Raw genomic sequence first — 56,116 nt, 5'->3', positions numbered from 1 at the left:
GCGCGCTGTTCCTGATGTTCGAGCTCGACGGCGAGCGTTATGCGCTCGACGCGGCCGGCATCGACAAGGTGCTGCCGCTCGCCGTCATGAAGGCGATGCCCGGCGCGCCCGACTGGATCGCCGGGCTGCTGATGCGCGACGGCCAGCCGGTGCCGGTGATCGACGTGCCGATGCTGGCGCTCGGGCGGCGCGCGCAGGCGCTGCGCTCGACGCGGCTCGTGCTGGTCCGCTATCGCGCCGGTCACGCTGACGGCGAGCGCACGATCGGCCTGATCGTCGAGCGTGCGACGCAGACGATGCGGATCGACCGCGCGGCGTTTCGCGCGAGCGGCATCGCGACCGCGCGCACGCGCTGGCTCGGGCGGGTCGCGAACACGCCCGACGGCGTCGTGCAGCAGGTGTCGGTGCCCGACCTGATCGACGACGTTGCGCGCCTGTATCTGTTCGACGGCCTGTCGGGCCACGGGGAGGAGTCTGCATGAACGTGTCCGAATCGCGATTTCGCGGCTGGTTGCTGCGCGAGACCGGCATCGACCCCGATTCGCTCGGCAACGATTTCCTGATGCGGGCGTTGACCGATCGCGTGCATGCGCTGCAGGCCGACGGCGAGCGCGTGCCGTCGGCTGCGCGAGCGCCCGTGACGCAGGAAGCGCTCGATGCGTACTGGCAGCAGCTCAACGCGTCGGCCGACGAACGGCGCGCGCTGATCGAGCTGTTCGTCGTTCCGGAGACATGGTTCTTCCGCGACCGCGAGGCCTTCGCGACGCTCGCGCGGCTAGCCGCCGAACGGCTCGCCGCAATGCCCGGCCGCGTGATCCGCGTGCTGAGCGCGCCGTGTTCGACGGGCGAGGAGCCGTATTCGGCGGCGATGGCGTTGCTGGATGCGGGGCTCGAGCCGGCCAGCTTCGCGATCGACGCGATCGACCTCAGCGCGCGCGCGATCGAGCAGGCGCGGCTCGGCTGTTACGGGCGCAATGCATTCCGCGGGACGGCGACCGAGTTCCGTACGCGGTATTTCACGCCGACCCGCGACGGCTGGCTGCTCGACGAGCGCGTGCGCGCGTGCGTGCAGTTCAGTCACGCGAACCTCGTCGAACCGGTTGCCGATACCGGCATTCGCTACGACTTCGTGTTCTGCCGCAACGTGCTGATCTATTTCGACCGCGACGCGCAGGATCGCGTGATCCGCTCGCTCGACGCGCGCCTCGCCGACGACGGCATGCTGTTCGTCGGGCCGGCGGAGACGGGCGTCGCGATGCGGCACGGGATGCGCTCGGCGCGCGTGCCGCTGGCGTTCGCGTTTCATCGCGAGCCGGCCGGCGCGGCGGCCGATGCATGCGCGGCACGGCCGGTTGCGCCGCTGTCCGCGGCGGTGCCGCACCAGCGCGCGGAGCGCTTCACGGTCGCCCCGCTCGCCGCGCCGCGCCCGGTGGTGGCCGTCGCGCCCCCGGCCTGGTTCGGCGACGTGCGTCAGCCGTTCGCGGCGGCGCCGGCCGTGGAGACGGCCGCAGTCGACGCACGGGCCGACCTGACGGTGGCGACCGCCGCGGCGGCCGTACCGGCCTACGACGGCATTGCGCCGGCAATCGACGATGTCCCGACGCTGGAGGATGCGCAGGCCCTGGCGAACGCGGGCGCGTTCGACGAGGCCGAGCGCGTGCTCGCGCAGTTCTCGGCGCGCGTCGGCCCGCATGCCGATGCGTTCTACCTGAACGGGTTGATCGCGGATGCGCGCGGGCGCGCCGCGGAAGCGAGCGACTTCTACCGGAAGGCGCTGTACCTGCGCCCCACGCATCACGAGGCGCTGACGCATCTCGCGACGCTGCTCGACGTCGGCGGCGATCGCGCGGGCGCGCAATGGCTGCTCGAACGCGCCCGGCGTTCGGCCGGCTGACACGACGACGGGAATGGGACCGACACCGCGATGACCGGAGGAATGCATGAACCGCGACGCCGCTGCCACTGACGATGCGACGCTCGACGTCGACGACTGCTGGAACCGGATCGGCACGCGCGGCGACCGCTCGTGCGAACGGCTGAACGACTGCCAGCGCTGCCTGAACTGCCCGGTCTATGCATCGAACGCGGCGAGGCTGCTCGAGCGTCCGCTCGACGTGGCCGAGATGGCGGACGTCACGCGCCGGATGAGCGCGTTCGGCACGGCGCGCGCGGGCGACGCCGCCGGCGACGCGCGCCATGCGGCGCTCGCGTTCCGGGTGGCCGACGAATGGCTCGCGCTGCCGATCGGCGTGCTGCGCGAGATCGCCGGCACGCGCCCGATCCATTCCCTGCCGTATCGCCGCCATTCGGCCGTGCGCGGCGTGGTCAACATCCGCGGCACGCTGCGCATCGCGATCTCGATCGGCGCGCTGCTCGGCCTCGATGCCGGCAAGGCCGGCCGCGGCGGGAGCGGTGGTGGCGACGGCCGTTTCACGCGGCTGCTGGTGGCCGCGCACCAGGGCGAACCGGTCGTGTTTCCGGTGGACGAAGTCGAGGGCGTGCTGCGCTTCGGCGCGTCCGACTGGGTGCCGGTGCCCGCGACGGTCGGGCGTGCGAGCGCCGGCCTGTCGCGCGGCGTGCTGTCGTGGCGCGGCAAGTCGGTGGGGCTGCTCGACGACGACCGTCTGTTCGACGCCGTGACACGGAGCATGCGATGAGCGGCGACGACGACCTGAGCCACCTGTCGCTGCTCGAGCTGTATCGCGAGGAGACGCGCACGCAGACGCAGGCGCTGTCGGAGCGGCTGCTCGCGCTCGAATCGGGTGAGCCCGATTCCATCGCGCTCGAAGCGTGCATGCGCGCCGCGCATTCGTTGAAGGGCGCCGCTCGCATCGTCGGCGTGCCGATGGGCGTCGAGATCGCGGGGCGGATGGAAGAGTGCTTCGTCGCCGCGCAGGCCGGCACGATCGCACTGACGGCCACGCACGTCGACGTGCTGCTGGCCGGCGTCGATTTGCTGGTGCGCGTCGGCGATCCGCAGGGGCACCCCGTGTCGCAGACCGAGATCGACGTGTTCGCGGCGGCGCTGACGGGCGCCGACGGCGCGCAGACGATGCAGGCGCCGGCCGCCGCGCCGCCGCCCGCGCCGCCGTCGTTCGTGCCGTATCGCGAGCACGACGGCGCCGCGAACGAGCCGGTCGGGGCCGGTGCCGCGGTGCCGCCGCTCGCCGTGTCGGGCCCGGCGCCCGATCCGGCCCAGGCCGGCCGCGTGGCGGGCGCCGGCGCGATGCGCCGCGTGCGCGCCGATACGCTGAACCGGCTGCTGAGCCTGTCCGGCGAATCGCTGGTCGAATCGCGCTGGCTCAAGCCGTTCGCCGAATCGATGCTGCGCGTGAAGCGCGCGCAGCGCGACGCGGCCCGTTCGCTCGACCTGATGGTCGAGCAGTTCGCCGACGATCTCGACGCCGGCATGCTCGCGTCGATGAACGAAGTTCGGCACATGCTCAACGACCTGCAGCGCTCGCTCGCCGAGCGCATGGACGAATTCGACCGCTTCGAGCGGCGCAGCACGCATATCGCCGAGCAGCTTTACGACGAGGCGTTGCAATGCCGGATGCGGCCGTTCGGCGACGCGACGCGTGCGTACCCGCGCATCGTGCGCGATCTCGCGCGCTCGCTCGGCAAGCAGGTGCGTTTCTCGATCGTCGGCGAAGGCACGCAGGTCGATCGCGACATCCTCGATCTGCTCGACGCGCCGCTCGGCCACCTGCTGCGCAACGCGATCGACCACGGCGTCGATTCGCCCGAAGCGCGGCACGCGCGCGGCAAGCCGGCCGAGGCGAGCGTCACGCTCGAGGCGCGCCACAGCGCCGGCTCGCTGCTCGTCAGCGTGATCGACGACGGGCCGGGCGTCGACATGGACGCGTTGCGCGCGGCCGTCGTGCGCCAGCGCCTGACCGACGACGAGACGGCCGCGCGGCTGTCCGATCCCGAACTGCTCGAATTCCTGCTGCTGCCGGGCTTCTCGATGCGCGACGCGGTGACCGACGTATCGGGGCGCGGCGTCGGCCTCGATGCGGTGCAGGAGATGGTGCGCGGCGTGCGCGGCGCGGTGCGGATCTTCAACGAGCCGGGTGCCGGCATGCGTTTCGTGCTGCAGTTGCCGCTCACGCTGTCGGTGATCCGCAGCCTGCTCGTCGAGGTCGGCGGCGAGCCGTACGCGTTCCCGCTCGCGCACGTGCGCCGCACGCTGGAACTCGCGCACGACGACATCGACGTGCTCGAAGGGCAGCCGCATTTTCCGTTCGACGGCCGGCGCGCGGGCCTCGTCGCCGCGCACCAGTTGCTCGACGCGGGCGAACCCGACGTGGCGCGCGCCAGTACGGCCGTCGTGGTCGTCGGCGGCGAACCCGAGCTGTACGGCGTCGCGGTCGACCGCTTCCTCGGCGAACGGATGCTCGTCGTGCAGCCGCTCGACAGCCGCCTGAACAAGATCCAGAACATCGCGGCCGGCGCGCTGCTCGAGAACGGCGACCCGGTGCTGATCGTCGACGTGGAGGACCTGATCCGCTCGGTCGACAAGCTCGTGCGCGGCGGGCAGCTCGCGCGGGTCTCGCGCGATCCGCAGCTCGCGCTCGCCGACCGGCGCCGCCGCGTGCTCGTCGTCGACGATTCGCTGACGGTGCGCGAGCTCGAACGCAAGCTGCTGGAAAAGCGCGGCTACGACGTGACGGTCGCGGTCGACGGGATGGAAGGGTGGAACGCGGTGCGCAGCGATGCGTTCGATCTCGTCGTGACCGACGTCGACATGCCGCGCATGGACGGCATCGAACTCGTCACGCTGATCAAGGGCGACCCGATGCTCAAGCGCGTGCCGGTGATGATCGTGTCGTACAAGGATCGCGACGAGGATCGCCGCCGCGGGCTCGACGCCGGCGCCGATTACTACCTTGCGAAGAGCAGCTTCCACGACGAAGCGCTGCTCGATGCCGTGCACGACCTGATCGGGGACGCGCGAGAATGAACATCGGCATCGTCAACGATCTGCCGCTGGCCGTGGAGGCGCTGCGCCGCGTGATCGCGCTGCGCGCGGACCATCGCGTCCTGTGGGTCGCGACCGACGGCGACGAGGCGGTGGATTTCTGCGTCGCGCATCCGCCCGACGTCGTGCTGATGGATCTCGTGATGCCGAAGGTCGACGGCGTCGCCGCGACGCGCCGGATCATGGCGCGCGCGCCGTGCGCGATTCTGATCGTGACGGCGAGCGTCAGCGCCAATACGTCGTCGGTGTACGAGGCGATGGGCGCGGGCGCGCTCGACGCGGTCGACACGCCGACGCTCGCGCTCGGGCTGTCGACCGACGCGTCGCCGCAGGCGCTGCTCGCGAAGATCGACCAGATCGGCCGGCTGCTCGAAAGCCGCTCCGCGGCGCTCGTGCCGCCGGGGCCCGCGTCCGCGCGCGGCCAGCCGACGCTCGTCGCGATCGGCGCGTCGGCGGGCGGGCCGACCGCGCTCACCGCACTGCTGCGCGCGCTGCCGGCCGATTTTCCGGCCGCGATCGTGATCGTCCAGCACGTCGACCAGGCATTCGCGTACGGCATGGCCGAATGGCTCGACGGCTATACGCGGCTGCCGGTGCGCGTCGCGCGGGAGGGCAGCGTGCCGGAAGCGGGCACGGTGCTGCTCGCGGCGACCAACGACCATCTGACGCTGTCGCCGCGCGGCGTGCTCGGCTATACGCGGCATCCGGCCGACACGCCGTACCGGCCGTCGATCGACGTGTTCTTCAACAGCGTCGCGGACGGCTGGCAGGGCGAGGCGCTCGGCGTGCTGCTGACCGGCATGGGACGCGACGGCGCGCTCGGCCTGAAGGCGATGCGTGCGAAGGGCTGGTACACGATCGCGCAGGACGAGGCGACCAGCGCCGTGTACGGGATGCCGAAGGCGGCCGCGGCGATCGGCGCGGCGTCGGCGATCCTGCCGCTCGAGCAGATCGCGCCCCGGCTGATCGCGCGGATCGCGCTCGCGCCGCGCGACTGACGGCGCAGCGGGCAGGCGCCGTCGTTTCGCAGCGGCCCGGCGGCGTCTGCATTGTGTGCGTGGCGCGCCGTCGCGTACAATTGCCGCCTGCGGAGATGGCATGCCTCCCTGCGGTCGTTCCCGGCGCGTGGCGCGCGCGGTGCGGCCCTCAACCGCCGGTTTGCCCGGCTGATGATGCCTGCGTGTTCCTGGGTCGTCAGGAGGTCGCAGGCCGTCCATCCGGTATTCTGCCGCCCAGGTTTTGATGTTCCGTCGAATCTGGGAAATCATGTTTTTCACGACTTCTGCCGATTTTTTCGCGACCGTGCGCTACGTGTGCCGCTGGCTCGCGCTTTCGGCCCTGCTCGGCGCGCTCGCCGGCACGGCTTCCGCGCTGTTCCTGATCGCGCTCGACTGGGCGACCGGTACGCGCGTCGCCCATCCGTGGCTGCTGTGGGGGCTGCCGGCCGCCGGCTTCGCCACCGGCTGGATCTACCATCGATTCGGCCAGTCGGTCGCGCGCGGCAACAACCTGCTGATCGACGAGATTCACGACCCGAAGGCGCTCGTGCCGAAGCGGATGGCGCCGCTCGTGCTCGTCGCGACCGTCGTCACGCACCTGTTCGGCGGCTCGGCCGGCCGCGAGGGCACGGCCGTGCAGATGGGCGGCGCGCTCGCCGATCGCATCACGCACGTATTTCGTCTCGATCGCGAGCATCGCCGCGTGCTGCTGATGGGCGGCATCGCGGCCGGCTTCGCGTCGGTGTTCGGCACGCCGCTCGCGGGCGCCGTGTTCGGGCTCGAGGTGCTCGCGATCGGACGCCTGCGCTACGACGCGCTCCTGACCTGCGTCGCGTCGGCGATCGTCGCGGACGTCGTGTGCCGCGCGTGGGGCGTCCATCACACGGCCTATGCGATTCCATCCGTGCCGGCCGTCACCGTGACTGGGCTCGCCGTGACGGTCGTCGCGGGCATCGCGTTCGGCGTGGTCGGGCGGCTGTTCGCGTTTGCGACGCATGCGCTGACCGCGTGGTTTCGCCGCGTGATCCGCCATGCGCCGCTGCAGCCGGTGCTCGGCGGCCTGCTGGTCGCGGTGGCCGCGACCGTGCTGAACGTGCCGCAGTATCTCGGCCTCGGCATCCCGACGATCGAGGCCGCGTTTCACGGCCCGCTGCCGCCTTATGATTTCGCGGGCAAGTTCGCGTTCACCGTCGTCACGCTTGCGTCCGGGTTCAAGGGCGGCGAGGTGACGCCGCTGTTCTACATCGGCGCGACGCTCGGCAATGCGCTCGGCCAGGTGCTGGCGCTGCCGGTACCCGTGCTCGCGGGGCTCGGCTTCGTCGCGGTGTTCGCGGGCGCCGCGAACACGCCGATCGCGTCGACGATCATGGCGATCGAACTGTTCGGCGCGGATATCGGCGTGTATGCGATCGTCGCCTGTGTCGTCGCGTATCTGTTTTCCGGGCACGCGGGGATTTATCGCGCGCAGCGCGTGGCGGTGGGGAAGGGGGCGCGGGTGGAGGGGGAGTGACGGGTGGCCGCGGCCGATGTCGTTCGATCGCCGCGGCGCGATGCGATATCCCGTACCCGGTGATCCGGCGGATCACCTGGCACGCGGGCATCGCGCTTACTGCTTCGGCAGCCGCGCGACGTTACGCGCCAGCAGTTCCTCGATATCGATGCCTTTTTCCGCGAGTAGCGCGGTGACGACGCCGTTCAATTCGCCGAGCGTTTCCTTGACCGACTCGCGAATCGTATCCACGACGACCTGCGTGCTGCGCTCGATCTCGATGTTGACCTTGTCGCCCACGCCCTTCGCATCGAACGTGGTCGCGCGGCGCGTTTCCGGAATCAGCCAGACGTCGAACCACCCTTCGTCGCGATTGACGTCCGACACGGTGAGGCTGCAGCCATTGATCGCGATGTAGCCCTTCGCGAACACGTAGCGCTTGAATTCGGCCGGCACGCCGATGCGGATCATCCGGTTGTGCTCGGACGACGCGATGTGCGCGATGGTCCCCGTGAAATCGACATGACCGGACAGCGGATGCCCGCCGATCTCCGCGCCGTCCTTCGCGGCCCGCTCGACGTTGACGCGCGCGCCGGTCGTAAGGTCGGCGAGCGTCGTGATCCGCAGGCTCGGCAGCATCACGTCGAAGTCGATCAGCGCCGGCGAATGGATGGTCGTCACCGTCAGGCACACGCCATCGACCGACACGCTCGCGCCGATCTCGATGTCGTCGGTGAACCGTTCGGGGAATTCGATGCTGAACGTCCTCAGCTCGCCGTGATCCTTGATGGCGTTGATGGTGCCAACGCCCTGAACAATGCCTGTAAACATGGTCTGCCTTTCGTCGCGAATTGCCTGGCCGACATGATAAGTGATCCTGGCGGCGGACGCGGCGCGCGGCCCGGTGCCGCCGCGCAAGATCCGCGAGCACGAAAAAGGCCGTGCGCGTGGCACGGCCTCGATCCGGAACCGATTGCCGACGACACGGCCCGGCGGCGATGACCGCGCCGCCGGGCCGCATCGCGACGCGCCGGCGTCAAGCCTCCACCGGTTCGCCCAGCGGCCCGGCGTCGCGATCCACCATGCGGCGCGGCGAATCGGCGAGCCCCTTCGCCAGCTCCAGCGCCTGCCGCTCGAACAGCCGGCGGTAGATGCCGCCGTCGATGCGGATCAGCGCATCGTGGTTGCCTTCCTCGATCACCTTGCCGCGATCGAGCACCAGCAGCCGGTCGAGTGCGCGCACGGTCGACAGCCGGTGCGCGACGACGAGCGTCGTGCGACCGACCATCAGCCGCTCCATCGCCTGCTGGATCAGCAGCTCGCTTTCGCTGTCGAGGCTCGACGTCGCTTCGTCGAGGATCAGGATCGGCGCATCGGCGAGGAACGCGCGCGCGATCGCGACGCGCTGGCGCTCGCCGCCCGACAGCTTGATCCCGCGTTCGCCGACGAGCGTGTCGTAGCCGTCCGGCAGCGCGGCGATGAAGTCGTGCGCGCTGGCCAGCCGCGCGGCGCGCTCGATGTCGGCGCGGCTCGCGCCGGGGCGCGCATACGCGATGTTCTCCGCGAGCGTGCGGTGGAACAGCACGGGCTCCTGCTGGACGATCGCGATCTGGCTGCGCAGCGAATCCTGCCGCACCTGCGCGATGTCCTGCCCGTCGATCGTGATGCGGCCGCCCGACACGTCGTACAGGCGCTGGATCAGCTTGATGAACGTCGTCTTGCCCGACCCCGAATGGCCGACGAGGCCCACGCGTTCGCCGGGTGCGATCCGCATCGAGAAATCGTCGTACAGCGGCACCGGATGGTTGCCGTAGCGGAACGTTACGTGCTCGAAGCGGATCTCGCCCCGATCGATGCGGATGGCCGGCGCGCCGGGGCGATCGTCGATGCCGAGCGGCTGCCGTTCGAGCGCGACGAGTTCTTCCATGTCGTTCACCGAGCGCTGCAGGTTGCGGATGTGCATGCCGACGTCGCGCAGATAGCCCTGCAGCATGAAGAACATCGTCAGCGCGAACGCGATGTCGCCGACGCTCGCCTCGTCGTTCATCCACAGACGCAGCGCGACGCCGATCATCGCGGCCTGCATCGCGACGAGCATCGCACCCTGCAGCCCGCCGTTGAACGTGCCGCGCACCCACGTGCGGCGCGTGCGCTGCCGCCATTTGCCGATCACGCGCGCGAGCCGCGCTTCCTCGCGCGTTTCCGCGCCGAACGCCTTGACGACCGCGTTGCAGCTCACGGCGTCCGCGAGCGCGCCGCCCATGCGCGTATCCCACAGATTGCCGAGCCGGGCGGCCGGCGCGACGATGCCGAGCGACACCGCGACCGTCACCGCGATGTACAGCAGCGACCCCGCGCCGACGACGAGCCCCATCACGGGCCAGTGCGTGCCGAGCAGCACGGTCGCGCCGACCAGCATCGTTACCGACGGCAGCAGCGCGATCAGCACGGTGTCGTTGAGCAGGTCGAGCGCCCAGATCCCGCGCGTGATCTTGCGTACGGTCGAGCCCGCGAAGCTGTTCGCGTGCCAGTCGGTGGAGAAGCGCTGCACGCGGTGGAACGACGCGGCGGCGATCTCGCTCATCATCTTCAGCGTGAGCGTGATGATGTTCAGGTAGACGCCCTGGCGCAGCACGGTCGCGCCGATGCCGAGCGCGGCCAGCGTGCCGAACGCGGCGAGGGCCGAATGCCATGCGGCGGCGCGGTCGGTCAGGCCGGCCGACAGCGCGTCGACGAGGCGGCCGGCGAACAGCGGCGTGAGGACGTCGGCGAGCGCGGCGAGCAGCGCGAGGCTCGCGACCGCGGCAATGCGCGCCGGCTGCTTGCGCCAGTAACGGACGGTGAAGCCGAAGACGGCCTGGAATGCGTGGCCGCCCAGATGGGAGGTTTTTCTGGTCATGTATCGTTGCCCGGCGCATCGCGCGACGGGACTTTCCGGTTCGGAGAACGTCGAAAACGCAACAGCCGGGCCGCGCGAAACACGCGGGCGGAACGAAACGGGCTGTCGGGAAAAGCGCGGCTGACGGGTTAGCGGAAAACTCGGGAGCCGGCGCGGACGGCGGGCTGGATCAGCTGCGCCGTGGGACCACGTTCGGGAAGGTTGCTGGCATTCGGAACATCTGCACCTCCCTGAAGTGAACGGTTGAAAGGACGCCGAAAAAAGACGTGTCGCGATTTTATCAGGAGTGTCGCGCGCGCCGCAACGTCTGACGAATGCGGCGTTGCGGCGTCGATACGGTTAGTATTCGGGGTTTTGGCCCCTTTTCGCGTACGTTGCGCGATGGCGGGCACGGGGCCGGCAGGCGCATCGATTACACTTGCGCGTCCGCGGCGCGCGACGATGCGGCCCGCACAGATTCACTCCGAACCATTCCCGAGGAAACGATGAGCGACGTTCAGCAAGGCATCCTGGCTCCGATCGATACGGCAGCCCGATACCTCACTTTCACGATGTCGAATGACGGCAATATCGCGGCGGCGCTGGCCGCGCTGCGCGAGATCGCCGACGGACGCGACACGGTCGTCGGCTTCGGGCACGCGCTGGCGGCCTATCTCGGGCATCCGGTGCCGGGACTCACCGAATACCCCGCGTTCTCCGTGAACGACCGCACGCTGCCGATCACGCCGGCCGACGTGTGGGTGTGGCTGCGCTCGGACGACCGCGGCGAGATCGTGCTGCGCGCGCGGGCGATCGAACGCGCGCTGGCGCCGGCGTTCGTGCTGCAGGACGCCGTCGACGGCTTCCGCTATTCGAACGATCGCGACCTGTCCGGCTACGAGGACGGCACCGAGAATCCGGAAGGCGACGACGCGGTGGCTGCGGCGATCGTGACGGGGCAGGGCGCGGGGCTCGACGGCTCGAGCTTCGTCGCGGTGCAGCAGTGGGTGCACGACTTCGACCAGATGGAGCGCATCCCGTCGGGCGAGATGGACGACATCATCGGGCGCCGCCGTTCGGACAACGAGGAACTCGACGACGCGCCCGAATTCGCGCACGTGAAGCGCACCGCGCAGGAAAGCTTCGCGCCCGAGGCGTTCATGCTGCGCCGTTCGTCGCCGTGGTCGGACACGCGCCGGGCGGGCCTCTATTTCGTCGCGTTCGGCTGCTCGTTCCGCGCATTCGACGTGCAGATGCGCCGGATGAGCGGCGCGGAAGACGGGATCGTCGATGGCCTGTTCCGCTTCACGCGGCCGCTGACGGGCGCGTATTTCTGGTGCCCGCCGATGAAGGACGGCAAGCTGGATCTGTCCGCGCTCGGACTGTAAGCGTCGGGCGGGATCGACGAACGGGCGGGTCGCGCTGGATGCGCGGCCCGCCCGTTCCGTTTTTCAAGCGTTCGAGCGCCGTGCGTGAGTGCCTGCGGCGTGCGTCGGTGCGTCAGTGCGTCAGTTCAACGTCGTCTCGATCCGCGTGCCGCGCTTGATGAACTGCGTCACGGGGGTTTTCTCGCAGATCTCCGCGAGACGCTGGCGTTGCGCGTCGTCGAGCGGGCCGTCGAGCGTCACGACGCGGCGCACGTACTGCACGCCTTCGCGATCGGCATGCAGCTCGGTGCGCACCGCGATGCGCGCGGCCGGCCACGTCTTGCGCTGCATGTACATGCGCAGCGTCGCGGCCGTGCATTGCGCGAGCCCGGCCAGGACGAACTCGTACGGCGCCGGCCCGCGATCCTGGCCGCCTTCGCGCGGTGCCTCGTCGCCGGTCAGCGCATGCGTGCCGGCCTGCAACTGGACGACGTAATCGGGTGCGTCGGCATCGAGGACGGCGGCGGCGTGGATGAGCGACATGGCAAGTCTCCGGTAAGCGGATCGAGGAAAGAAGGCGCCGTGTGGCGGCGTGCAGCCGCCAGCATACCTTCCCGGTCGCGCGCGCGTGCGCAGCGCGCGACGCGTCGGCGATGCCGGCGCTGCCGCGCACGCTCGCGACGATGCGTTCGCGCACCCGCTGATGCGCTCGGTCGGTGTCGCGTGACTCGTGCCAGTGCGCGAGCAGCGGGAATGGATCGTCGACATGCGCGCGCAGCGGGTTGAGCGCATGCGTGACGGCCGGTTGCGTGACGTGCGGCGCGCGGGCGGCGCGGTGAAGGACCGATCGATTCCAAAGGATGCGCAGGCAACGGATGCGCCCGTCGGCGTGCGACGCGATCGCACGCGTTCGATGCATGTCGATGCCGTTCGCGCCGATACGCGAGCGTTCGCTTTGCCGATGCACGACGCCATCGAACACACTCGTCATTGAGCATGGCGGCTGCAATAATCGGCCGCATCGCATACGCGTTTCAGTGTCGGCATACCAGCGGCGCGCGGCAGCCTGTAGTAATCCGCCATCATGCTGTCCCCGTCGGCCATTTCGCGCCAAAGGCGCTACCCGTTCGGCTAAGATGCCGTCGCTTCATATTTCGGGATAGCCGTCCTGTCGCACGCATTCAAACCAAATATAAGCCTGACAGTTCGACGGTATTAGAAGAAGTCGAACAAGTCGGGGGCTTGGCCAGTGAATGCAGCAGATCAGCGGTGGGTCATCATCTATTTGAGCACGGGGTTTTCGTTGGCCCAGGCCGCGCGTCTTGGCGAGGCCTTCAACCTGGCGAATCGCCTGCATGGGTACGGCGTGGATTACCAGCTCAAGTACGTATCCGAAAGCGGGGGACTGTTGCAGTCGTCGTCCGGCGTGAGAATCGCGGCCGATCCGCTCGGCGACGAACACAGCCGCCGTGCGCTCGCGTTCTTTCATCTTCATGGCGAGCGCGCGGCCGTCAACTGGGACGACGCATTGCAGCGGCGCCTGGCCGACATTCGTCAGCAGGCGCGCTGGATCGTCGACGCGATGGATCTGCCCGCGCTCGCCGCCACGCGGCGGCCGCCGGCGTCGGTCGACGGGCGGCCGGGCAGGGCCGGGCACCGCGTCACCACGACGATCGAATCGCCGGCCGGCGAGACCGACGTGTTCGCCGCCGCGCTCGACATGTTCCGCGCCGACCTCGGCGACGGCGCCGCGCAGGAAATCGCCAGCAACATGGCGCGGCCGGTCGAGCAGCGCTACGTGCAGTCGATGTGGGCGTTCCGCGAACTGAGCGCGAGCCCGTCGATCCGGATGTCCGCGCAGCGGTTGCGCGCGCAGAGCGTGAACCGCATCTCGGTCGCGGACGCCGCGCAGGCGGCCGCGATGAGCGAGCGCAATTTCCTGCGGCGCTTCAAGAAGGAAATCGGCGTGACGCCGACCGAGTTCGTCCAGCACGTGCGGCTCGAACGGGCGTGCCACATGCTGATCCATACGACGCTGCCGGCCGACAAGGTCGCGCGGCGCACGGGATTCGGCAGCGGCGAGCGGCTCGCGAAGCTGTTTCGCCAGCGCCTGCTGATGTCGCCGACCGAATATCGCGTCGCCGAGCGGGAAAAAATCCTCGCGCACCGCGCGGCGTCACCCGTTCCCGATGACGGGCACGCCGCCGCGTGTTGCGACGGCGACGGGGCGAATTGCGACGCGTGCGCGACCGCGCGCGGGAAAACGGGACGGATACCCGTAGAATCGTCGTGTCGCGACCTCGATTCCCGGTTTCCATGCCCTTCCTCCCCTCTACCGCCACCGCCCCTTTCTGCCCGTCGGAAGTAAAGGGCAGCATCACGATCGACGCCGCCGCGCCGCGCTGGCAGAAGCTCAGGCGTTTCTTCGGCCCCGGCTTGCTGGTCGCGATCGGCTACATGGACCCCGGCAACTGGGCGACCGATATCCAGGCCGGTTCGCAGTTCGGCTATTCGCTGCTGTGGGTCGTCGCGTTCTCGAGCATCGCGGCGATCTTCCTGCAGATGCTCGCGGCGCGGCTCGGCCTCGTCGCGGGCAAGGATCTCGCGCAGGCGAGCTACGACCGCTACGGCCGGTTCGGCCGCGTCGTGCAGTGGATGACCGCCGAAGTGTCGATCATCGCGTGCGACATCGCGGAAGTGCTCGGCTGCGCGCTCGCGTTCAAGCTGCTGCTCGGCGTGCCGCTCGCGTGGGGCGTCGTGCTGACCGCGCTCGACACCGTGATCGTGCTCGGCCTGCAGGGCAAGGGGTTCCGGCAGATCGAGGCGATCGTGCTCGGGCTGATCGCGACGATGGCGTTCTGCTTCGTCGCGCAGGTGGCGATCACGCCGCCCGACTGGCATGCGGTGGTCGGCGGGCTCGTGCCGGGCGATCCCGGCCACGACCGCAAGGATGCGATCGTGCTCGCGCTCGGCATCGTCGGCGCGACGATCATGCCGCACAACCTGTACCTGCATTCGTCGGTCGTGCAGACGCGGCACGTCGTCGGCGGCACGCGCGGCGTGATCCGCGACACGCTCGCGCTCGTGCGCATCGATACCTGCGTGTCGCTGTTCGTCGCGATGCTCGTCAACGCGGCGATCCTCGTCGTCGCGGGCGCGGCATTCCATGCGACGGGCCAGCACAACGTGACCGACATCGAGCAGGCATACCGGCTGATCACGCCGATCGCGGGCGGCGCGGCCGCGCTGCTGTTCGGCATCGCGCTGCTCGCGTCGGGGCAGAGCTCGACGCTGACCGGCACGATCGCCGGCCAGGTGATCATGGACGGTTTCCTGCATACGAAGATCCCGTGCTACCAGCGCCGGCTGATCACGCGCGGGCTCGCGCTCGTGCCGGCGCTGATCGGCGTGCTGTGGCTCGGCGACGGCTCGGTCGGGCAACTGCTCGTATGGAGCCAGGTGCTGCTGAGCCTGCAGTTGCCGTTCGCGATGTGGCCGCTGATCCGCTCGGTCAGCGATCGCCGCACGATGGGCGAACACGCGATCGGCCGCGGGATGCAGGTGCTCGCATGGGCGCTGTTCGCCGTGATCACCGGCACGAACCTGCTGTTGATTACCGGTGTCGCGGGCTGATACAGCCTGTCACAGGCTGACACAGGTGCGCTGCGCGCATGCGGTAAACTGCGGCCTTTCGTTCGTCTCCGAAGTCCGTCATGTGGAGTGAAATCAGCAACATCGGCGATGCCGCGCTGACCTTGCCGATCGCATTGACCTGCGCGGCGTGGCTCGCGCTGACCGACTGGCGCCTCGCCGCCCGCTGGGGCGTGCTGCTGGCCGCCGGCATGGGGCTCGTCGGCGCCACGAAGATCCTGTACGCCGGATGCGGCATCGAGCTCGCGCAGTTCGATTTCCGCGTGATCAGCGGCCACACGATGCTGTCGACGTCCGTGTGGACGGTCGCGCTGTCGATGCTGTGGCAAGCGTTCCGGCCGGGCAAGGCGCCGGGCATCGCGGCCGGGCTGGCCGTCGGCGCGCTCACGGCCGTCGCGCGCGTGTTCGATCACTCGCACACTGTGCCGGAAGTCGTCGTCGGCTGGATGCTCGGCGCGCTGGTCGCGCTGGTGTTCCTGCGCGGCTACGACGGCGCGCGGCTGCGCGCGTTCTCGCCGCGCGTCGCGGCGGTCTGCCTGTTGCTCGTGTCGGGTATCGCGTACGGGCACCGTGCGCCGTTCCAGCAAATGATCGACACGCATTCGCCGCAGCTCTGCGCGTTCGTGCGCGCGCCGTCGGGCGACGGCTTCTGACTTTCGGGCCACGGCGGGCGCTTCGGCGCCGCTTTCTTGCCGCCGGCGTTCGTCCGGCGCTTTCCGGCGGGGGCACGATGCCACGCCGCCGGTTCATCTTCCCGATTGCGTTCTCCTTGATGCGCAACCCAACGCCCGTCATGCCGATAATCGACTGGCACGGCTCGTGCGCGCGTCCGGCCGCGCCCGCCGCTTCGCGCATCGGCGCGGCGACGCGCCAGCCATGAACGGCGCTTATGACCGGGCATCACGAATATTCATTTCATCGATCGGCCGCGTTCGCGTACGCTGGCTGTCGTGCCGGGCCGGTCCGGCGTGCGTCGCGCTTATCTCGATATACTCGCGCAAACGTGCGGTGCGCCGTCATGCCGGCGTACCGGTAACCCACGCACGTCGCCCGGCGGCGGCCCGGCAGGCACGACAACCCCGTCGCGGCAGCGTTCCGCGACGACGATTCACGACAGGAGCAGGCCCATGACAATCGTTTCCCCGCGCCTTGCCGGCAAGTGCGCATACATCACGGGCGCCGCGGGCGGCCTCGGCCGCGCGATCGCGCGCCGGATGGTCGAGCACGGCGCGCGCGTGTTCGTCACCGACATCGCGGAAGCGGCGGTGCTCGATGCGTTCGCGCAGGAACTCAACGCGGGCCATGCGACGCCGGTCGCGTTCGCCGCGACCCAGGACGTGCGCGACGAAGCGCGCTGGCAGGCGCTGCTCACGCAGGCGGTCGATGCGATGGGCGGGCTGTCGGTGCTGGTCAACAACGCGGGCGTCGGCTCGATCGGCTCGCCCGCGCAAATCGAGCTGGACGAGTGGCGGCGCGTGATGGCGATCAACGTCGAGAGCATCGTGCTCGGCTGCAAGCATGCGCTGTCGTATCTGGCCGAGAGCCACCCCGCGTCGATCATCAACATCTCGTCGGTCGCCGCGTTCAAGGTCGAACCGGATTTCACCGCGTACAACGCGTCGAAGGCGGCGGTCGCGTCGCTGACGAAATCGGTCGCGATCGACTGCGCGCGCCGCGAGATCGACGTGCGCTGCAATTCGATTCACCCGGCGTTCATCCGCACGGGGATCGTCGAGCCGCTGTTCCAGTCGCTCGGCGAACGCGACGCGACGCGCAAGCTCGCGCGCGGCATTCCGCTGCGCCGGCTCGGCGAGCCGGACGACGTCGCGCATGCGGCCGTCTATCTCGCGTCCGACGAGAGCCGCTTCGTGACGGCCGCCGAACTCGTGATCGACGGCGGCATGTGCGCGGTCTGACGCGCATCCCGAACCACAACGATTGGAGGAGAACAGCATGTCGACACCCGTGAACCGCCAGCTGCTGCTGAAGACGCGCCCGGAAGGGCGGGTCGGCCGCGAACATTTTTCGCTCGTCGAGACGCCGGTGCCGGCGCTTGCCGACGGCGAGGTGCTCGTGCGCGTGCTGTATCTGTCGATGGACCCGACCAACCGCGTGTGGATGAGCGACGTGCCGCAGTACCTGCCGCCCGTCGCGATCGGCGAGGTGATGCGCGCGCTCGGTATCGGCCGCGTGGTCGCGTCGCGCAACGCGGGCTTCGCGGAAGGCGATCTCGTGCAGGGGCTCGTCGGCTGGCAGGACTACGCGGTCGTGCCGGCCGGGCAGGCCGCGCAGCTCGTGAAGCTGCCCGCGCAGTCGGGCCTGCCGCTGCCGACGCTGCTCGGCGCGTGCGGGATGAGCGGGCTGACCGCGTACTACGGGCTGACCGACATCGCGCCGGTGCAGCCGGGCGAAACGCTCGTCGTGTCGGCGGCGGCCGGCTCGGTCGGCTCGATCGCCGGGCAGATCGGCAAGATCCACGGCGCGCGGGTGGTCGGCATCGCGGGCGGCGCGGACAAGTGCCGCTACCTGACCGAGACGCTCGGCTTCGACGCGGCCGTCGACTACAAGGCCGACGATTTCCGCCAGCAACTGAAGGCGGCGACGCCGGACGGCGTGCACGTGAACTTCGAGAACGTCGGCGGCGAGGTGATGCGCGCGGTGCTGTCGCGGATGGTGATCGGCGGGCGCGTCGCGCTGTGCGGCGTGATCTCGAACTACAACAGCGGCCGCGCGGCCGACGACGTCGGCGTGCTGATCTCGAAGCGGCTGACGATGCGCGGCTTCCTGATCCTCGACTACCGCAAGAGCCGCGAAGCCGTGCAGACGCTCGCGGGCTGGCTGCGCGACGGCCGGCTCAAGGCCGAGGAAACCGTGGCCGATGGGCTCGAAAACGCGCCCGACGTGCTGAACCGGCTGTTCGACGGCGACCATCGCGGCAAGCTCGTGCTGCGGGTCGACCCGGACGCGTGACGGGCGTGCAACGCCGCTCGCATCGGGCCGCGGGGCGATGTCGATTGCACTGAGTTCGATCAACCCGGCTGCAGTTTAGGACTTGTCCCATATATTGTCCGGGCCGCTCTCCCTAAAGTGATTGCCAGCAGACAGGCGGCGTGACCGACGCGTCACGCCGCCTGTTTTTCTGGTGACGCGGCAGAGGAGAGGAAACATGCGGAACAACGCGAAGCGGTCGGGATCGGCAGCGGCATCGCGCGCCGGGGGCGTACGGAGGATGGTGATCGGGCTCGGTGTCGTACTCGCGATGTCGACTGCCATGTCGAACGCGATGGCAGCCGGGCAGCCCGCGCCGGATGGCGTCGTGCGATTCACCGGCTCGCTCGTCGATCTCTACGACGTGACGCTCGATGCCCCGGCGGGCGTGCTCGTCGACGCGCGAGAGGCGGCCGACGACGCGGCAACGGCCACGCTCCGGTTCGATACGCACGGCCGGCGCTTGCCCGGTGCGCAGGTGGCGCTGGTTGGGCCCGACGGCGCGCCGTTCGCGCCGGACGGCGGCGCGGCGGTGCGCGCAACGTGGCGCGATGCGCACGCCGGGCAAAGCGTGCGGCTGGCGCCGGGCCAGGTTCAGCGCGTCGGCCCGTATGGCGGCGTGATGACGATTGCGGCGGATGAAGCAACGGGCGCCGTGGCGCCCGTCGTGATCCATATCCGTCATCCCTGAGCGGCGATCTCCGCCCGCGTGCGGAGCGCCGGCGGCCGGACGCGAGTCATTCGCCGTGTTCGGCGCGTGCGTAGATGTCCCAGCTCGCCATGAACAGCGCGGCGACGAGCGGCCCGATCACGAAGCCGTTGATGCCGAACAGCGCCATTCCGCCGAGCGTCGAGATCAGCACGACCCAGTCGGGCACCTTCGTGTCCTTGCCGACGAGGATCGGGCGCAGCAGGTTGTCGACGAGGCCGATCACGCCGACGCAGAACGCGACGAGGATCACGCACTTCCAGACCGCGCCGATCATCAGGAAGTAGAGCGCGGCCGGCACCCACACGAGGCTCGCGCCGATCGCGGGCAACAGCGACAGGAACGCCATCAGCGCGCCCCACAGCACGACGCCCTCGATACCGAGGATCCAGAAGATCAGGCCGCCGAGCGCGCCCTGCACGAGCGCGACCGCGATGTTGCCCTTCACGGTCGCGCGCACGACGGTCGTGAATTTCGCGAGCAGCAGGTTCTTGTGCTCTTCGTCGAGCGGCAGCGCGCGCCGCACGCGGCGGCCGATCTCGCCGCCGTCGCGCAGCAGGAAGAACACCATGTACAGCATCACGCCGAAGCTCACGACGAACTGGAACGTGTTCTGGCCGATGCTGAGCGCCTGGGTGGCCGCGAACTGGCTGATCTGCGCGGCGCCGTCGGTCAGCTTCTTCTGGATGCCCGGGATGTTGGTCAGCCCGTATTTCTGCAGCAGGTTCTGGATCGACGTCGGCAGCGCGTGAATGATGTCGTGGAAGTACTGCGAATAGTTCGGTTGGGCGTCCTTGAGCTCCTGGTACACGTACGCGATTTCCTGCACGAGCGTGGCCGTGACGAACACGAGCGGCAGGATCACGATCAGGATGATCAGCGACATCGTGACGAGCGCGGCCAGATTGCGGCGCTTGCCGAAGCGCGCGGCCAGCCAGCGCTGCACGGGCTGGAACAGGATCGCGAGAATGGTGCCCCAGAAGACGGCGCCGGAGAACGGCGCGAGGATCCAGCAGAGTCCGACGGTAACCGCGAACAGCAGGAAATAGAAGAATTTTTGGTGATCGTGTCCGCTATCCATGGGTGCATTCGCGCAGATTGATGCGTGGTTTGATTGAATCTCGTTGCCCCGCGCGCGATCGGTTCGCGAACGTCACGGGTTCGCGGAGCAACGCGCCGCGGCCATCCGCGGGGCGGCCCATGCGGAGTATGCCCGCAAAGGTGCTGCCATCATAGCCGCTGCGTGACGCACATGCGAAAACGCCGCGGCCGGGGCCGCGGCGCTGCCGGGAAGCGAACGCGGCGCGAGGCCGCGTGCCGCGTCGTCAGATGTTGAGCTTGGTGACCTTCGTGCCGTTCACCGACAGGTCGCCCATCAGGCCTGCATTGGTCAGAATCAGCACTTCCACCGGGGCGGTGGCCGTGTTGGAGTCGACCGCACCGTTCGCGCCGACCTTCACGACCGCGACCGACGCGTCGGCGCCGGCCGACCAGCCGTCGGACTTGCGGAACGAGTCGAGCGCATCCTGCGTCATGAAGAGGAACACGACCGCCTTCGACTGCGCGCCGGCCTGCAGGCCGACCGACAGCGACGACGTGTTGTAGTAGCCGACGGTGCTGCCGCCGACACGCAGCGCGCCGTTGCCGGACTGGGCGCCGACGATGAAGCCGGCCTGCAGCACGTTCGGGAACACGAGGACGCCGCGCGCCTTCGAGACGAGGTCGCGCGAACCCGGCACCGTCGAATACAGACGCGACAGCGTCGCGTTCACGCTGGCGTCGATCGATTGACGCTTGGACGCGCTGGCCGCGGCGGTATCGGGTTTGTCGGACGTGGTCGTGCAGCCGGCGAGGGCGAGGCTGCCGAGCATCACGGCGGCGGCGGCTTTCATGGCGAGGGACTTCTGCATGGCGATTCTCCTTCGTTGTCTGATTGATGACGGGCGGGGCGGGCGGCGGTGCACGCGGCCCCGTTCAACGGCGGGAAAGGAGCAGGCCCGCGACGAAGGCGAGGCCCGCGACGACGCCGGCGGTTTGCCACGGGTTCTCGTGCACGACCTGCGACACGCGCTCGGCCGAATCGCGCAGCCGGGCGGCCGCGCTGCCCGACGCGTAGTCGAGCGCGCCGCGCGCTTCATCGAGCCGGGCTTGCACGCGCTTGCGCAGCGCGGCGATATCGCCATCGCCATCGTTTTTCAGCAGATCTTCCAGTTCATCGACCAGCCCGCGCAGATCGTCGGTCACGTCGGCATGCAGATCGCGGGCAGCCGCGCGCGTCGTGCGGCCCACGCGCCGGCCGGTGCGGCGGATATCGGACAGGCCGCGGTCCAGCTTGTGTTCGATCGAGTCGGTAAGCGCCATGGTGTTTATCCTCCTTTGATTCCAGGCCCATTTTGAAGATAAGACGAATCCCAGCAACCCATGTGATTCACTTCCTCCCATTGAGTTTCGAGACAAATTTTCAATTCGTCGGCAGGATCGCCGGGAAAGCCCGCCGCGCGGGGCCGCGCAGCGGTTGAAAAAATTTCGCGTCTCGGGATGAAGCAGCGTGTCGAGCAGCAGGTCGCAGTGAAGGTCCGGTAAATATGGCGTCGCCACGGGCCTCAGGTAAATAGTGCCATTGCAGGCTGGATGCTGATGCAAATGCACTACTCGACGCCCGAGCGGTGCGCACGATTCGTGCCTGCTGCCGGTGGCGCGGCGCCCCGATCCAGCGCGATGTCGATGACGAGGGGATCGTGATCCGACGAGCGGTATGCATCGGGTGCGTAATAAGCCGACCGCCGTGCGGCGGTTTTGTAATCGGGCACGGGTTGCAGCGCAACCGGTTCGTCCGCGTTGATGTGCCAGAACCGTACGGCCTTCACGCGCGCGTCGAGGGGCGGCGTGGCAAGCGCATGGTCGATATTGCCGGCCTCGCCGCGAAATACGTAGCTGTACGCAGCATCGCCGACGAAGCGGGCGACGAGGTTCGTGTAGCCGCGCGCTTCGAGCGTGCGAATCGGGTCTTCCTTCGCATAACTGTTCAGATCGCCGATCAGCAGCACGCCGCCGGCCGCATTGCCCGTCGGCGAGGTGGCGAGCCAGTCGGCGAGACGCGCGGCCGCCTGCGTGCGCGCCGCATTCCAGCAACCCTGCCCGTCGGACTGGTCGAGATCGACGCCGCTCGCATGCGGGCAGTTCTTCGACTTCAGGTGATTGACCGCGACCGTGAACGTGCGTGTGCCGTTGATGCGCCGGAACGTCTGCGCGAGCGGCGGGCGGTGGCGGCGGCCGAGCGAGACGGTGGCGGTGCGCCCGATCGGCTCGACCGCGCGGCTGTCGTACAGCAGCGCGACGGCGATCGCATCGCGGCCCAGCCGCGCGGTGCCGGGGGCGACCGCGCGCCAGCCGTCGCCGAGCTGCGCGGCGAGCCGACGGATGGCGCTCGCGTCGCCGTGGCCGTTGTTCGCGATCTCCATCAGCCCGATCACGTCGGCGCGCAGCGCGCGCAACGCCGCGACGATTTTCGCTTCCTGCCGCGCGAACGCGGCGGGCGTTTTCGCGCCGCGGTTGGCCGGCGCGTCGAATCCGCCGCCGTGGCCGTCGCCGTTGAAATAGTTGAAGACGTTGAACGACACGATGCGCACGTCGGCACCGGGATGCCGGGCCGGTGCAGCGGTACGCGGGTTCGTGGCGGCCTCGAATACGGGCGCCGCGCCGGCCACCGGTTGCAGCCGCCATGCGCCGTAGCGCAGCTCGAGCACGCCTTCGACACCGCGTACCGTGTAGCCCGCGCGCAGCGTGTTGGCGGCGCTCAGTGCGGGCGGCGGATAGCGGACGACCGCCGGGTCGCGGCGGTTCGAACCGTCGTCGAGCACGATGCGGTTCAGCGCGTTGGCCGCGGCGTGCGCGGCGGCGTCGGCCGGCGGCGCGACCTGGGTCGGCGCGCGCAGCCGGCCGTTGCTCAGCACGACGCTGCCGTAGCGGCCGAGTTCGTAGGTATCGCTGACCGTCAGCGTTTGCGGCAGGCGAACGCGCATGGCTTCGTGCGCGGCGAGGACGGCGGGCGACGCGACCGGCAGCGTGAGCACTGCCGGCGTGACCGTCTGCCCGCGCGCGCAGACGGCCACGTCGCCCGACAGCGTGAGTTGCGTCCGGCCGTATTGCTCGTCGATCTTGCCGGTGATATGCACGAGATCGCCGGGCGCCACGCGCGCGTTCGGCGCGTAGACGAACAGGCCTTCCGGCACGCCCGGCCGGTGTTGGCGTTGTGCGTCGGCCTGCTGGACGAAGAAGCCGCCCAGGCCGTCGGCGCCGCCGAACGCCGCGGTGACGACCGCTTCGATCGACGCCGTTTGCCCGGCGAGCGGCGACGGGCCGCCCGCGCGCCGGATTTCGGCAATCGCCGTGGCGGCGCCGCCGCAGCCGCTGCTGCCGGGCAGCGCGGCGGCGGCCGGCCGGGCGAAGAGCGCCTTGGGCGGCATGACGGACAACACCACGAACAGCACGACGGCAAACAGGGGAATCGGGCGTGACATGAGACGGTCCACCGGATGAAAATCCGACAGTTCGGGACCGCATCTTGAAGGCAAAATGTCGGGCCGCGGCCGAAATGGCCGTCCGGCCAGTGCCGGTTGGCCAACGATGCGGCAAGCCGCTCCGCGGCTGTTACGCTTTCGCACCGCGCGTCGTGTGCCGCTCGCCCGGCGCAGGCCGCCGCGCCCCGTCCCCCACAGGAGAAATCCATGTCTTACATGCTGTTGATTGTCGAACCGACCGAACAGCGCGCCGAGCGCACGCTCGACGAAGGTCAGGCGCTCTATGCGCGGATGGTCGAGTTCGCCGAGTCGCTGAAGGCGCGCGGCGTGCTGCGCGGCGTCGAGTCGCTCGAGCGCTCCGAGCGCGGCACGCGCGTGCAGGTGCGCGACGGCGAGACGCGCCTGCTCGACGGCCCGTTCGCCGAGGCGAAGGAGATGGTCGGCGGCTTCTTCCTCGTCGACGTCGATACGCGCGAGGAAGCGATCGAGATCGCGCGCCAGTGCCCGGCCGCGCAATGGTGCACGGTCGAGGTGCGCGCGGTCGGCCCGTGCTTCCTGTGAGCGTCGCGACTCGGTATTTACCCTGATTTGTCGTGGCGCGTGTCGATCCGGCCGTCGTTCGGCCGTCGTCCGGGTAAGGCGCCGCGGAACGGGCGTCGCCTTCCACCGACGACAAGGAGTCAACGATGCGATTCATGATCATGATCCGGGCGAACGCCGTCAGCGAATCCGACGCGTTGCCGGACAACCGGCTGGTCGAGGCCATGACGGTCTATCACGAGGAACTCGCGAAAGCCGGCGTGCTGCTCGACGCCAACGGCCTGAGGCCGAGCGCCCATGGCTGGCGCGTGCGCTACGCGGGCGGCAAGGGCACGGTGATCGACGGCCCGTTCGCCGAGACGAAGGAGCTGATCGCCGGCTATACGCTGATCCAGGTGCGCTCGCGCGACGAGGCGCTCGAATGGACGCGCCGGTTTCCCGCGCCGTTCGGCGCGGAGCTCGATTGCGAGATCGAGGTGCGGCCGCTGTTCGAGCTCGACGACCTCACGCCGAGCGACGCGGTCGAGCGGTTCCGCGATCTCCACGTCGGCCGCAGCCACGCCTGAATCCAACCTCACCGGGAGCACCCGTCATGCACAAGATGGTTTTCATCAACCTGCCGGTAGCCGACCTGCCGCGCGCGAAGACGTTCTACCAGGCGCTCGGCTTCGAAGTCGTGCCGGCCTATACCAACGATCAGGCCGCCTGCATCAAGATCGGCGACGCGATCTTCGCGATGCTGCTCGTGCGGCCGTTTTTCCAGACCTTCACCGACAAGACCATCATCGATCCGGCCACGCACATCCAGGTGTTGTCGTGCCTGTCGTGCGACAGCCGCGCCGAAGTCGACGGGCTCGTCGCGAAGGCGCTGGCGGCCGGCGGGGCCGCGCCGCAGGCGCCGCGCGAGTACCCGAACATGTACGGCCACGGGTTCACCGATCCCGACGGCCACACGTGGGAGCTGATGGCCATGCCGCTGGAGGCGTCCGCCCAGGGGCAGGCGTCGTGACGCATGAGGCGACGCATCGTGCGATCGAGGCGGTCTGGCGAATCGAGGCGCCGAAGATCATCGCGCGCGCCGCGCGCGTGGTGCGCGACGTCGGCGTGGCCGAGGAGCTGGCGCAGGACACGCTCGTCGCCGCGCTCGAGCACTGGCCCGTCGACGGTGTGCCCGACAACCCGGCCGCGTGGCTGATGACGGCCGTGAAGCGTCGCGCGCTCGACCGGGTCCGGCAGGAGTCGCTTCATGCGGCGAAGCGCGACCAGCTCGGTCACGAGATGGACGCGCTCGACGCGCATGTCGTCCCCGACATCGCGGACGCGCTCGCCGACGCGCGCGACGACGACATCGGCGACGATCTGCTGCGGCTGATCTTCACGTCGTGCCACCCGGTGCTGTCGACCGACGCGCGCGTCGCGCTGACGCTGCGGCTGCTCGGCGGCCTGACGACGGGCGAGATCGCGCGTGCGTTCCTGACGCCCGAGCCGACGATCGCGCAGCGGATCGTGCGCGCGAAGCGCACGCTCGCGGCGGCGCACGTGCCGTTCGAGGTGCCGGCCGCCGATGCGCGGCCCGCGCGGCTCGCGTCGGTGCTCGAAGTGATCTACCTCGTGTTCAACGAAGGCCATGCGGCGACGGCGGGCGACGACTGGATGCGTCCGGCGCTATGCGACGAGGCGTTGCGGCTCGGCCGCGTGCTGGCCGGGCTCGCGCCGGACGAAAGCGAAGTGCTCGGGCTCGTCGCGCTGATGGAGCTGCAGGCGTCGCGCATGCATGCACGCATCGATGCGCAGGGCCGGCCCGTGCTGCTGCTCGACCAGGACCGCAGCCGCTGGGATCCGTTGCTGATCCGGCGCGGCCTCGCGGCACTGGAGCGGGCGACGAAGCTCGGCGGCGTGCGCGGGCCGTATGCGCTGCAAGCCGCGCTCGCCGCGTGTCACGCGCGTGCGCGGCAGGCGGCGGACACGGACTGGCCGCAGATCGTCGCGCTGTACGACGCGCTTGCCGAAGTCGCGCCGTCGCCGGTCGTCGAGCTGAATCGCGCGGTGGCGGTGGGGATGGCGTTCGGGCCGGCCGCGGCGCTCGAACTCGTCGACGTGCTGCGCGACGATCCGGCGCTCGCGCGCTATCACTGGCTGCCGAGCGTGCGCGGCGATCTGCTCGCGAAGCTCGGCCGCACCGACGAGGCCAAGCTGGAATTCCGCCGCGCGGCGGAACTGACGCGCAACGAGCGCGAGCGCGAATTGCTGCTCAAGCGCGCGATGGATGCGTGACGCCTGACGAGCGGGCGCGGTGCCACGCGCCGCGCAACACCGTTTTCCTGGGTACGCGCGCTCTGCCGCCATGCTATCGCCCGCATTGAAAAAGCCTATTGGGTGATGCGAACGCGAGCGCCTAGATTGAAGAGCACGATGCGCGCCCGGCGCGGCATCGTTCCCCACATATCTGATCGGCCCGGCGTCGCACGCGGCCGCGCCGACTCGAACGGAGGCGCAAATGGCTCAACTCAAGGGCAGCAAAACCGAAGCCAACCTGAAGGCCGCATTCGCGGGCGAATCGCAGGCGAACCGGCGCTATCTGTATTTCGCTTCGAAGGCCGACGTCGAGGGGCAGAACGACGTCGCCGCGCTGTTCCGCTCGACCGCCGAAGGCGAAACCGGCCATGCGCACGGCCACCTCGAATATCTCGAAGCAGTCGGCGATCCGGCGACGGGCTTGCCGTTCGGTTCGTCGCGGCTGAACCTCGAATCGGCGATCGCCGGCGAAACGCACGAATACACCGACATGTACCCGGGCATGGCGAAGGCGGCGCGCGAAGAAGGCTTCGACGAAATCGCGAACTGGTTCGAGACGCTCGCGAAGGCCGAACGTAGTCACGCGAACCGCTATACGAAGGCGCTGGACGCACTCGTCGACTGACGCGGCCCCCTGCAAGGCCGCACGGCCCGGTCGGACAATTTCGCCGACCGGCGGCCGTGCGCCGCTCGCCGCCCACACCGCGCGGGCGGCGCGTCCGCGCGCATGCGCGCCACGCTGGAGGGCCCCATGCCCCACAAGGAAGGCAGTCTCGAAGCGCCGACCCGGCATCCACTCGACTGGCAGTCCGAAGCATTCTACGACCAGGCCGCGATCGACGCCGAAATGACGCGCGTATTCGACATCTGCGCCGGCTGCCGGCGCTGCGTGTCGCTGTGCGGCGCGTTTCCGGCGCTGTTCGATCTGGTCGACGACACGCCGGCGGGTGACGTCGAGGAAGTGCCGAAGGCCGCGTTCGGCAAGGTCGTCGACCAGTGCTACCTGTGCGACCTCTGCTACATGACGAAATGCCCGTACGTGCCGCCGCACGCATGGAACGTCGATTTCCCGCACCTGATGCTGCGCGGCAAGGCCGCGCGTTACAAGCGCGGCGAAGCGACGCTGCGCGACAAGGTGCTGTCGAATACCGATGCGCTCGGCCATTTCGCCGGCATTCCGGTCGTCACGCAGGCGGTCAACGCGGTGAACCGCACGCCGCCCGCGCGCCATGCGCTCGAAGCGGCGCTCGGCGTCGATCGTCACGCGTGGCTGCCGGAATTCGCGCCGCGCAAGTTCCGGCGCGCCGCTCGGCGCTCGGACGGCCCGCCGGTGCGCGACGGCGACCGCACGCCCGGCAAGGTCGCGATCTACGCGACGTGCTACGTGAATTTCAACGAGCCGGGGATCGGCCACGACCTGCTCGCGATCCTCGCGCACAACGAGATCCCGTACGAGCTCGTCACGCGCGAAGCCTGCTGCGGGATGCCGTTGCTCGAGCAGGGCAATCTCGACGGCGTCGCCGCGAAGAAGGCGGTGAACATTCCGGTGCTCGAGCGCTATGCGCGCGAAGGCTATGCGCTGATCGGCGCGATCCCGAGCTGCGTGCTGATGTACAAGAGCGAGCTGCCGCTGATGTTCCCCGGCGACGCAGCCGTGCGCGCGGTGGCCGACGCGTTCTGGGATCCGTTCGAATACGTGATCGCGCGGCATCGCGACGGGCTGCTGAAGACCGATTTCAAGACGGGCCTCGGCACCGTGTCGTATCACGTGCCGTGCCATGCGCGCGTGCAGAACATCGGCCGCAAGACGGCCGATGCACTGTCGCTCGTGCCCGACACGCGCGTGAACGTCGTCGAGCGCTGCTCGGGCCACGCGGGCACGTTCGGCGTGAAGAAGGCATTCCATGCGGACGCGATGCGGATCGGTGCGCCCGTGTTCAAGGCGATGGCCGAGCCTTGGCCGGATGTCGTATCGTCCGACTGCGCGCTCGCCGGCCATCACATCGTGCAGGGCATCGACGAGAACGGGCTGCCGCCGGCGCCGCTCGCGCATCCGCTGACGCTGCTGCGCCGCGCGTACGGCGTCTGAGCCGCCGGCCATCCACGAGGACATCCATGACGCTGACCCGCGACTCCCTGTTGACGCTCGAAGCGTACGCGAAGATCCGCAAGGCCGAACACGCGCGGCTCGTCGCGTACAAGCGCCGCCGCGCGGTGGCGCTCGGCAACCACCTGCGTTTCCTGTTCGAGGACGAGACGACGATCCGCTACCAGATCCAGGAGATGCTGCACATCGAGAAGATCTTCGACGAGGCCGGCATCGAAGCCGAGCTCGACGCGTATCTGCCGCTGGTGCCCGACGGCACCAACCTGAAGGCGACGATGCAGATCGAGTACGAGCACGAGATCGAACGGCGCGCGGCGCTCGCGCGGCTGATCGGGGTCGAGGATCGCGTCTACCTGCGGGTCGACGGGCACGCGAGCGTCTACGCGATCGCCGACGAGGATCTCGAGCGCGACAACGCCGAGAAGACGTCGGCCGTGCACTTCGTCCGCTTCGAGTTCGATGTGCCGATGCGCGCGGCGCTCAAGAGCGGGGCGGCGCTGTCGATCGGCTGCGATCACCCGGCCTATACGATGCCGGCGCAGCGTGTCGACGCGGACGTGGCCGCGTCGCTGGCCGGCGATCTGCGCTAGCGCGTGAACGGGCCCCAGGGGCCACCCGCCACCGCCGCGCGCTGCCCGCCACGCCGGCTTCCTCCTTTCCGTTCCGGCCTGCAACGGCCGCGCCACATGCCGCGCGGCGCGGCCGCTTGCCGGTCCCCGCGAAGATGTAACAAGCGTGACGGATTTGCATGCGGGGACACATTGGTCGCGCTACGTCAGCGTGTTTTCATTACCCGCAGAGAAACAATAAAGAGATTGTGCGGAGAGATAATTTGACTCAACGCAAATTGAATGATTTACCGATCCGTGAATATCTTGTTACGAATTTTCCCCTGATTTACCGATTTCCCGAAGTAATCCCGGAGATTGTTGCCGATCGGGGTCGGACCAGGCGGTGGCAGCCGGTTCGACGGCATTCTTCAGACGCTGAAGCGCCCCGCCAGACGGGCCTTTGCAGCGATCGGCATAAAGATCTCGCAAAAAAATTCAAGCGTAAATGGATTGCTCGCCCATGGCAGGTTGTTTCAGTGCGTAACATTAAGTCATTGTCATATTGAGATAAACCCTAGGGATGGTATGCTTCGTGCACAAAAATTCCCACATTGGAGTGAGACCGCGATTTGTGCGCCATTGCCGGGAATCGCGGCACCGTGAAAGTGCGGTGTCGCCCGGTATGCACAACGCCGGATAACCATAATGTGCAACCTGGCCGCCCCGCGACGCGATGTGTCGCGACGGCGCCGCCAATCGCAGCCCCGGCCTGGCTGCGTGGAGAGATCGACTATGTTCTTCGATGAGCTTAACGATGAAGAGTGGTTTCGCCTTTCAGCGCTGATCGCCGATGAACCCATCCGGCTGAATCGTCGTGGGCGTCCGCGCGCCGAACCGCGCGTCGTCGCCAACGCGGTGCTCTGGATCCTGACGACCGGGGAAGCCTGGTCAAAGCTGCCGGGCCGCTATCCGTCCGGGCCGACGTGCCGCCGCCGTTACGAGGAGTGGCTGGCGAACGGCACGCTGCTGAAGATGATCGACGTGCTGACGCAGTTCAGCGGGCGCACGTTCGCGTATATTCCGCCGCCGCCGGAGGCAGTCGTGCCGGCTCGCCGCGCGGAGCCCGTGCCCGATAACGACCGTCTGCGCGGCGTGTTCTGGCAGAACCCCGAGTCGTGGCAATTGCCGGTTGCGCAGGCAAACGTTTGGCAGGGCGAAGGGGCGTCGTCGTTGAGCACGATGCGCGACGACCAGGTGGACGGCCGCGCTCGCGTGTCGTTCACGGTGCCCGGTGCGCCGGCCGCGGAGTTGCGCCATGCGCGGGCGTCGTCGGCGAGTTTCGCCGCGGCCGAGCCGCAGGTCGATGAATATCGCGGCTATACGATCAGCGGCATCGCGCAGCCCGTGCAGAACCTGATGTACCGCGCATGGGCCGAGATCTCGCAGGACGACCGGCGCGTCGAGCGCTCGGGCCTGATCGGCCCGCGCTTCACCGATGCCGAGGCAGCCGAGCAGTACGCGCTCGACTGGGCGCGCCAGTGGATCGATCGCCACGGTGCGAGCGACGCACCGGCGCGCGAGCCGCAAGGCGAAGTGCTGGCCGGTTTGTCGGCGCTGGCGCGCGCGGAATCGGACATCAAGCGCTTCATCGCCGAGCGTCGGGCGGGTGCGTTGTCGGAAAGCCGCAACGATCCCGTGCAGTCGGAGCGTCACGAATACGCGTACCGCGTGGGCTGATCGCCGCTGCCGTGCCGCGCGCGGGTCGTCGTGTGCCACGACGCCCGCGCGGAAGTCCGGTGTCTCCATGTCTGCCTTGCCCCGGGCGCCGCTGTTACAGCGGCGCCCTGTGGTGCATGACGCGTTACCGTCTGCCGTAGGTATCGTCGAAGCGGACGATGTCGTCCTCGCCGAGATACGCACCCGACTGCACTTCGATCAGTTCGAGCGGCATCTTGCCCGGATTCTCCAGGCGATGCGATACGCCGAGCGGGATGTACGTCGATTCGTTCTCGGACAGCAGGAACGTTTCTTCGCCGCGCGTGATGCGCGCGGTGCCGCGTACGACGATCCAGTGTTCGGCGCGGTGGTGGTGCATCTGCAGCGACAGTTGCGCGCCCGGCTTCACGACGATGCGTTTCACCTGGAAGCGCTCGCCGGTGTCGACCGAGTCGTAGTGGCCCCACGGACGATGCACCTTGCGGTGATCGGTGGCTTCGGAGCCTTGTCGCGCCTTGATGTGCCCGACGATCTTCTTCACGTCCTGCACGCGCGACTTGTCCGCGACGAGCACGGCGTCGGGCGTTTCGACGACGACCAGGTTCTGCGTGCCGACGCAGGCGACGAGCCGGCTTTCCGAATGCGCGAACGTCGATTCGGCGCCTTCGAACAGCACGTGGCCGCGGCCGACGTTGCCGGTGTCGTCCTTCGGCGAGATCTGCCAGATCGCGTCCCACGAGCCGACGTCCGACCAGCCCGCGTCGAGCGGTACGACGACGCTTTCGCACAGTTGTGGCAGGCTCGCGAGCGGCTCCATCACCGCGTAGTCGATCGAGTTCGACGGCGACGCGGCGAATGCGTCGCGATCGACGCGGAAGAAATCGCCGTCTTCCTTGCCCTGGGCGACGGCCTGTTCGCAGGCCGCGTAGATCGCGGGCTCGAGCTGCCGGATCGCCTTCAGCCAGACCGACGCGCGCACGATGAAGATCCCGCTGTTCCACCAGTACTCGCCGGACGCGACGTACTGCTGCGCGAGTTCGAGGTGCGGCTTCTCGACGAAACGGTCGAGGCGGCGCACGTCGAGGGCGCCCGTGCCGGCGTCGCCGAGCGGCGCGCCGACGCGGATGTAGCCGTAGCCGGTTTCCGCGTGCTTGGGCACGATGCCCATCGTCGCGATCTTGCCTTGCGCCGCGCAGTGCACGCCGGCCGCGACGGCCGCGTGAAAGCGCGGCACGTCCGCGACCGCATGGTCGGCCGGCATCACGGTCATCACCGCGTCGTTGCCGTTCGCGACGAGCCGCAGCGCGGCGAGCGTCAGCGCGGGCGCGGTGTCGCGGCCGAGCGGCTCGAGCATGATCGTCGCGCGCTTGGCCGTGAGGCGCAGCTGTTCGGCGGTCGTGAAGCGGTGATCCTCGCCGCACACGATCAGCACGTCGTCGTTCAGCGGGTGATCGGCGCTCAGGCCGTCGAGGCGCAGGGCGGTGGACTGCAGCAGCGAATGATCGCCGAGCAGGCCGATCAGCTGTTTCGGAAAGCGCTCGCGCGACATCGGCCACAGGCGCGTGCCCGAGCCGCCGGCGAGAATCACGGGCTGCACGGCGAGGCGCGTGCCGACGGCGGGTGCGGCGGAAGAAGAATGGCGCGTTTCGGCGGCCACTGCCGGAGCATTCATGATGACACTCTCCATGGTTGAAGTCGGTGCCTGTCGTTGTAGCATGAAGTAAATCGACAATAAAACCGGACCCAATGCCGGATATCCGCCGCGCATGCGGTCGGGAGAATTTTCCGCGGTAGCACCGGCAGGAAATAAAAAAATAAAAAATAATTCCGGGTGCCGGCCCGGCATGCCCGTCTGCAAAGGGCGAGCGGGAAGCGCAATGCATCTGAAAAAATCCCCGTTTCACACCGATTCGGGAAAACCTGCCGATTTAATTAAAAAAGATCGCGGCAATAATTTCCGATTATTTTTCGAAATACTTGTGCGCTTGAGGCGGAATTTTCTTGTCGCTTCAATAGCGTCATGCAACGTTTGAATCGAAGGTGCGGCACGGGTCGCACGAGGAGCAGTTCGGCAAACGCCTGTTCAAAGAGGAAGCGGACATGTTGAGCGTGCTGGCGAGAGTCATCGATATCGCGATGGTCGTGACGGGGGCGCTGATCGCGGCGGCGCTGCACGACGGCAGCATCGGGCTCAGCGACCTGCAACGTACGACGGTGCTGTTCGATTGCCTGCTCGTCGTCGTGTTCTTTCCGGCCGTCGGCATCTACCAGTCGTGGCGCGGCAAGCGTCTCGTCGGGCTGGTGGTCCGCGTGGCGTTCGCGTGGCTCGCGGTCGAGCTCGCGGGCATCCTGTTGAGTTTCAGCTTTCACCAGTCGGGCGACCTGTCGCGGCTGTGGCTCGGTTACTGGGCGCTCGTGACGATGGCGCTGCTCGCCGGCTCGAAAGCCTGCGTGCACGTCGTGCTGCGGCAGTTGCGCCGCGGCGGCTACAACCTGAAGGCGGTCGCGATCGTCGGCGGCACGCCCGCGGCGCGACGGCTGATCGCGCAGATGCGGGCGCGGCCGGAAGCCGGCTTCAACCCGGTGTGCGTGTACGACGAAAGCGAGGCGCCGGGCGAAGTCGCGCTCGACGACGTGCGCATCGAGCGGCAGTTCGACTCGCTGGTGTGGCTCGTGCGCAGCCGCGCGATCAGCGAGCTGTGGCTCACGCTGCCGATCACGGAGGAGCGCCGGATTCACCATATCGTGACGGTGTTCCGCCACGACTTCGTGAACATCCGCTTCATTCCGGACGTGCGCACGCTGTCGTTCTTCAACCAGGAAGTGGTCGAGGTGCTCGGCGTGCCGGCGATCAACCTCGCGGCGTCGCCGATCACCGACGTGCGGATCCTGCCGAAGTTCGTGTTCGACCGGCTGTTCGCGCTGGCGGCGCTCACGGCGCTCGCGCCGGTGATGGTGCTGATCGCGGCGCTGATCAAGCTGACCTCGCGCGGGCCGGTGTTCTTTCGGCAGAAGCGCAAGGGCATCGACGGGCACGAGTTCGAGATCTACAAGTTTCGCTCGATGAAGGTGCACCAGGAAGTGGCCGGGCAGGTCACGCAGGCGACCAAGAACGACGCGCGCGTGACGCCGGTCGGCCGGTTCCTGCGGCGCACGAGCCTCGACGAGCTGCCGCAGTTCATCAACGTGCTGAAGGGCGAGATGTCGGTGGTGGGGCCGCGCCCGCATGCGCTCGCGCACGACGACATCTACAAGGATCTGGTCAAGGGCTACATGTTCCGCTACCGGATCAAGCCCGGCATCACCGGATGGGCGCAGATCAACGGCTATCGCGGCGAGACCGACCAGATCGAGAAGATGATGGGGCGCGTGAAGCTCGACCTGTACTACATGCAGAACTGGTCGTTCTGGCTCGACATCAAGATCGTCGTGCTGACGCTGTGGAAAGGCTTCACCGGCAGCAACGCGTACTGACGCCGACGCGCCGCGTCACGCAGGCATTCCGGTTTTCCGAATTTCGAATCATTGGTCAAGGGGTCCGACACATTATGAATCTGACTATCATCGGCAGCGGTTACGTAGGGCTTGTCACCGGCGCCTGTCTCGCCGACATCGGGCACGACGTGTTCTGTCTCGACGTCGACCAGGCAAAGATCGACATCCTGAACGACGGCGGCGTGCCGATTCACGAGCCGGGCCTGAAGGAAGTCATCGCGCGCAACCGCTCGGCCGGCCGCCTGCGCTTCTCGACCGACGTCGAGGCCGCGGTCGCGCACGGCGACGTGCAGTTCATCGCGGTCGGCACGCCGCCGGACGAGGACGGCTCGGCCGACCTGCAGTACGTGCTCGCGGCGGCGCGCAACATCGGCCGCTACATGACCGGCTTCAAGGTGATCGTCGACAAGTCGACGGTGCCGGTCGGCACGGCCGAGCGCGTGCGCGCGGCGGTCGCCGAGGAGCTCGCGAAGCGCGGCGGCGACCAGATGTTCTCGGTCGTGTCGAATCCGGAATTCCTGAAGGAAGGCGCGGCCGTCGACGATTTCACGCGGCCGGACCGCATCGTGATCGGCTGCGACGACGACGTGCCGGGCGAGCGCGCCCGCGAGCTGATGAAGAAGCTCTACGCGCCGTTCAACCGCAATCACGAGCGCACGCTGTACATGGACGTGCGCTCGGCCGAGTTCACGAAATACGCGGCGAACGCGATGCTCGCGACGCGTATCTCGTTCATGAACGAGCTCGCGAACCTCGCCGACCGCTTCGGCGCCGACATCGAGGCCGTGCGCCGCGGGATCGGCTCCGATCCGCGCATCGGCTACCACTTCCTGTACGCCGGCTGCGGCTACGGCGGCTCGTGCTTCCCGAAGGACGTCGAGGCGCTGATCCGCACGGCCGACGAGCACGGCCAGTCGCTGCAGATCCTGAAGGCCGTGTCGTCGGTCAACGCGACGCAAAAGCGCGTGCTCGCCGACAAGATCGTCGCGCGTTTCGGCGAGGACCTGACGGGCCGCACGTTCGCGCTGTGGGGCCTCGCGTTCAAGCCGAACACCGACGACATGCGCGAGGCGCCGAGCCGCGAGCTGATCGCCGAGCTGCTGTCGCGCGGCGCGCGCGTCGCCGCCTACGACCCGGTCGCGCAGCAGGAAGCGCGCCGCGTGATCGCGCTCGATCTCGCCGATCACCCGAGCTGGCTCGAGCGTCTCTCCTTCGTCGACGACGAGGCGCAGGCTGCGCGCGATGCCGACGCGCTCGTGATCGTCACCGAATGGAAGGCGTTCAAGAGCCCCGACTTCGTCGCGCTCGGCCGCCTGTGGAAGGCGCCCGTGATTTTCGACGGCCGCAACCTGTACGAGCCGGAGACGATGAGCGAGCAGGGTATCGAGTACCACCCGATCGGCCGGCCGGGCTCGCGCCAGGCGGTCGCCGCGCGCGTGCCGGGCGCCGCGCGCGCCAGCGCGTAACCCGTTTTCCGTCACTCGTTACGAGACGCCATGTTCCGGAACATCCTGATCGTCTGCCACGCCAACGTCTGCCGCAGCCCGGCGGCGGAAATGCTGTTCAAGTCGCACGCCGCGTCGCGCGGCGGCCCGCGGCCGACGTTCCATTCGGCCGGCGTGCACGCGAACGACGGCGACGGCATCGATCCGGTGATGCGGCAACTGCTCGCCGAGCGGGGCGTCGATGCGACGACCCACCGCTCGCGGCGGCTGTCGCGCCGGATCGTGCGCGACGCCGACCTGATTCTCGTCAGCGAGCGCGGACAGATCGCGGCCGTCGAATCGGTCGATCCGTTCGCACGCGGCAAGGTTCACCTGCTCGGCAAGTGGGAAGGGGCCGAGATCGCGGACCCGCACGGCGGCCCCGAGGCCGACTACCGCGAGAGCTACTCACTGATCGAACGTCTGGTTCAAGGATGGCTACAGAAACTATGCTGAAACGCCCGATGCGCCCGGTGGCGCTTGCCGTCGCGCTGACGACTTTCCTGTCAGCCTGTGCAACCGCGCCCGGCAACTACCTCGACTCGTCGAACCTGAAGGACGACGGCCGGCAGGAAGCGGCCGAAACCTATCCGGTTCATTACATCGACGCCAAAGTGGTGATGGACCAGTTGCAGAAAGCGCAGGTCGATCATCCGCTGCCGCCCGGGCGCTATACCGATCCGTCGCAGTACACGTATCGCGTCGGCCCGCAGGACATCCTCGGCGTCACCGTGTGGGACCACCCGGAGCTGACGACGCCGCAGGGCCAGTCGTTCTCGAGCGGCGGCAACACGACGCAATCGGTCGCGGGCGCGCTGCAGCAGCCGTATACGACCGCGCTGCCGGGCCAGGCCGATCCGTACGGCCAGACGGTGGCCGCCGACGGCACGATCTTCTTCCCGTTCGTCGGCCGGATTCGCGTGGCCGGCAAGACGGTCGCGCAGATCCGCGACGAGATGGCGTCGAGCCTCGCGCGCTACGTGAAGAATCCGCAGCTCGACGTGCGCGTGCTGTCGTTCCGCAGCCAGAAGGTGCAGGTGACGGGCGAGGTGAAGCAGCCGGGCCCGCTCGCGGTGAGCGACGTGCCGCTCACGCTCGTCGACGCGATCTCGCGCTCGGGCGGCTCGACCGCGGAGGCCGACCTGCAGCGCGTGCGCCTGACGCGCGACGGCAAGCTGTACACGCTCGACGCGAACGGCGTGCTCGATCGCGGCGAGGTGAAGCAGAACGTGATGCTGCAGCCGGGCGACATCGTCAACGTGCCGGACCGCAGCGACAGCCGCGTGTTCATCATGGGCGAGGTCAAGACGCCGGTCACGGTGCCGATGCTCAAGGGCAAGCTGACGATCGCCGATGCGCTGACCGCCGGCGGCGGGATTCTCGACACCGACGCGAACCCGCGCAAGATCTACGTGATGCGCGGGATGCGCGACAACCCGACGAAGCCCGAAGTGTACCGCCTCGACATGACGCAGCCCGATGCGCTGATGCTGTCGAGCCGCTTCCCGCTTCAGCCGCTCGACGTCGTCTACGTCAGCACGGCCGGTTCGGTGCAGTTCAACCGCGTGCTGCAGCAGGTGCTGCCGACGATCCAGACGATCTTCTACATGCGGCAAATCACGCGCTGATAGCCCGCCGGGGCGGCGTCCGCCCCCCCGGCACCACTCAAGCGGGAACGAATGGTGAACACGCAAGCGAAACACTCCTACGCGGACCTGACCGCGAAGACCGAGGAAGAGGACGTCGTCCTCGGCCAGTTGCTCCAGGTCATCCTGGACGACATCTGGCTGCTGCTCGGCATCGCCGTGATGGTCGTCGCGCTCGCCGGCCTCTACTGCTTCGTCGCGAAGCCGGTCTACCAGGCGGACGTGCACGTGCGGGTCGAGGGCAACGACAACACGTCGCAGGCGCTCACGCAGACGCAGACGGGCGCGTCGATCAACAGCGGGCCGCAGCAGGCGCCGACCGATGCGGAAATCGAGATCATCAAGAGCCGCGGCGTCGTCGCGCCGGTGGTCGAGCAGTTCAAGCTGAACTTCTCGATCGCGCCGAAGACGCTGCCGGTGATCGGCAGCCTCGCCGCGCGCGTCGCGACGCCCGGCGAGCCGTCGCGGCCGTGGCTCGGCCTGAAGTCGTACGCGTGGGGCGGCGAAGTCGCCGACGTCGATTCGATCAGCGTCGTGCCGGCGCTCGAAGGCAAGAAGCTCACGCTGACGGCCGGCCCGAACGGCACCTATTCGCTCGTCGACGAGAACGGCACGCGGCTGCTGGCCGGCCGCGTCGGCGAATCGGCGCAGGGCGGCGGCGTGACGCTGCTCGTGAGCAAGCTCGTCGCGCGCCCCGGCACGCAGTTCACGGTGGTGCGCTACAACGATCTCGACGCGATCAGCGGGTTCCAGGCCGGCATCCAGGTGAGCGAGCAGGGCAAGCAGACGGGCGTCGTGCAGATCTCGCTCGAAGGCAAGGACCCGGACCAGACCGCCGCGATCGCGAACGCGCTCGCGCAGTCGTACCTGAACCAGCACGTGATCGCGAAGCAGGCGGAAGCGACCAAGATGCTCGACTTCCTGAAGGGCGAGGAACCGCGCCTGAAGGCCGACCTCGAACGCGCCGAAGCCGCGCTCACGCAATACCAGCGCACGTCGGGCTCGATCAACGCGAGCGACGAGGCGAAGGTCTACCTCCAGGGCAGCGTGCAGTACGAACAGCAGATCGCCGCGCAGCGTCTGCAGCTCGCGTCGCTCGCGCAGCGCTTCACCGATTCGCACCCGATGGTGATCGCCGCGAAGCAGCAGCTCGCGGAGCTGCAGGGCGAGAAGGACAAGTTCAGCAACCGCTTCCGCAGCCTGCCGGCGACCGAAGTGAAGGCCGTCCAGCTCCAGCGCGACGCGAAGGTCGCCGAGGACATCTACGTGCTGCTGCTGAACCGCGTGCAGGAGCTGTCGGTGCAGAAGGCCGGCACGGGCGGCAACATCCACCTCATCGATTCGGCGCTGCGTCCGGGCGCGCCGGTCAAGCCGAAGAAGGTGCTGATCCTGTCGGCTGCCGTGTTCCTCGGGCTGATCCTCGGCACGGGCGTCGTGTTCCTGCGCCGCAACCTGTTCCAGGGCATCGAGGATCCGGACCGCATCGAGCGCACCTTCAACCTGCCGCTGTACGGGCTGGTGCCGCAAAGCGCCGAGCAAGTGAAGCTCGACGCGGCGGCGGAGAAGGGCGGCAGCCGCGCGCGGCCCATCCTCGCGAGCCTGCGTCCGAAGGACCTGAGCGTCGAAAGCATGCGCAGCCTGCGCACCGCGATGCAGTTCGCGATGATGGACGCGAAGAACCGCGTGATCGTGCTGACCGGCCCGACGCCGGGCATCGGCAAGAGCTTCCTGACGGTCAACCTCGCGGTGCTGCTCGCGCATTCGGGCAAGCGCGTGCTGCTCATCGACGCCGACATGCGCCGCGGGATGCTCGACCGCTACTTCGGCCTCACCGTGCAGCCGGGCCTGTCCGAGCTGCTGAGCGATCAGTCGCCGCTCGAGGAAGCGATCCGCGAGACGCCGGTGCAGGGCCTGTCGTTCATCGCGGCCGGCACGCGCCCGCCGAACCCGTCGGAGCTGCTGATGTCGACGCGCCTGCCGCAATACCTCGAAGGGCTCGGCAAGCGCTACGACGTCGTGCTGATCGATTCGCCGCCGGTGCTGGCGGTGACCGACGCGACCATCATCGGCCGCATGGCCGGCTCGACGTTCCTCGTGCTGCGCTCGGGCATGCATACCGAAGGCGAGATCGCCGATGCGATCAAGCGCCTGCGCACCGCGGGCGTCGATCTGGAAGGCGGGATCTTCAATGGCGTGCCGCCGAAGGCGCGCGGCTACGGCCGCGGCTATGCGGCCGTGCACGAATACCTGAGCGCTTGACCGCATTGCACGACACCGGGCCGGCGCGCGCCGCATCGGCCCGGCCGAATGGAGAACCCTCGATGAAAATTTCCGTGCTCGTTCCGACCTACCGGCGTCCCGCCGACCTCGCGCGCTGCCTGCTGGCGCTGCAGCGGCAGCAGCGGCTGCCCGACGAGGTGATCGTCGTCGCGCGCCCGGAGGACGACGCCACGCACGAACGGCTCGCCGACCCGGCGGTCGGCGGCGCGCTGCCGCTGCGCGTCGTGCCGGTCGACGTGGCCGGGCAGGTCGCCGCGCTGAACAAGGGGCTCGACTCGGCGGGCGGCGACATCGTCGCGATCACCGACGACGATGCGGCGCCGCACCCCGACTGGCTCGCGCGCATCGAAGCCGCGTTCCTGTCCAACCCGCGCGTGGGCGCGGTCGGCGGGCGCGACTGGGTGCACGAGAAGGGCCGCGTGCTCGACGAATCGCGCGAGCGGGTCGGCCAGCTCACGCTGTCGGGCAAGATCGTCGGCAATCATCACCTCGGCGTCGGCGGCGCGCGTGAAGTCGACATGCTGAAAGGCGCGAACATGAGTTACCGCCGCGCGGCGATCGAACGGCTGCGCTTCGATACGCGGCTGCGCGGCGCCGGCGCGCAGGTGCACAACGACATGGCGTTCAGCATGGCCGTGCAGCGCGCGGGCTGGACGCTGCTGTACGACCCGGCGATCGCCGTCGATCATTTCCCGGCCGAGCGCTTCGACGACGACCGGCGCGATGCGGCGTCGCTGAACGCAATCGGCAACGGCGCATACAACCTGCAACTGACGCTGCGCGAGCATCTGCCGCCGCTGCGGCGCGAGATCGCGTGGTGGTGGTGGACGCTGGTCGGCACGCGCGTCTATCCCGGCTTCGCGCACGTGCTGCTGTCGCTGCCGAGCCCGCGGCGCGCCCGCGTGCTCGCGCACTGGCGCGCGGTGCGCCGCGGCGCGCGCGATGCACGCCGCACGAACCTCGCCCCCCACCGTGCGGCGATGCCGCCGGTGACGTCTTGAACGGCCTGCGCGCCTCGCGCGCGGCCATGCCCGGAGGGCTCGCATGACCACCAAGGCTGCAACGAACGTTCACGTCCATTTGTTCTACGGCGCCGATCCGCGTACCTACCGGAAAGGCGACGGCATCGGCTGCCTGTACGGCTATCACCACGCCGAATCCGACGAATTCCGGCTGACCTATTCGCAGGACGTGCGCGAGAACCGCGTCGTGAGCCTCGCGCGCCGCGCGCTGAAGGCGGCGCTCGGCTTCGACGTCGTGCATGCGTGGCGCAACCGCGCGGCGCTGCGCGCCGCCGACGTGATCTGGACGCACACCGAGCAGGAGCATCTGGCCGCCGCGCTGATCCTGAAGCTCGCCGGCGCGCAGGGCAAGCGCCCGCTGCTGCTCGCGCAGAGCGTGTGGCTGTTCGACAAGTGGGACGGCTTCGGCGGCCCGCGCCGCTGGCTGTACCGCAAGCTGCTCGCGCGCGCCGATGTGCTGACCACGCTCGCCCGCGACAACGCCGAGCTGTGCCGCCGCACCCTCGGGCGCGAAGCCGAGTTCGTCTATTACGGGCTGAACACGCAGGATTTCCCGCCGGTCGAGCCGCGGCAATGGCAGCCGAACCGGCCGCTGCGGATCGCCGCGATCGGCAACGACCGCGACCGCGACTGGCGCACGTTTCTCGCCGCGTTCGGCGGAGACGAACGCTACGACGTGCGGCTCGCGACGCGCCGCCGCGTGCCGCGCGAGTGGCATGCGCCGAACGTGAAGATCGGCTCGGCATCGGGGCTCGCGAAGCAGCACGAGCTGTACGCGTGGGCCGACGTGATCGTCGTGCCGCTGCGGCCGAATTTCCACGCGTCGGGTATCACCGTGATGCTCGAGGCGGCGGCCGTCGGCAAGCCGATGATCGTGTCCGACGTGGGCGGCCTGAGCGACTACTTCCCGCACGATACGGCCGCCTACGTACCGGCGTTCGACGCGCAGGCGATGCGCCAGGCCGCCGACCGCTTCGTCGCCGATCCGGCGGCGGCGCTCGACTGCGCACGGGCGGCCGCCGCGTGCCTGCGCGAGCGCAACCTGACCACGCAGGCGTTCGCCGAGCAGCACGTGCGGATCACGCGCGACATGCTGCGCCGGCGCCGCACGCCCGCGGCGGCGGACGTCGCGATGCCGCTCGCGGATTCGAGCGCGTCGTCGCGGTGAGCGCGGATCGATGAGTACGATTGCCGCCGAACGCGCGCCGTCGCGCGCCCGCAGCTGGTTCGCCGAGCCGAAGCACTGGGCCGGGCAGGCCGGACTGTGGGCGTTCACCGCCGCGCTGATCGCCGTCCACCAGGGCAAGGTGCTGACGCTCGCGTTCCCGGTGCTGGCCATCGCGGTCGGCATCTGGCTGTATTTCAAGAGCCCGGCGCGCTATGTCGGCTTCATGTGGTGGGTGTGGTTCCTGAGCCCGGAAGTGCGGCGCCTGGCTGACTGGTCGAAGGGCGCGTTCACGCCGACGAGCCTGATCCAGGTCGCGCCGCTCGCGGTGACGATGATCGCCGGCCTGGGGCTCGTCAGGCATTACCGCGTGCTCGCGCAGCGGCGCGGGATTCCCGTGCTGCTGATGCTGTTCGGGCTCGTGTACGCGTACCTGGTCGGGATCGTGTCGAGCGGCGTGATGGCCGCGACCTACGACCTCGCGAACTGGCTGTACCCGATCCTGATCGGCTTTCACATCATGGTGAACGCGCGCAACTATCCGGAGTATCGCGACGTGCTGCTGTCCACTTTCATGTGGGGCATGCTCGTGATGGGCGTGTACGGCGTCGTGCAGTACTTCGTGATGCCGCAGTGGGACGTGCTGTGGATGGTCGGCTCCCAGATGGGCTCGCAGGGCGAGCCGGTGCCGTACGGCGTGCGCGTGTTCAGCACGATGAATTCGTCGGGGCCGTTCGCGTTCGCGATGATGGGCGCGCTCGTGTTCGTGCTGGTCGCGCCGCAGAAGATCCGCTGGTTCGCGGGCGCGGCCGGCTTCGTGTCGTTCGCGCTGTGTCTCGTGCGTTCGACCTGGGGCGGCTGGGTGATCGCGCTCGCGATCCAGCTCGTGCAATCGAGCAACCGCGTGCGGATGCGAATCCTGATCAGCGGCGTCGTGCTGGTCGGGCTGTGCGTGCCGCTGCTGACCGTCGGGCCGGTGGCCGACCGGCTCGGCCAGCGCCTGCAGTCGATCACGAACCTGAAGGACGACCGCAGCTACGACGACCGCAACAAGTTCTACGCGACCTTCGCGCAGACGGCGTTCACCGACGTCGCCGGCGAGGGGATGGGCGCGACCGGCGCGTCGACGAAGCTGTCGAGCGACAGCGGCGAGCTCGGCAAGTACGGCAGCTTCGACAGCGGCGTGATGAACGTGCCGTTCGTGCTCGGCTGGCCCGGCACGCTGCTGTATCTCGCTGGCGTCGTGATGCTGTTCGGCCGCACGCTGCGCGCGGCGTTCAAGCTGCGCAAGGACAAGTTCGTCGGCGCGTGCCTGAGCCTGTGCCTGTCGACCTTCGCGATGCTCGTGTTCACGAACTCGCTGATCGGCACCGGCGGCCTGCTGATGTTCACAGCCATTTTTTCGATACTTGCCGCGGCGCACTGGCAGAAGGCGCAACGCCTGCTGGCCGCCGCGCGTTCACGGGGAGGCGACCATTGAGAATCGCGATCGTCACGCACGTCGTGCGACATAACGACGGGCAGGGCCGCGTCAATTACGAAATCGCGCGCGCGGCGCTGGCCGAAAACTACGAGGTCACGCTGGTCGCGTCGCATGTCGCGCCCGAACTGCTGGCCGATCCGCGCGTGCGCTGGGTGCCGGTGAAGGTCGGCGGCTTCTGGCCGTCGAATCTCGTCAAGCAGCAGGTGTTCGCGCTGAAAAGCGCGGCCTGGCTGCGCGCGCACCGCGGCGAATACGACGTGCTGCACGTGAACGGCTTCATCTCGTGGATCAAGGCCGACGTGAATACCGCGCACTTCGTGCACGGCGGCTGGTTCAAGAGTCCGTACTATCCGTTCGGGCCCACCAAGGGGCTGTGGTCGGCTTACCAGTACGTCTACACGCGCGTGAACACCGTGCTCGAGCGCTGGGCGTACAAGCGCTCGCGCGCGATCACCGCGGTATCGCAGAAGGTGGCCGACGAGATCGCCGGGCTCGGCATCGACAGTCGCAAGATCAGCGTGATCTACAACGGCGTCGACGGCAGCGCGTTCGCGGGCGCGCAGGCCGACCGTGCGGCGTTCAAGCTGCCGGACGATGCGTTCCTGCTGCTGTTCGTCGGCGATCTGCGCACGCCGCGCAAGAACCTCGGCACCGTGCTGAAGGCGCTGACGAAGCTGCCCGCGAACGTGCATCTGGCGGTGGCCGGCTATCTGCCCGGCAGCCCGTATCCGGAAGAAGCGCGCGCGCTCGGCCTCGATTCGCGCGTGCATTTCCTCGGGCTCGTGAAGAACATGCCGACGCTGATGCGCTCGGTCGACGCGTATGTCTTTCCGTCGCGCTACGAAGCGATGAGCCTGTCGCTGCTGGAGGCGATGGCGGCCGGGCTGCCGGTCGTCACCGCGCGCACGGCGGGCGGCGCGGAAATCATCACGCGCGAGTGCGGGATCGTGCTGGAGGACCCGGACGATCCGGCCGCGCTCGCGCAGGCGATCGGCTCGCTCGCGGCGTCGCGCGACACCTGTCGCGCGATGGGCGGCGCGGCCCGCGAACTGATGACCCGTTTCGGCTGGGCGCACATGGGCGCCCAGTACGTCGCGCTTTACCGGCGCATCGGCCAACCCACGCAGCCGTCCGCGTTCGAGCGGGTCGAGCATGCAATCACGCAGGAGCAACCGTGATGTCCCAATCCTCCCGGCCGATCAAATCGTTGCAGATCGGCATGCACTGGTTCCCCGAACGCGCGGGCGGCCTCGACCGGATGTACTACTCGCTCGTCGGCGCGCTGCCCGGCGCCGGCGTCGAGGTGCGCGGGCTCGTCGCCGGCTCGCCGAAGGTCGCCGACGACACGGGCGGGGCGATCCAGGGCTTCGGGCCCGCGTCGCAGCCGCTCGCGCGCCGGATGCTCGCCGCGCGGCGCGCGCTGCGCGACGAGATCCGCACCGAGCGGCCCGACGTGATTTCGTCGCACTTCGCGCTGTACACGTTCCCTGGGCTCGACGTGACGCGCGGGATTCCGCAGGTGTCGCACTTCCAGGGGCCGTGGGCCGACGAAAGCCAGGTCGAGGGCGCCGCGTCGCTCGGGCAGCGCGCGAAACGCTATCTCGAACAGGCCGTCTATACGCGCTCGTCGCGGCTGATCGTGCTGTCGCAGGCGTTCGGCCAGATCCTGACGAACCGCTACGGAATCGATCCGTCGCGCGTGCGCGTGATTCCCGGCTGCGTCGATACCGCGCAGTTCGACACGCCGCTCACGCCCGCCGAGGCGCGGCACAAGCTGCAACTGCCGCAGGACCGGCCGATCGTGCTGGCCGTGCGCCGGCTCGTGCGGCGCATGGGGCTGGAGGACCTGATCGACGCGATCGGCCTCGTCAAGCGCCGTCATCCGGACGTGTTGCTGCTGATCGCCGGCAAGGGCAAGATCGGCGAGGAACTGCAGCAGCGTATCGACGAAGCCGGGCTGCAGGACAACGTGAAGCTGCTCGGCTTCGTGCCCGACCACCATCTCGCGGCGCTGTACCGCGCGGCGACGGTCAGCGTCGTGCCGACGGTCGCGCTGGAAGGCTTCGGGCTGATCACCGTCGAATCGCTCGCGTCCGGCACGCCGGTGCTGGTCACGCCGGTCGGCGGGCTGCCGGAGGCGGTCGCCGGGTTGTCGAACGATCTCGTGCTGCCGTCGACGGGCGCGGACGCGATCGCGGAAGGGCTCGGCGGCGCGCTGTCGGGCGCGATCGCGCTGCCCGACGAGGCCGCATGCAAGCGCTACGCGCGCGAGCATTTCGACAACGCGGTGATCGCGCGGCGCGTCGCCGGCGTGTACGAAGAGGCGATCCAGGCGGCAGGCTGAACGCCCGCGGCGCGCGCCGCGGGCGCCGCATCGAAGCGGGACCGAAGCGGGACCGAAGCGGGTCCGAAGCGGGTCCGAAGCGGTCCGAAAACCCCACCGGCGCGCGTGCGTGGCCGGTTCGCGTGCCGGCCGTCCGGCAAAGGCGGGCCGGCTTTTCCCGTCCGATCCGCATGGCCGGCGCGCATCACGCGCGCCGGAGCGTCGCGGCCCATACGCCGAGCGCGGCCACGCTCACCCCCGCCCCGAGCACGCACACGCCTGTCCATCCGGCGCGCGCATACATCATCGTCGCCGCGATCGCGCCGAGCCCGCTGCCGGCCGAATAGAACAGCATGTAGCAGCCGACGAGACGCGCATGCGCGTCGGGTCGCGCACCGAGAATCATGCTCTGGTTGACGACGTGCACGGCTTGCCCGCCGACGTCGAGCAGCACGATGCCGACGACCAGCAGCGCAATCGACGTATTGCCGAACGCGAGCGGCAGCCACGCGCACGCGAGCAGCGCGAGTGCGGCGCCTGTCGTCGCTTCGCCGCGCCCGCGATCCGCGAGCCGGCCCGCGCGGGCGGCGGCCGCCGCGCCGAGTGCGCCGACGAGGCCGAACGCGCCGATCTGCGTGTGCGACATCGCGTGCGGCGGCGCGCTCAGCGGCAGCACGAGCGCGCTCCAGAAGATGCTGAACGCCGCGAACATCGGCAGCGCGATCGCGCCGCGCACGCGCAGCACGCGTTCGTCGCACAGCAGCGACCCCATCGAGCGCAGCAGCGCCGCGTAACCGATGCGTTCGCGCGGCGCGTGCATGTCGGGCAGCAGCCGCGACAGCACGACGAGCATCGCGATCGCGAGCGCGCCCGACACGAGATAGACGGCCCGCCATCCCGCGACGTCGGTGACGACGCCCGCCAGCGAGCGCGCGGCCAGCAGCCCGACCACGACGCCGCCTTGCGCGGCCCCCACGACGCGCCCGCGTTCGCCTGCGCCGGCGAGCGCGGCCGAGCACGCGATCAGCCCTTGCGTCATCGCGGTGCCGAGCAGCCCGACCGCGACCATCCCGGCCAGCAACGCGACGCGCGTCGACGCGGCGGCCACGCCGACGCAGGCCGCGGTCAGCAGCAGAAGCTGCACGGCGATCAGGCGCTTGCGGTTCACCAGGTCGCCGAGCGGCACGACGAACAGCAGGGCGAGCGCGCAGCCGAGCTGCGTCGCGGTGATGACGCCGCCGACGGCGGCCTGCGACACGCCGAAGTCCCGCGCGATCGAGTCGAGCAGCGGCTGCGCGTAGTAGACGTTCGCGACGCTCGCGGCGCAGCACGCGGCCAGCAGCGCGACGCGCGCCGGCGACAGGCGGCCACCCTCGGCAGAATGGATCGCGTCGATGGGCGTGCGAGCGGCAACGGTGCCGGAATGACAGGACGATCCCATGGTTCCCTCGTGCAATGTAGTTGCAATTTGAAACTGGCTTGAAGTGTAGGGAAACGAGTTTTAAAATGCAACCTGTTGAGCGGCGGGCCAGAGGCCCGTGCACGGATGGCCGGCATGCCCGCGAAGGCGGCCGGCACGCTTGCGGAGAGGAACATGGCCAGACAGAAAAGTCTTGCGGATTCGCCGTGCCCGGTGGCGCGCGCGACCGATATCGTCGGCGATCGCTGGGCGTTGCTGATCGTGCGCGATGCGTTCGACGGCGTGCGCCGTTTCGGCGATTTCCGCGCGAGCCTCGGCGTCGCGAGCAACATCCTGTCCGACCGGCTGAAGATGCTGGTGGACGCCGGTGTGTTCGACGTCGTGCCGGCGTCCGACGGCACCGCGTATCAGGAGTACGTGCTGACCAAAAAGGGCGAGGGGTTGTTTCCGGTCATCGTGATGCTGCGGCAGTGGGGCGAGGCGAACCTGTTCGCGCGCGGCGAGCCGCATTCGGTGCTGGTCGATCGCAGTACCGGGCGCGCGATCCGCAAGCTCGCGCTTCGGCACGACGACGGCCGGCCTTTGAAGGCGGCCGATACGGCCGTCAGGAAGATCGGCGACGAAGCCGGCGCGGCACGGCGGTAAGCGTCATGGGCGATGGTTGCGCCGCCGGATGGTCGTCGATCGTAGGCAGCGACGGACATGCGATGTTTCGGCGGGACGTGAAGCGTCGGTACGGCTGCGGGTGTTGTTGCCTGCTATGTGCGTCGATATGGATTCAGCGAGGCCGATGCGTTCAATGCCGTTCACCGCGCCAGCGTCCCGGCGCGATGCCGAAGCGCTTCGTGAACGCATGCGTGAACGTGCTTTGATCCGCGAAGCCGACGCTGCCCGCGATGTCGACGAGCGAATGCCGGCCGTCGGCGAGCAGCACGACCGCTGCGTCGAGCCGCAGCCGCTGCAGATAGCGATGCGGCGTTTCGCCGAATGCGTCGACGAACAGTTGATGAAACCGGCGCATCCCGTAGCTGCAGTGCGCGGCGAGATCGGCGATGCGCAGCGGTTCGGCGAGGTGGGCGCGCAGCCAGCGGTCGATGCGCGCGAAATCGAGGCCCGACGCAGGCGCGGCGATGCCGGCATCGTCGAGCAGCGCGTCGCACAGGCGCGCGGCGGCCTGCCACTGGAAACGGTGCGCGGCCGCCTGCCGTGCGTCGCCGTCCGGCGCATCGTACTGCGCGGCGGCCGCCGCGACCTGCGCGACGAGCGACGTGAGCGCCGGGTCGATCGACACGGCACGTGCATGGTCGAACAACCGCTGCGGCACCGCGAGCGACGCGAGGGGAAGGTTGAGCACGAGCTGACGATTTTCGCCCAGGCCCGCGTAATCGTGGCGCGCACCGGCCGGAACCAGCCACGCGCCGTGCCGGTCAAGACGCTGGCTGACGCCATCCACCGCCATCACCATCGCACCGTCGATGCCGAGCACGATCTGGTGAAAGTCGTGCACATCCGACGCTTCGAGCGTGTCGTAGCGTTGCAGTGCGACGGTGGGGGACGGAAGGTGCGCCATGGGGCAGCGCGTCAGCCGGCGGCTCGCGTGCCGCGTCAGACGTCGAGCAGTTCGACTTCGAACACGAGCGTCGCGTTCGGCGGAATCACGCCGCCCGCGCCGCGCGGGCCGTAGCCGAGTTGCGGCGGGATCGTCAGGCGACGCACGCCGCCGACCTTCATGCCTTGCACGCCTTCGTCCCAGCCCTTGATGACCATGCCGCCGCCGAGCACGAACGCGAACGGGTCGTTGCGATCCTTGCTCGAATCGAATTTCTGACCGTCGGTCAGCCAGCCCGTGTAGTGGACGCTCACCGTCTTGCCGGCTTGCGCCTCCGCGCCGGTGCCTTCGGTCAGGTCCTCGTACTTGAGGCCCGATTCGGTCGTGATGACGGACATGATTTCTCCTGAAAGAGGTTGCGTGAAACCGCTATTGTAGGCGAGCGGGCAGTGGGCCGGCGCGCACGGATTTCGCGCCGCCGCACGCGTGCCGGCAAGCGTGGCGGGGCGCCGAGCGCACGACCGCCCGAAACGCAATTGGAACGCGCGTTTGAATTTTTCGCGAGCCGCTGGGCCAAGGTTGCACCATGACGGTGCGCGGCGCGTATGAATCGATGTGACCGGCACGCGTCGCCGCCCGCTGCGCGACGGGTGCCCGATGCGGTGCAAGGCCCGCCGCACGGGGCTCGCGGGCCGACGTGGGGGCGCGGCGCCGCGCCCGGGACCGCGTTCGTCAGTGCACCTCAGCGTTCGAATCGCAACCCGTCCGGGCGTCGTCCGAGCGCCATTTTTTCCGCCTTGCGGACCGCGCGCTGTTTGGAAGCGCGCATCTACCGTGCAGCTTGCGTGTGCCGGCGCGCGCGGCCTATCTTTACATCTGTCGATGTCATGATTTTGGCGGTGCGCGATGCGCCGCCCGGGCTTGCGCCGGCCGCGTCGTACGATGCGCCGGCCGCTCCGCAACAGGAGAACGATGAACATGAAGTCAGCCGCTTGCGCCACCGCAGCCGGGATCATGCCGGTGCGCCGCGACCTGCGCTTCGACCTGCCGGTCGAGCGCGCGAAGGACTGGCATGGCCTCGGATCGCACGTGACCCATTTCTTCAACGCGCTGTCGCTGCTGTTTCCGGCCGGCGAGCGCTTCTTCATGGATGCGGTGCGCAACTATCGCGACCGGATCGACGATCCCGTGCTGAAGCAGCAGGTGCTCGGCTTCATCGGCCAGGAGGCGATGCATACGCGCGAGCACGTCGAATACAACGAGCTGATGCAGGCGAACCGGCTGCCCGCGCGCAAGCTCGACCAGCGCGTGTGGAAGGTGCTCGGCTACATGAAGCGCAAGCTGCCGCATTCGGTGCAGCTCGCGCACACGGTCGCGGCCGAGCACTACACGGCGATGCTCGCCGACTGGCTGCTGCGCGACCCGACACGCCTCGACGGTTCGGTCGAAGGCTACCGGCAGATATGGATCTGACATGCGCTGGAGGAAACCGAGCACAAGGCCGTGTCGTTCGACGTGTGGAATGCCGTGACGGAGCCGGGGCTGCGCCGCTACCTGATCCGCATCGGCGTGTATCTGCTGACGACGCTGACGTTCTGGCCGACCGTGTTTCTGATCCATGTGACGCTGTTGTGGCGCGATCGCGGCGCCGGGCATCACGTGCGCGGCATGCTGCGCACGATCGCGTTCCTGTACGGGCCGCGCCGCGGGCTGTTCCCGCGCATCGCCGGCGAATGGCTGAGCTTTTTCCGGCCGGGCTTCCACCCGTGGGATCACGACAATCGTCACCATCTCGAGCGAGTCGACGTACTGGCCGCCCGCTACGGCCAACACGGCGGCACGCCGGCCGGCCGCGGCCGCGCGAACGCGCCGGCGCCGCTCGCATCGGGCCGCTGACCCGGCCCCGCCGCGCGGCGGGGCGCCGCGCATGTTGCGTTCGTGCATCAACCGGCTTCTTTCGGCGATTGACGAAAATCAACCGGAATCGATCTCCCGGGCGCCCGCATGCCCGGCCGACCGGTTGCGCGCACCGGCGCCGGCGCGCCGGCCTTGCATGCGCCGCGTCGTGCGGAATCGCCGCGCGCCAGCACCGGCGCGGCTTTGCGCGTGCAGGGCCGGGCCTTTCCGGTCGCGCGCGGTGCATGCCACAGGGATAACACCCATTTAGCCGCAGGCCGGCCGCATCGATATACCGTTCATGACAACGTCCACCTCACGCGCGATTCATGCGCAGGGGGATTTTATTCGGACGGAAATACGGCCAATATGTCGGTTCGATCGTGTCCGTCGGATGCGGCGGCGAGCCGGCGCGCGATACCAACGCCAAGCGGGGAATAACGATGGTTGCAAGGTCACCCGACGCAAACGGGCAGGCGGCGCCCGAGATGACGGACGTGTCCGTCACCGCTCCCGAGGCCGGACGCAAGCTTTTCGTGATCATGCGCACGCCCGACGAGCCGTTGCTCGCGCAACTGCGCGGGCTCGGCTGGGAGATCGCGGTCGCTAAGACGGCCGGCGCCGCGCAGAACATGACCTCCGGCGTGAGCGTGGCCGCCGGGCTGGTCGATTTCACCGGGTTCACGTCGCGCGACTATCCCGCGCTGAAGATGTGCCTGAGCCAGCCGGCGATCGGCTGGATTTCCATCGCGCAGGCCGGCATCACGATCGGCCCCGCCGTGCGCGAGCTGATCCGCAGCTATTGTTTCGACTACGTGACGCTACCGCTGCCGTACGAATGGATTTCGCACGTGCTCGGCCATGCACGCGGGATGGCCGCGCTCGATCGTGTCGACGGCGCGGCCTATGCGGCGTCGATCGGCGAACACGGGATGATCGGCAACTGCGAGGCGATGCAGCAGTTGTTCAGCACGATCCGCAAGGTCGCGAAGACGGACGCGAGCGTATTCATCTCGGGCGAGTCGGGCACCGGCAAGGAACTGACGGCGCTCGCGATTCACGAGCGCTCCAGCCGCGGCAAGGGGCCGTTCGTCGCGATCAATTGCGGCGCGATTCCGCATCACCTGCTGCAGTCGGAGCTGTTCGGCTACGAGCGCGGTGCGTTCACCGGCGCGAACCAGCGGCGCGCGGGCCGGATCGAATCGGCGAACGGCGGCACGCTGTTCCTCGACGAAATCGGCGACATGCCGGTCGAAAGCCAGGCGAGCCTGCTGCGCTTCCTGCAGGAGGGCAAGATCGAGCGGCTCGGCGGACAGGAATCGATCCCCGTCGACGTGCGGATCATCTCGGCCACGCACGTCGATCTCGACGGCGCGGTCGAGGCCGGGCGCTTCCGCGCGGATCTCTATCACCGGCTGTGCGTGCTGCGCATCCACGAGCCGCCGCTGCGCGCCCGCGGCAAGGACATCGACATCCTCGCGCACTACGTGCTGCAGAAATTCAAGGCCGACAGCGGCCGCAAGATCAGCGGTTTCACGTCGGCCGCGCTCGACGCGATGCGGCGCTACGAGTGGCCCGGCAACGTGCGCGAGCTGATCAATCGCGTGCGGCGCGCGATCGTGATGGCCGAGAGCCGGCTGCTGACGCCGCACGATCTCGGGCTCGACACGCCCGGCGAAACCGAACCGGTGACGCTCGAACAGGCGCGGGCGCTGGCCGAACGCACCGCGATCGAGAACGCGCTGCTGCGCAACGACCACCGGATCAACAAGGCCGCCGCCGAGCTCGGCATTTCACGCGTGACGCTCTACCGGATGATGATCGAACACGGGTTGAACGATCACGACGGCAACGGCGGCAATGGCGACAGCGGCGGGCACGACGGCGCGCCATCGGGCGACGCGGGGCATCAGCGGGTCGGCTGAGCGGCATGCGCGATGCCTGCGATGCGTGCGGACCGGCTTAGCGATAGGTCCACAGCCGGTGCAGCGCGAACGTGACGGGCGGCACGCACAGCACGACCGCGACGATGCTCCATGCGCGGGCGAGGCCGAGCGCGCCGGTGCCGTGCGCCAGCAGCATCGTCACGGCGAGGCCGGCCGTCGCGACCACGAGAAAGCGCGCGAAGTTGCCCCACGTCACCGGCGACGCAAAACTCCACAGCGTGTTGGCGAGATACGAGAACGCGGTCGAGCAGACGAACGCGGTCGCGTTCGCGATGACGGGCGTCGCGTCGAACAGCGCGAACATCGCGGCCGCGATCAGCGCATGCAGCGCGGTCGAGCCCAGGCCCGACACGCCGAAGCGGATCAGTCGGGTGCGCTCGGCAGCGTGAAAGGTTCGGATCATCGTGGGCGCTCGTTTGCGTGAAGTCGCTTGAGGTCGCGTGAGCTCGCGTGAAGCGGTGTCGCAGTATAGCCATGCGATCGGCCGCTGCGTCCAGCGGCGACGTCCGGTGCGTCTAATTGCCGGCGTGGGCATGTAAAGCGCATGAAACATTTCGCGTCGGCCGCCCGGCGAATTTCCGCGTCGAACCGGGCCGATCGGCCAGCCTGCCGCCGGTAAAAATTCCGCGTCCCATTGTTCAGCCTTATTCCGCAAGGCCTCGCCGTTGCCAGGCCGGCGCATGCCCGCGCCCCGATGTTTCAGTTTCGTAACTTCCGGCAGGCCACGCCCGATGCGGCCGGCGGCCGGCCCGATCATCGCCTTGTCCGGCCGGGCTCGCGTGGGGCTGGCCCGGTCCTTGCGACGAGAGACGTGCGAGAGTCGACGACACGAGGTCCGTCCGGTCAGGCAGCGAAAGCTTCCGTACCGGCCAGGACGCAGTCCGCGGGGATGCGGCGGCCGAGCGCGGTGCAGCGCAGCAGCCGCGCCGCGGCGAGCACGGAACGTCGTCGCCTGATCGCCGGGGCATCGGCATTGTCCGGTTGCCGGAACACACATCAGACAGCAAACGGGGTAGAAAAATGATCGATCATCACACGCCGCGGTCCGCAGGCCGCGATCGCAGTGATTCGGGACATCGCCGCTCGAACGTCGCACTTGCGGCCGACCGGCATGCCTCGACAGGCCATCTCTCCGCGCCCGGTGCGAGGCGGATCCGGCTGGTTGCCGGTCATCCGCGCCGGGTCGGCACTTTCCTGCACGCGAACCCGATCCGCATGGGCATGTGCGCACGGGCGCCGATGCCGCGACGCCCGGTCTTTGCCTATTGACCCGAGCGGCACGAGGTCCGTTCGCATGGCCATCTTTTCCGCGAACGATTGATCTGTCATCCGAACGATGGCCGACGCATCGTGCTGCGCGCGATGCAAGACGACAGGCATTCGATGCAACGGCGAACCACGCGCCGCCGTTGCCATCCGGTTGAAGGGGAGGGGCGGTCGGACGCGCGCGACGGAAAAGCGGTATCCGTACGCGCGCGACGCCGTTTTTTCAACCGCCGTAGATGTCGAAGTCGAAGTACTTCGACGCGAGCCGCTTGTAGGTGCCGTCCTTCACCATGTCGGCGATCGCGCGATCGATTTTCGCCTTCAGGTCGGTGTCCTCCTGGCGCAGCCCGATGCCGGCGCCGATGCCGAGCACCTTTTCGTCGACGAGCTCGGGCCCGACGAACGTGTAGTTCGCGCCGCGCGGCGACTTCAGGAACCCGATCGCGGCCTGCACTTCATCCTGGAGCGCCGCGTCGAGGCGGCCGGCGATCAGGTCGGCATACACACCGTCCTGGTTCTGGTACGACACGACGTTCGCGCCGTGCTTGCCCCAGTACGCCTTCGCGTACGTCTCCTGCGTCGTGCCCTGCTCGACGCCGATCGACTTGCCCTTCAGCGATTCGGCGGTCGGCAGCAGCGACGAGCCTTTCTTCACGACGAGCCGCGTCGGCTGGTTGTAGATCTTCGTCGTGAAGCCGATCTGCTGCGCGCGCTGCGGCGTGATCGACATCGACGACAGCACCGCGTCGAACTTCTTCGCCTTCAGCGCCGGAATCATTCCGTCGAAATCGTTCTCGAGCCACACGCATTTCGCCTTCAGGCGCGCGCAGATCTCGTTGCCGAGGTCGATGTCGAAGCCGACGAGCTTGCCGTCGGGCGCCTTCGATTCGAACGGCGCGTAGCTGGCATCGGTGCCGAAGCGGATCGTGGTCCAGTCCTTCGCGACGGCGGGGCCTGCGGATACCGCGAGCAGGGCGATCGAAACAGCGGCAATCAGTCTCTTCATCGTGCGTTCCTTGGCGTCGTGCATCCGTTTTCGTGCGACACGGTCTCCCCGGACACGACTCGCGCCGGGACGCGGTGTCCGCACGGCCATTAACGCAGAAAATAAAATAAGAGTCCAGAATGGACAAAAATATCTATTCGCCGAATGCACGAGCACGATCGATGGGTGCGACCCTTGCAAAAATGCAGGAATGGACTAATCTTGTTAGTAAATTCGTTTCGAGACTAACGATCATGTCACAGCCTGCCTACGAATCGCATTCCGCCGTGCCGCGCGCTTCGGTCGCGCAGATGTCGGCGGCCGGCCTGCGTGCGTTTTTCAACATCGCGTGCGACTGGGAACTGACGATCGACGAGCAGATCGTGCTGCTCGGCTCGCCCGGCCGCTCGACGTTCTTCAAGTGGAAGGCCGCGCCGGAATCGGCGCGCCTGCCGCGCGATACGCTCGAGCGGCTATCGCTCGTGCTCGGCATCTACAAGGGGTTGCAGATCCTGCTGCCGCAACCCGCCGCGGCCGATGCATGGATCAAGCGGCCCAACGATGCGGCGCCGTTCGGCGGCAAGCGCGCGCTCGACCGGATGCTGGCCGGCAACGTCGGCGATCTGGTGGCCGTCCGGCAATATCTCGATGCGATGCGGGGCGGCTGGGCGTGACGATACCGACCGAAGTGACCCGGTGGCCCACGACCACCGTCGACTGGGCGCCCGCCTATCGTGTGATTCCCACCCGTTTTCCGGCCATCAACCTGTTCGATCGCGTCGCGTCGGCGGACGATTTCGACGCGCTCTACGCGCTCGAATCGCTGACCAACGACCGCATCCGCAACGAAGTCGGCACGCTCGACCTCGTGCCGCCCGCCGAGCGCCGCTACGGGCAAGGCTGGGGGCCGATCATGGCCGCGTTCACGCACCTGAATCCGCTGGGCAGCCGCTTTTCCGACGGCAGCTACGGCGTGTTCTACTGCACCCGCTCGCGCGACACGGCGATCGCCGAAACGCGTTATCACAGCGGGCTGTTCCTCGCCGCGACGAAGGAGCCGCCGATGCGCCAGCAGATGCGGCTCTATACCGTGTTCGCGCACGGCGACGTCGCCGACGTGCGCACGTGGCCGCAGCGCGATCCCGCGCTGCTGGATCCGGCCGACTACAGCGTCGGGCAGGCATTCGGCCGCGCGGTGCGCAATGCAGGCGGCGCGGGGATCCTCTATCCGTCGGTGCGCGACCCGCGCGGCGAGTGTCTCGCCGCGTTCCGCACGACGCTGCTGCGCGACTGCCAGCATGCGGCCTATCTCGAATACAACTGGAACGGCTCGGCCATCGATGCGGTGTTCGAACTGAATCAGGTC

50 protein-coding genes, 2 pseudogenes and 1 riboswitch (2 of these 53 running past the window's edge) are annotated in these 56,116 nt (G+C 68.7%); of the genes and pseudogenes, 38 read left to right on the top strand and 14 right to left on the bottom strand.

All coding sequences use genetic code 11. The features are described from left to right. The 6 genes from LGN10_RS13635 to LGN10_RS13610 form a co-directional block, all read left to right on the top strand. Nucleotides 1-482 carry the 3' portion of a chemotaxis protein CheW gene (locus LGN10_RS13635; protein WP_059573753.1) on the top strand. It extends 31 nt beyond the left edge of the window, so 482 of the gene's 513 nt are visible here — the last part of the coding sequence; the start codon falls outside the window, past its left edge; the stop codon is at nt 480-482. Then, nucleotides 479-1,894, top strand: a complete 1,416-nt coding sequence (locus LGN10_RS13630; RefSeq protein ID WP_226223850.1) for a CheR family methyltransferase — start codon at nt 479-481, stop codon at nt 1,892-1,894. The genes LGN10_RS13635 and LGN10_RS13630 overlap by 4 nt, the downstream gene beginning before the upstream one ends. 46 nt (nt 1,895-1,940) lie before the next feature. Beyond that, nucleotides 1,941-2,657, top strand: coding sequence for a chemotaxis protein CheW (locus LGN10_RS13625; protein ID WP_226223848.1), 717 nt, complete (start codon nt 1,941-1,943; stop codon nt 2,655-2,657). Further along, nucleotides 2,654-4,963 carry a hybrid sensor histidine kinase/response regulator gene (locus LGN10_RS13620; RefSeq protein ID WP_226223847.1) on the top strand — a complete coding sequence of 770 codons (2,310 nt, stop codon included), beginning with the start codon at nt 2,654-2,656 and terminating at the stop codon, nt 4,961-4,963. Before LGN10_RS13625 ends, LGN10_RS13620 begins: the two co-directional genes overlap by 4 nt. Beyond that, the gene (locus LGN10_RS13615; protein WP_059573757.1) at nt 4,960-5,979 is read left to right on the top strand and encodes a chemotaxis response regulator protein-glutamate methylesterase; all 1,020 of its coding nucleotides are present in this window, start codon (nt 4,960-4,962) and stop codon (nt 5,977-5,979) included. The genes LGN10_RS13620 and LGN10_RS13615 overlap by 4 nt, the downstream gene beginning before the upstream one ends. Nucleotides 5,980-6,061: 82 nt before the next feature. Then, nucleotides 6,062-6,167: riboswitch (Fluoride riboswitch) on the top strand. An 80-nt stretch (nt 6,168-6,247) separates the two neighbouring features. Continuing rightward, the gene (locus LGN10_RS13610) at nt 6,248-7,489 is read left to right on the top strand and encodes a voltage-gated chloride channel family protein (RefSeq protein ID WP_226223845.1); all 1,242 of its coding nucleotides are present in this window, start codon (nt 6,248-6,250) and stop codon (nt 7,487-7,489) included. Between the two features lie 96 nt (nt 7,490-7,585). Here the strand turns inward: LGN10_RS13610 and LGN10_RS13605 are convergent, their stop codons facing one another. Then, nucleotides 7,586-8,299: a riboflavin synthase gene (locus LGN10_RS13605; protein ID WP_059573759.1), complete on the bottom strand. Its 714-nt coding sequence runs from the start codon at nt 8,297-8,299 to the stop codon at nt 7,586-7,588. Nucleotides 8,300-8,504: 205 nt separating this feature from the next. Next, nucleotides 8,505-10,367, bottom strand: coding sequence for an ABC transporter ATP-binding protein (locus LGN10_RS13600; RefSeq protein WP_059573760.1), 1,863 nt, complete (start codon nt 10,365-10,367; stop codon nt 8,505-8,507). 485 nt (nt 10,368-10,852) lie between these two features. Between LGN10_RS13600 and LGN10_RS13595 the strand changes: the two genes are divergently transcribed. Beyond that, nucleotides 10,853-11,734, top strand: coding sequence for a Dyp-type peroxidase (locus tag LGN10_RS13595; RefSeq protein WP_059573761.1), 882 nt, complete (start codon nt 10,853-10,855; stop codon nt 11,732-11,734). 120 nt (nt 11,735-11,854) lie between these two features. Here the strand turns inward: LGN10_RS13595 and LGN10_RS13590 are convergent, their stop codons facing one another. Then, nucleotides 11,855-12,256, bottom strand: a complete 402-nt coding sequence (locus tag LGN10_RS13590) for an OsmC family protein (RefSeq protein ID WP_006487795.1) — start codon at nt 12,254-12,256, stop codon at nt 11,855-11,857. Between the two features lie 106 nt (nt 12,257-12,362). Next, a pseudogene (locus tag LGN10_RS33805) lies at nt 12,363-12,554 on the bottom strand (hypothetical protein); the annotation flags it as partial. Here LGN10_RS33805 and LGN10_RS33675 point away from each other — a divergent pair. From LGN10_RS33675 to LGN10_RS13555, 7 genes are all read left to right on the top strand, one after another. Continuing rightward, nucleotides 12,480-12,707: a hypothetical protein gene (locus LGN10_RS33675; protein WP_319001230.1), complete on the top strand. Its 228-nt coding sequence runs from the start codon at nt 12,480-12,482 to the stop codon at nt 12,705-12,707. The pseudogene LGN10_RS33805 and the gene LGN10_RS33675 sit on opposite strands and share 75 nt — an antisense overlap. Before the next feature lie 309 nt (nt 12,708-13,016). Further along, the gene (locus tag LGN10_RS13580) at nt 13,017-14,081 is read left to right on the top strand and encodes a helix-turn-helix domain-containing protein (protein ID WP_124657239.1); all 1,065 of its coding nucleotides are present in this window, start codon (nt 13,017-13,019) and stop codon (nt 14,079-14,081) included. After that, a complete protein-coding gene (locus LGN10_RS13575) occupies nt 14,030-15,346 on the top strand; it encodes an Nramp family divalent metal transporter (protein ID WP_060967797.1) in 1,317 nt (438 codons plus the stop codon). The genes LGN10_RS13580 and LGN10_RS13575 overlap by 52 nt, the downstream gene beginning before the upstream one ends. Before the next feature lie 80 nt (nt 15,347-15,426). Further along, nucleotides 15,427-16,017 carry a phosphatase PAP2 family protein gene (locus LGN10_RS13570; protein ID WP_124657238.1) on the top strand — a complete coding sequence of 197 codons (591 nt, stop codon included), beginning with the start codon at nt 15,427-15,429 and terminating at the stop codon, nt 16,015-16,017. 474 nt (nt 16,018-16,491) lie between these two features. Then, the gene (locus LGN10_RS13565; protein WP_124657237.1) at nt 16,492-17,280 is read left to right on the top strand and encodes an SDR family oxidoreductase; all 789 of its coding nucleotides are present in this window, start codon (nt 16,492-16,494) and stop codon (nt 17,278-17,280) included. A 37-nt stretch (nt 17,281-17,317) separates the two neighbouring features. Next, nucleotides 17,318-18,334, top strand: coding sequence for an NADP-dependent oxidoreductase (locus LGN10_RS13560; protein ID WP_099317877.1), 1,017 nt, complete (start codon nt 17,318-17,320; stop codon nt 18,332-18,334). Between the two features lie 196 nt (nt 18,335-18,530). Further along, a complete protein-coding gene (locus tag LGN10_RS13555; RefSeq protein ID WP_226223843.1) occupies nt 18,531-19,043 on the top strand; it encodes a thioesterase in 513 nt (170 codons plus the stop codon). Between the two features lie 46 nt (nt 19,044-19,089). Here LGN10_RS13555 and LGN10_RS13550 read toward each other — a convergent pair whose 3' ends face one another. The 4 genes from LGN10_RS13550 to LGN10_RS13535 form a co-directional block, all read right to left on the bottom strand. Beyond that, nucleotides 19,090-20,142 carry an AI-2E family transporter gene (locus LGN10_RS13550; protein WP_226223841.1) on the bottom strand — a complete coding sequence of 351 codons (1,053 nt, stop codon included), beginning with the start codon at nt 20,140-20,142 and terminating at the stop codon, nt 19,090-19,092. Between the two features lie 244 nt (nt 20,143-20,386). Beyond that, complete coding sequence (locus LGN10_RS13545) at nt 20,387-20,971, bottom strand: YSC84-related protein (RefSeq protein ID WP_059573769.1); 585 nt, start codon at nt 20,969-20,971, stop codon at nt 20,387-20,389. Between the two features lie 64 nt (nt 20,972-21,035). Further along, the gene (locus LGN10_RS13540; RefSeq protein ID WP_059573770.1) at nt 21,036-21,422 is read right to left on the bottom strand and encodes a DUF883 family protein; all 387 of its coding nucleotides are present in this window, start codon (nt 21,420-21,422) and stop codon (nt 21,036-21,038) included. 287 nt (nt 21,423-21,709) lie between these two features. Further along, nucleotides 21,710-23,581 carry an ExeM/NucH family extracellular endonuclease gene (locus LGN10_RS13535; protein ID WP_226223839.1) on the bottom strand — a complete coding sequence of 624 codons (1,872 nt, stop codon included), beginning with the start codon at nt 23,579-23,581 and terminating at the stop codon, nt 21,710-21,712. A gap of 207 nt (nt 23,582-23,788) precedes the next feature. On the opposite strand from LGN10_RS13535, the gene LGN10_RS13530 reads away from it, so the two are divergent. The 8 genes from LGN10_RS13530 to LGN10_RS13495 all read left to right on the top strand — a co-directional run bounded on the left by LGN10_RS13530 (nt 23,789) and on the right by LGN10_RS13495 (nt 30,811). Next, a complete protein-coding gene (locus LGN10_RS13530; RefSeq protein ID WP_059573772.1) occupies nt 23,789-24,142 on the top strand; it encodes a YciI family protein in 354 nt (117 codons plus the stop codon). 125 nt (nt 24,143-24,267) lie between these two features. Further along, entirely contained in the window at nt 24,268-24,687 is a 420-nt protein-coding gene (locus LGN10_RS13525; RefSeq protein ID WP_059573773.1) for a YciI family protein, read from the top strand. 26 nt (nt 24,688-24,713) lie between these two features. Beyond that, on the top strand, nt 24,714-25,130 hold the full coding sequence (locus tag LGN10_RS13520) for a VOC family protein (RefSeq protein WP_059639096.1): 417 nt from the start codon (nt 24,714-24,716) through the stop codon (nt 25,128-25,130). Further along, nucleotides 25,127-26,395, top strand: coding sequence for an RNA polymerase sigma factor (locus LGN10_RS13515; RefSeq protein ID WP_226223837.1), 1,269 nt, complete (start codon nt 25,127-25,129; stop codon nt 26,393-26,395). Before LGN10_RS13520 ends, LGN10_RS13515 begins: the two co-directional genes overlap by 4 nt. A gap of 223 nt (nt 26,396-26,618) precedes the next feature. Continuing rightward, nucleotides 26,619-27,041: a rubrerythrin family protein gene (locus LGN10_RS13510; RefSeq protein WP_059583052.1), complete on the top strand. Its 423-nt coding sequence runs from the start codon at nt 26,619-26,621 to the stop codon at nt 27,039-27,041. 126 nt (nt 27,042-27,167) lie between these two features. After that, nucleotides 27,168-28,505 (top strand): heterodisulfide reductase-related iron-sulfur binding cluster, encoded by a 1,338-nt coding sequence (locus LGN10_RS13505; protein ID WP_226223831.1) that lies wholly within the window; start codon nt 27,168-27,170, stop codon nt 28,503-28,505. A 26-nt stretch (nt 28,506-28,531) separates the two neighbouring features. Further along, nucleotides 28,532-29,113 (top strand): DUF3501 family protein, encoded by a 582-nt coding sequence (locus LGN10_RS13500; RefSeq protein ID WP_226223829.1) that lies wholly within the window; start codon nt 28,532-28,534, stop codon nt 29,111-29,113. A gap of 753 nt (nt 29,114-29,866) precedes the next feature. Then, nucleotides 29,867-30,811: a transposase gene (locus LGN10_RS13495; protein ID WP_059583044.1), complete on the top strand. Its 945-nt coding sequence runs from the start codon at nt 29,867-29,869 to the stop codon at nt 30,809-30,811. Between the two features lie 124 nt (nt 30,812-30,935). Here the strand turns inward: LGN10_RS13495 and LGN10_RS13490 are convergent, their stop codons facing one another. Next, nucleotides 30,936-32,462: a mannose-1-phosphate guanylyltransferase/mannose-6-phosphate isomerase gene (locus LGN10_RS13490; protein WP_226223827.1), complete on the bottom strand. Its 1,527-nt coding sequence runs from the start codon at nt 32,460-32,462 to the stop codon at nt 30,936-30,938. Between the two features lie 428 nt (nt 32,463-32,890). Between LGN10_RS13490 and LGN10_RS13485 the strand changes: the two genes are divergently transcribed. The 10 genes from LGN10_RS13485 to LGN10_RS13440 all read left to right on the top strand — a co-directional run bounded on the left by LGN10_RS13485 (nt 32,891) and on the right by LGN10_RS13440 (nt 45,709). After that, entirely contained in the window at nt 32,891-34,264 is a 1,374-nt protein-coding gene (locus LGN10_RS13485) for an undecaprenyl-phosphate glucose phosphotransferase (protein WP_060311804.1), read from the top strand. A 74-nt stretch (nt 34,265-34,338) separates the two neighbouring features. Then, complete coding sequence (locus LGN10_RS13480; protein WP_226223826.1) at nt 34,339-35,751, top strand: UDP-glucose dehydrogenase family protein; 1,413 nt, start codon at nt 34,339-34,341, stop codon at nt 35,749-35,751. 30 nt (nt 35,752-35,781) lie between these two features. Continuing rightward, nucleotides 35,782-36,225, top strand: coding sequence for a low molecular weight protein-tyrosine-phosphatase (locus LGN10_RS13475; protein WP_059583036.1), 444 nt, complete (start codon nt 35,782-35,784; stop codon nt 36,223-36,225). Then, nucleotides 36,219-37,397, top strand: a complete 1,179-nt coding sequence (locus LGN10_RS13470) for a polysaccharide biosynthesis/export family protein (protein WP_059583033.1) — start codon at nt 36,219-36,221, stop codon at nt 37,395-37,397. The genes LGN10_RS13475 and LGN10_RS13470 overlap by 7 nt, the downstream gene beginning before the upstream one ends. Nucleotides 37,398-37,448: 51 nt before the next feature. Continuing rightward, the gene (locus LGN10_RS13465) at nt 37,449-39,674 is read left to right on the top strand and encodes a polysaccharide biosynthesis tyrosine autokinase (RefSeq protein WP_059639105.1); all 2,226 of its coding nucleotides are present in this window, start codon (nt 37,449-37,451) and stop codon (nt 39,672-39,674) included. Between the two features lie 62 nt (nt 39,675-39,736). Beyond that, a complete protein-coding gene (locus tag LGN10_RS13460; protein WP_226223824.1) occupies nt 39,737-40,696 on the top strand; it encodes a glycosyltransferase family 2 protein in 960 nt (319 codons plus the stop codon). A gap of 43 nt (nt 40,697-40,739) precedes the next feature. Next, nucleotides 40,740-41,885: a glycosyltransferase family 4 protein gene (locus LGN10_RS13455; protein ID WP_226223823.1), complete on the top strand. Its 1,146-nt coding sequence runs from the start codon at nt 40,740-40,742 to the stop codon at nt 41,883-41,885. Between the two features lie 10 nt (nt 41,886-41,895). Continuing rightward, the gene (locus LGN10_RS13450) at nt 41,896-43,362 is read left to right on the top strand and encodes an O-antigen ligase family protein (RefSeq protein ID WP_059583023.1); all 1,467 of its coding nucleotides are present in this window, start codon (nt 41,896-41,898) and stop codon (nt 43,360-43,362) included. After that, a complete protein-coding gene (locus LGN10_RS13445; protein ID WP_226223821.1) occupies nt 43,359-44,543 on the top strand; it encodes a glycosyltransferase family 4 protein in 1,185 nt (394 codons plus the stop codon). Before LGN10_RS13450 ends, LGN10_RS13445 begins: the two co-directional genes overlap by 4 nt. Continuing rightward, nucleotides 44,543-45,709 carry a glycosyltransferase family 4 protein gene (locus tag LGN10_RS13440; protein ID WP_059583017.1) on the top strand — a complete coding sequence of 389 codons (1,167 nt, stop codon included), beginning with the start codon at nt 44,543-44,545 and terminating at the stop codon, nt 45,707-45,709. The genes LGN10_RS13445 and LGN10_RS13440 overlap by 1 nt, the downstream gene beginning before the upstream one ends. A gap of 184 nt (nt 45,710-45,893) precedes the next feature. Here LGN10_RS13440 and LGN10_RS13435 read toward each other — a convergent pair whose 3' ends face one another. Continuing rightward, on the bottom strand, nt 45,894-47,129 hold the full coding sequence (locus tag LGN10_RS13435) for an MFS transporter (RefSeq protein ID WP_226223820.1): 1,236 nt from the start codon (nt 47,127-47,129) through the stop codon (nt 45,894-45,896). A 153-nt stretch (nt 47,130-47,282) separates the two neighbouring features. On the opposite strand from LGN10_RS13435, the gene LGN10_RS13430 reads away from it, so the two are divergent. Further along, nucleotides 47,283-47,753: a winged helix-turn-helix transcriptional regulator gene (locus LGN10_RS13430; protein ID WP_181035465.1), complete on the top strand. Its 471-nt coding sequence runs from the start codon at nt 47,283-47,285 to the stop codon at nt 47,751-47,753. Nucleotides 47,754-47,904: 151 nt separating this feature from the next. Here LGN10_RS13430 and LGN10_RS13425 read toward each other — a convergent pair whose 3' ends face one another. Together LGN10_RS13425 and LGN10_RS13420 are read right to left on the bottom strand one after the other, a co-directional pair. Continuing rightward, nucleotides 47,905-48,678, bottom strand: a complete 774-nt coding sequence (locus LGN10_RS13425; protein ID WP_089465453.1) for an AraC family transcriptional regulator — start codon at nt 48,676-48,678, stop codon at nt 47,905-47,907. Nucleotides 48,679-48,713: 35 nt separating this feature from the next. Beyond that, nucleotides 48,714-49,055, bottom strand: a complete 342-nt coding sequence (locus tag LGN10_RS13420; RefSeq protein WP_006479474.1) for an FKBP-type peptidyl-prolyl cis-trans isomerase — start codon at nt 49,053-49,055, stop codon at nt 48,714-48,716. A gap of 580 nt (nt 49,056-49,635) precedes the next feature. Here LGN10_RS13420 and LGN10_RS13415 point away from each other — a divergent pair. Together LGN10_RS13415 and LGN10_RS13410 are read left to right on the top strand one after the other, a co-directional pair. After that, a pseudogene (locus tag LGN10_RS13415) lies at nt 49,636-50,553 on the top strand (metal-dependent hydrolase). Between the two features lie 443 nt (nt 50,554-50,996). Then, entirely contained in the window at nt 50,997-52,478 is a 1,482-nt protein-coding gene (locus LGN10_RS13410; protein WP_124860718.1) for a sigma-54 dependent transcriptional regulator, read from the top strand. A 37-nt stretch (nt 52,479-52,515) separates the two neighbouring features. On the opposite strand, the gene LGN10_RS13405 is transcribed toward LGN10_RS13410, so the two are convergent. After that, complete coding sequence (locus LGN10_RS13405; protein WP_060311335.1) at nt 52,516-52,902, bottom strand: GtrA family protein; 387 nt, start codon at nt 52,900-52,902, stop codon at nt 52,516-52,518. A gap of 617 nt (nt 52,903-53,519) precedes the next feature. Between LGN10_RS13405 and LGN10_RS13400 the strand changes: the two genes are divergently transcribed. After that, a complete protein-coding gene (locus LGN10_RS13400; protein WP_081059116.1) occupies nt 53,520-53,768 on the top strand; it encodes a hypothetical protein in 249 nt (82 codons plus the stop codon). A gap of 220 nt (nt 53,769-53,988) precedes the next feature. Here LGN10_RS13400 and LGN10_RS13395 read toward each other — a convergent pair whose 3' ends face one another. Beyond that, nucleotides 53,989-54,771 (bottom strand): ABC transporter substrate-binding protein, encoded by a 783-nt coding sequence (locus LGN10_RS13395; protein ID WP_060311799.1) that lies wholly within the window; start codon nt 54,769-54,771, stop codon nt 53,989-53,991. A 233-nt stretch (nt 54,772-55,004) separates the two neighbouring features. Between LGN10_RS13395 and LGN10_RS13390 the strand changes: the two genes are divergently transcribed. Further along, on the top strand, nt 55,005-55,424 hold the full coding sequence (locus tag LGN10_RS13390) for an MbcA/ParS/Xre antitoxin family protein (protein WP_226223818.1): 420 nt from the start codon (nt 55,005-55,007) through the stop codon (nt 55,422-55,424). Continuing rightward, on the top strand, nt 55,421-56,116 hold the 5' portion of the coding sequence (locus LGN10_RS13385; protein WP_060311330.1) for an RES family NAD+ phosphorylase. It continues 6 nt past the right edge of the window; only the first 696 of its 702 coding nucleotides appear in the window; the start codon lies at nt 55,421-55,423; its stop codon lies beyond the right edge, outside the window. Before LGN10_RS13390 ends, LGN10_RS13385 begins: the two co-directional genes overlap by 4 nt.

Source organism: Burkholderia sp. AU32262 (assembly GCF_020419985.1).
Classification (GTDB): domain Bacteria; phylum Pseudomonadota; class Gammaproteobacteria; order Burkholderiales; family Burkholderiaceae; genus Burkholderia; species Burkholderia semiarida.
Note: the sequence above shows the minus strand (reverse complement) of the source record. Positions and strands in the feature narration are given on the sequence as shown.

What these genes read in the sequence shown, in the direction of transcription:
- LGN10_RS13395 (WP_060311799.1), bottom strand. Translation starts at nt 54,771, where the DNA reads ATGAAGAGACTGATTGCCGCTGTTTCGATCGCCCTGCTCGCGGTATCC.
- LGN10_RS13505 (WP_226223831.1), top strand. Translation starts at nt 27,168, where the DNA reads ATGCCCCACAAGGAAGGCAGTCTCGAAGCGCCGACCCGGCATCCACTC.
- LGN10_RS13500 (WP_226223829.1), top strand. Translation starts at nt 28,532, where the DNA reads ATGACGCTGACCCGCGACTCCCTGTTGACGCTCGAAGCGTACGCGAAG.
- LGN10_RS13405 (WP_060311335.1), bottom strand. Translation starts at nt 52,902, where the DNA reads ATGATCCGAACCTTTCACGCTGCCGAGCGCACCCGACTGATCCGCTTC.
- LGN10_RS13470 (WP_059583033.1), top strand. Translation starts at nt 36,219, where the DNA reads ATGCTGAAACGCCCGATGCGCCCGGTGGCGCTTGCCGTCGCGCTGACG.
- LGN10_RS13480 (WP_226223826.1), top strand. Translation starts at nt 34,339, where the DNA reads ATGAATCTGACTATCATCGGCAGCGGTTACGTAGGGCTTGTCACCGGC.
- LGN10_RS13490 (WP_226223827.1), bottom strand. Translation starts at nt 32,462, where the DNA reads ATGAATGCTCCGGCAGTGGCCGCCGAAACGCGCCATTCTTCTTCCGCC.
- LGN10_RS13420 (WP_006479474.1), bottom strand. Translation starts at nt 49,055, where the DNA reads ATGTCCGTCATCACGACCGAATCGGGCCTCAAGTACGAGGACCTGACC.
- LGN10_RS13605 (WP_059573759.1), bottom strand. Translation starts at nt 8,299, where the DNA reads ATGTTTACAGGCATTGTTCAGGGCGTTGGCACCATCAACGCCATCAAG.
- LGN10_RS13485 (WP_060311804.1), top strand. Translation starts at nt 32,891, where the DNA reads ATGTTGAGCGTGCTGGCGAGAGTCATCGATATCGCGATGGTCGTGACG.
- LGN10_RS13535 (WP_226223839.1), bottom strand. Translation starts at nt 23,581, where the DNA reads ATGTCACGCCCGATTCCCCTGTTTGCCGTCGTGCTGTTCGTGGTGTTG.
- LGN10_RS13530 (WP_059573772.1), top strand. Translation starts at nt 23,789, where the DNA reads ATGTCTTACATGCTGTTGATTGTCGAACCGACCGAACAGCGCGCCGAG.
- LGN10_RS13400 (WP_081059116.1), top strand. Translation starts at nt 53,520, where the DNA reads ATGATCGATCATCACACGCCGCGGTCCGCAGGCCGCGATCGCAGTGAT.
- LGN10_RS13495 (WP_059583044.1), top strand. Translation starts at nt 29,867, where the DNA reads ATGTTCTTCGATGAGCTTAACGATGAAGAGTGGTTTCGCCTTTCAGCG.
- LGN10_RS13460 (WP_226223824.1), top strand. Translation starts at nt 39,737, where the DNA reads ATGAAAATTTCCGTGCTCGTTCCGACCTACCGGCGTCCCGCCGACCTC.
- LGN10_RS13390 (WP_226223818.1), top strand. Translation starts at nt 55,005, where the DNA reads ATGTCACAGCCTGCCTACGAATCGCATTCCGCCGTGCCGCGCGCTTCG.
- LGN10_RS13615 (WP_059573757.1), top strand. Translation starts at nt 4,960, where the DNA reads ATGAACATCGGCATCGTCAACGATCTGCCGCTGGCCGTGGAGGCGCTG.
- LGN10_RS13430 (WP_181035465.1), top strand. Translation starts at nt 47,283, where the DNA reads ATGGCCAGACAGAAAAGTCTTGCGGATTCGCCGTGCCCGGTGGCGCGC.
- LGN10_RS13590 (WP_006487795.1), bottom strand. Translation starts at nt 12,256, where the DNA reads ATGTCGCTCATCCACGCCGCCGCCGTCCTCGATGCCGACGCACCCGAT.
- LGN10_RS13570 (WP_124657238.1), top strand. Translation starts at nt 15,427, where the DNA reads ATGTGGAGTGAAATCAGCAACATCGGCGATGCCGCGCTGACCTTGCCG.
- LGN10_RS13435 (WP_226223820.1), bottom strand. Translation starts at nt 47,129, where the DNA reads ATGGGATCGTCCTGTCATTCCGGCACCGTTGCCGCTCGCACGCCCATC.
- LGN10_RS13610 (WP_226223845.1), top strand. Translation starts at nt 6,248, where the DNA reads ATGTTTTTCACGACTTCTGCCGATTTTTTCGCGACCGTGCGCTACGTG.
- LGN10_RS13440 (WP_059583017.1), top strand. Translation starts at nt 44,543, where the DNA reads ATGTCCCAATCCTCCCGGCCGATCAAATCGTTGCAGATCGGCATGCAC.
- LGN10_RS13525 (WP_059573773.1), top strand. Translation starts at nt 24,268, where the DNA reads ATGCGATTCATGATCATGATCCGGGCGAACGCCGTCAGCGAATCCGAC.
- LGN10_RS13565 (WP_124657237.1), top strand. Translation starts at nt 16,492, where the DNA reads ATGACAATCGTTTCCCCGCGCCTTGCCGGCAAGTGCGCATACATCACG.
- LGN10_RS13540 (WP_059573770.1), bottom strand. Translation starts at nt 21,422, where the DNA reads ATGGCGCTTACCGACTCGATCGAACACAAGCTGGACCGCGGCCTGTCC.
- LGN10_RS13520 (WP_059639096.1), top strand. Translation starts at nt 24,714, where the DNA reads ATGCACAAGATGGTTTTCATCAACCTGCCGGTAGCCGACCTGCCGCGC.
- LGN10_RS13425 (WP_089465453.1), bottom strand. Translation starts at nt 48,678, where the DNA reads ATGGCGCACCTTCCGTCCCCCACCGTCGCACTGCAACGCTACGACACG.
- LGN10_RS13625 (WP_226223848.1), top strand. Translation starts at nt 1,941, where the DNA reads ATGAACCGCGACGCCGCTGCCACTGACGATGCGACGCTCGACGTCGAC.
- LGN10_RS13595 (WP_059573761.1), top strand. Translation starts at nt 10,853, where the DNA reads ATGAGCGACGTTCAGCAAGGCATCCTGGCTCCGATCGATACGGCAGCC.
- LGN10_RS13630 (WP_226223850.1), top strand. Translation starts at nt 479, where the DNA reads ATGAACGTGTCCGAATCGCGATTTCGCGGCTGGTTGCTGCGCGAGACC.
- LGN10_RS13465 (WP_059639105.1), top strand. Translation starts at nt 37,449, where the DNA reads ATGGTGAACACGCAAGCGAAACACTCCTACGCGGACCTGACCGCGAAG.
- LGN10_RS13475 (WP_059583036.1), top strand. Translation starts at nt 35,782, where the DNA reads ATGTTCCGGAACATCCTGATCGTCTGCCACGCCAACGTCTGCCGCAGC.
- LGN10_RS13510 (WP_059583052.1), top strand. Translation starts at nt 26,619, where the DNA reads ATGGCTCAACTCAAGGGCAGCAAAACCGAAGCCAACCTGAAGGCCGCA.
- LGN10_RS13575 (WP_060967797.1), top strand. Translation starts at nt 14,030, where the DNA reads ATGCCCTTCCTCCCCTCTACCGCCACCGCCCCTTTCTGCCCGTCGGAA.
- LGN10_RS13560 (WP_099317877.1), top strand. Translation starts at nt 17,318, where the DNA reads ATGTCGACACCCGTGAACCGCCAGCTGCTGCTGAAGACGCGCCCGGAA.
- LGN10_RS13620 (WP_226223847.1), top strand. Translation starts at nt 2,654, where the DNA reads ATGAGCGGCGACGACGACCTGAGCCACCTGTCGCTGCTCGAGCTGTAT.
- LGN10_RS13450 (WP_059583023.1), top strand. Translation starts at nt 41,896, where the DNA reads ATGAGTACGATTGCCGCCGAACGCGCGCCGTCGCGCGCCCGCAGCTGG.
- LGN10_RS13600 (WP_059573760.1), bottom strand. Translation starts at nt 10,367, where the DNA reads ATGACCAGAAAAACCTCCCATCTGGGCGGCCACGCATTCCAGGCCGTC.
- LGN10_RS33675 (WP_319001230.1), top strand. Translation starts at nt 12,480, where the DNA reads ATGCGCGCGCAGCGGGTTGAGCGCATGCGTGACGGCCGGTTGCGTGAC.
- LGN10_RS13410 (WP_124860718.1), top strand. Translation starts at nt 50,997, where the DNA reads ATGGTTGCAAGGTCACCCGACGCAAACGGGCAGGCGGCGCCCGAGATG.
- LGN10_RS13545 (WP_059573769.1), bottom strand. Translation starts at nt 20,971, where the DNA reads ATGCAGAAGTCCCTCGCCATGAAAGCCGCCGCCGCCGTGATGCTCGGC.
- LGN10_RS13455 (WP_226223823.1), top strand. Translation starts at nt 40,740, where the DNA reads ATGACCACCAAGGCTGCAACGAACGTTCACGTCCATTTGTTCTACGGC.
- LGN10_RS13550 (WP_226223841.1), bottom strand. Translation starts at nt 20,142, where the DNA reads ATGGATAGCGGACACGATCACCAAAAATTCTTCTATTTCCTGCTGTTC.
- LGN10_RS13555 (WP_226223843.1), top strand. Translation starts at nt 18,531, where the DNA reads ATGCGGAACAACGCGAAGCGGTCGGGATCGGCAGCGGCATCGCGCGCC.